We start from the raw sequence: 57671 nt of genomic DNA on the forward strand, positions 1-57671 counted from the left end.
GGACCTGCTTAAATAATTTACTTGAGATTTTTAATACCCACAAAAGGAATAGAACAAGAAGCGGTACAGTAATTAGAAAAATTAACGCCAGCCGGGCATTTACCATAAAAGCCATAATAACACCGCCAATTACAGTCAAGGGTGCCTTTGCCATAATACGAAGAACCATGAAAACGGTATTTTGAATCTGCCGGATATCATTTGTAAACCTTGTAACCAGAGAGGATGTAGGATATTTATTCAATTTTGCATAGGAAAAGCTTTGAATCTTTGCAAATAATTCTTTTCGTAAATCATAAGCATAGGAAAAACTGACATGAGATGATAGAAAAGAATTCAGAACTCCTGCAAGGAATGATAATAAAGCCAAACCAATCATAATTGATCCCCAGAACACAATATTCTGGATATCCTGATTCACAACCCCCTGATTAATCATTAACCCTAAGAAAAGAGGGAGCAATAACTCTACTGCCAGCTCGATTAGCATAAGTGAAAATGCAATAATCGAAGGAAATTTATATGGACCTAAATAAGAAAAAACTTTTCGCAAATAATCCACCTACCAACCAAAAAGTAAAAGTATTCAGAAATTCAATTAAAAATAAATTATTTATTTTATTATAGAATGAACGCTGATAAATAAGCCAGTATTTAGTTCGGGTTTCGAAATGATGTTTAAAGTCATCATAACCCGCTGTTATTTGGAGTATTTCTGACATTATTCTAAATTAATTGATGTCGCCAAGATACACTGGGAATTCTTTCCTTGAAATATAAGCAATAATCTTATCTCTTATTGCCTGAGGGTATAAACGATAATTCATTAAATCTGATATCGTCAGCCGTTCAACACTTATTTGCCCATCATCAGGTACAACACCATTTCCTATCTCTTTATTACTGCTTTTAATTTCACATGAAAACATATACTCTATCTGATGCAATTCAGAATCAAACTCAAAATGCTCATGATTTTTCCCGATATATTCTCTTATAAACAGGAGATTACCTATTTCGACATCTGCATTAATTTCTTCTATACATTCTCTTTTTAATGCTTGATGCAGTGTTTCTCCATGTTCTTGACCACCGCCAGGTAAAATAAAATAATATCCATCTTTATCTAGTTTTTTTATGGCTAACAGTTGTTTATCCTGAATAATAATTGCTTTTGCTGAGTTTCTTATGTTCATTGGAACCCTCCTTTGAAATAATATAAATTGAGTACTGTTAAAAAAGAAAAAAGATACATTTAATTTGGTAAGTTTCCTTATCCCCTTAAAAGCTTCATAGTGTCATTTCCAAATTATAGATTCATTATAGAACTTCATTCAGTTAAGAAAAGTCCTTTATAATTTCGACAACTTCTATGCGACCGTCGATTAAGGTTTCAACTAACGGTTCTTTTCCAAATCTATTAGGTTCATTAGCCCAATAGTAATCTGCGTTTTTGTTATTTACTTCCTCATCGCCAGTACCATCAAAAATATTATAAGCATCGCCATTAAATGTTCTGCCGTCTGTTCGTAATTTTACGATTTGATAAACCTTTCTGTTACTATTTATAAATGAAGCGGCCCACATTTCTGCATCTGATAAAGTTTTTGAGGTGTATAAACAAGACATTCTCGATGGATAGTTTGTATATTTTTCCTTTCTGACTTTTTCTAAAGCTAATTCTCTATATGTTCTGGCTGTCCAATAATCTAAATTTGAATTTATAAATTTTGAAAGTTCATCCACGGGATGATCACCGTCTAATATTTTTTTACAAGTCATGACCCGATTATAAATTCCATTATAGTGATTTTCGTCAAAAATGATTACTTGCCCTGGCTGCATAGACTTTTCAGTAACGACATGATACAAATACAATTCCAAGAGTATTGTACTCCCTTCCTTCTTATGTTTTTATTGAGAATCAGGAAAACACAATTGCTTCTATATTAAAGTTTCATCATTTTACGAGATTATCCCTGACATATCCAAAAAACGTCATTTCGCCATGTTCATCCTCAGAAATACGATAAGGTTCAATCTGATCAAAGTATCGCCGGACAAACCTTCCTTCACCTACCGGATAGATTTCAATATAAAGATTACCTGAGAATTTTACAAAGTATAATTTGCCATTAATAAGTTCTACTTTGATCTTATTTTTTAAATAGGTACCGCAATACTTTTTAAGTTCGTTCTCACTAAGAGGGATTTCTTCAAACTTTGCTGGAATATCTACCTCAACATGATGGAGAATATCTGCAATTGCGTTGCCCAATCTATATTGATTGATAGCTTCATTATTTGAAAGTATGATAATACAAATATTTCCATCAAAATAATTCTGCATATAAGTACTTATTCCAAGATGGTCTCCCCCATGGGAGTATCTTCCCATTTCATAAACATGATGATATTCCAACCCATAGCAGTAATTATTTTTATTCTCATTGAAAAATCGATTATACGCTTTCTGTGATAGTATTTTTCTATCACGTAAGCAGATGTACCATTTATATAAATCATCACAGTTAGAAATAATTGCTCCAGCACCGATACTAAATTTTTCGTTATAATATGGACTTTTGATAATCACATCAAAATCTTTCACATAATTACCGGATCTGTTTTTAATAATTTTACATCCGTCATCAATATCACTATTCATCATATTCAAAGGTAGAAATATGCTGTTCCGGATATAGTCCTCATACCTCTCTCCCGTTACATTTTCAATAATCCATGCAAGCAAATTATAATTTACATTATTATAATCATATTTCACATCTGGTGGAAAAACAGGTTCTTTATTTATATACCGTTGAAAGAAGTCGTTTTTGGAATAGTCCATTCTATTGTATCCAGAGAAAAAATCATTTTCAAAATTATAGAAATTGCTTAAACCTGATGTGTGTGATAATAAATGATGTATAGTTATTGATTTGTCAATCTTCATATCACCAGGAAGAAATAAAGATGCCGGCTTATCAATATCCAATACACCCTTATCATGCAGGAGCATAATCGCAAAGGCAGTAAATTGCTTGGTCATGGAGGCGATTGAAAAGCATGAACTTATATTATTTTTGATTCCAAACTCTATATTCGCATAACCGTATGCGTTTTCAAAAAGAATGTCATCATTTTTTATAACTTGAATAACCCCGTAGAAGTCCCACGATTCCAAATATTCGTTGATATATGCATCTATTTTTGATCTTATTTCCTGCATCAGCATCCACTCCTTAAAAATAAAATTAAATACTCTATTGATTCCCGATCTCTCCAAAAAAACCTTCAAAAACGAAAAAAGACACATCCATAAATAATGTGTCTTCACGCAATTAGAGAGAAATTATTCCCTATGAACCGCTTTAAGTAAATGACTCCGATTGGGCTCGAACCAACGACCTCTTGCCTGTCAAGCAAGCGCTCTCCCAGCTGAGCTACGGAATCGTATGTAGGTACAATACATATTATACAGCCTAATGGAAAAGAAAACAAGCTAACAATATTTGTATCAGCATTATAATTTTGTAGTTTAATGAAATTAGTAGAATACTACAACTATCAAACTGATAAATACACTTAAATTAAGAAATTATCATTCATAAATATAATTATTTCCTATGCCTTATTTTCAGCACTATAGTACAGGCGTTTCCTTAATAAATCAGGATTATTATAATATTAAAACACATAAATGAAAGCGTTGACATAAAATTCCCATTCATTTATACTAACCAAAAATGAACAAATGACTTTTTATTTGCACTTTTGTTCAAAAATTAATGAATAAGTTTCTTATACGAAATAACAAGGGAGTGATTTGATTACCAAAATAAGTATCGGAACTAACGAGAAGTTTTATTTTCATTATACTTAAAGCAGATTAGAGATTATTATCAAAAATTACTTCATATGGATTACCTCGTCTTTGCCTATATTTATATGACTGTCAGAGAGAATTTACAGTAGCATGTCGATTCTAGCCTAATTAATGGAAATAAATGAAGTGTACAGCAGCTATTCAATCATAATAGATATTTTATAGTAAATTGCTGAAATGAGGAGGAATAAGTAAATGGATTTAGGAATTAAAAATAAAACAGCACTTATCACTGGGGGATCCAGAGGTATCGGAAAAGAAATTGCTTTATCTCTCGCTAATGAAGGTGCAAATGTTGTTATTACCTATCAAAGTAATCAGGCAAAAGCTGATGAAGTGATAAAAGCTGTGGAAGCTGCCGGACAAAAGGGACTTGCAATTCAAGCCGACCTGGCAAATATGGATGACGCTGTGTCTATTATTTCCCAAAGTATCGAAGCATTTGAGACAGTAGATATTCTCGTAAATAATGCAGCAATCTGGCCTACAGGCTACGTGAAATCCATTAAACTAGAAGATTGGAAAAGAACCTTAGACGTAAACCTCACTTCTGTATTCCTGACATCCCAGGCGTTTTTAAATCATTGTTTAGAAAAAGAACTGCCGGGAAATATTCTAAATATAACATCTCAGGCAGCTTTCCATGGTTCAACTACCGGTCACTCACATTATGCAGCCAGCAAAGCCGGAATGGTTGCCTTCACAAAATCTATGGCACGCGAACATGCAAAGGATAATATACGTGTTAACAATCTGGCACCTGGTATTGTAGAAACAGATTTGATTCGGGAAAAATTAGAAACTGACGCCCCTTCTTATTTAAACCGTGTTCCGTTGGGCAGAGCTGCACAACCTGATGAGGTTGCTGATATAGCCGTCTTTTTTGTTTCCAAAAAAGCCAGCTATATTACTGGAGCAACAATTGATGCTACCGGCGGAATGCTGATGTGATAAAATTCGAATTTTAGGGAGGAATTAAAATGTCCTTAGTTGCAATTTTAGCTGCTTTTGGCGGCGGCGTATTCGGTGCACTCATTGGTGGTACAACAGCCTTTATCTTTACAGGATTTTTAGGAATGGCCGGAGTTGCTGCAGCTGTAGCAGCAGGCAGTACATTAATTTTAGATTATGTTGCTTTTGGTCCATTTTTCGGCCCGCATGTAGCCTTCGTCGGAGCTGTTGCGGCAGCGGCTTATGCAGGAAGGATTAGTAAGAAACATTTAGAAAGCGCTACCTTTATTGACAATCCAGTTAATGCAAGAACAATTCTTGGCGACCATGAAGATAAAGACAAAATTTTTGCCGAAGATGACAGGCATGTTGATGGCGCAGATACAACTGTTCCGTTATTCAAAACAACAGACCCAATGGTACTTATCGTCGGCGGTATATTTGGTATTTTAGGCTATTTCGTTGAATATCTATATGGACCTATTTTAGGTATTCCAATTGATACAATTGCTTTAACAGTGGTTACATTCGCTATTATTACCCGTTTCTTATTTGGTCATTCCGGTTTAACAGGTATTTTCCCTACAGATGAAAAACGCTTTCCTTTTTCGGGAAAAATGTTACTCTTCAACGCTATTTGGGGATTTGCATTTGCCGGCCTTGTAGGTTATGCAGCAATTGCGTTAGATATTGATAATATTGGTTTCACTATTAGTGCAGCCTCTCTTATTTTCTTATACTTCGGATTAAAATTTCCTGTATCCCACCACGTATCTATGGTGGCCGGCCATGCAGCAATTGCATTAGCAAGTCCATGGTTAGCAGCATTATTCGGTTTATTCGCTGTTATTACAGGGGAATATGTGCAGCGCCTTTTTAACACACATGTTGATACACATATTGATATGCCAGCAATTGTAATCGCATTCTGGAGTTTTATTGTTTTGGGAGTTATTGCACCATTTATTTAAAATCATTAGAAAGCTCATATTTGCTAAATCATCAAAAGCGAATATGAGCTTTTCTTATCTGCCGGATTGCTGACAACATGTTTTCTTACCCGGTACGAAGTACCCCCCCACTTTCGTTTTTTTATTACTATTGCAGAAATCCAATATATCTATACTTTACTTGTACCTCTCAGTATAGATTTCTATCTTCAGAAATTCAGTGCCCGATCAAAGCTTCTTTTACAGGATGATTATTTGATAAGAGCAAACATCTTTCATTCAGCTTACATTCCTTTTCTTTTTAGGTACATTTTTTATCTGCTTCTGTACATAATATAAAATACTGTGTAAAAGATAAAGGAGCGTATCATATGTCTAGTTACATGAGTATGTTTGTAGAGGTTATCTTTGGATTTTTTGCTTTGTTTTTAATCACAAAAATCTTAGGAAAGACTCAAATTTCTCAAATTACCCCATTTGATTTTATTTCTGCATTACTATTGGGGGAATTAGTTGGGAATGCTTTATTTGATCCAAATGCAGGAATTGGAGAAATAGCCTTTGTTGTAGCTCTTTATGGTATTCTTATGTATATTGTGGAAATTATTTCACAAAAGTATAAGCGGACACGACATTTACTTGAAGGAAGTCCAACAATAGTAATTTATCGTGGAAAGCTTGTCAGGGATATGATGAAAAAAACCAAGCTGGATATTAATCAGCTGCAGCATCTTTTGAGAGAAAAAGACGTATTTTCCATCAGTGAGGTTGAATTTGCCGTGTTAGAAGCAAACGGAACCGTATCCGTTCTCAAAAAAACAGATTATCAAACGCCTACACGCAAGGATTTGAAATTATCTCCTCAAGATGTAGCTTTACCAATTACTCTTATTAATGATGGGGAAATTATAAAAGATAACATGGAAGAGAAAAACCTTCCAGTTTCATGGTTGGAGGAATCTATTCGCGAACAGGGTTATAAAGATATTTCAGAAATTTTCTATGCAGAATACACAAAAGGAAATCCCTTATATATTGTCCCTTTCTTTAACCGGGAGCATCAAAAATATAGCGATTTTGATTGAGTTTAATCTTAAAACTCATAGAAGACGCTGTGAATGTCTGCCCCGTCGAAAATATTTTCTTAACGTATAAATAAAAGAAGCATTCCTCTTATAATAAGAGGAATGCTTATATATATTTGTTTACATATCTTCCTTTACCTGTGATTAAGGATGAGTCTAGTGGCAGGTCTAACGGTTTTTGAGGTTCCGATCTATTGCGGTAATAACGGTCATATGTTGCACTAAGCTCCTGATGTCTCCGCTCTAACTGAACTTTAAAGGAACCTTCTATATGATGGTCTTTTCTCTGTGTCGGCTGCAGCCTTTGCTGATAATCAATATATTGTGAGTTCTGTATCGGAAGAATATATCCCATCCTCTGCACCTCCCTTATATATTCATTTATATATACCCCGTGCAAGAAAAATGAAACCGTTTTATTTATACATTATTATATACAGATTATTTTATGTTGTATAGTCAGAATTTTATTTTTATTGAAATAGCCCTTCCTCATAGCTACACTCGCCCACACCAACACTGGGAAGACACATATCCTATAAGGAAAGAAAATTCAAATTGTGAAAGGAGCATTTTCTCATGGGTTGTGGAAAAAATTATGATACTGGAAGTTGTGTTGCAGATATTTTAAAAGACATTGTTGATGCTCAAAACGATATTGTAGAAAACTGCTGTGATACGAGCTGTGAACAATCAATTAATGACCTTTTATGCACAAATGAGGTAACTAATGATTTAGACACGGTGCCTGTTATTTTATACTGCAAAGATTGCAAACCATTTAAAGGGTTCGGCACAACAAAAAATCATCACAACAAAATGAATCCAATTTTATCTAGTTTTATTTTCAGAGTAAAGAAAGTAGATAAAGACAATTGCGCTATTCTTGAGTTACTACTCAGTGATGGAGAAAGCTGTGGATTTGATCATATGAAGGACCCTACTGATCAAAATACAGAAGACCTGGAAGCAACAGGTATTTGTATCACAGTAGATTTAGATTGCTTTTGCCATGTTACCTGCCTGCCGGCAATCAGAGCATTTCATTAAAATAATTTTCATTAGAAAACTTGGTTGTCACCAAGCCTTTAGGTGACAACCTTAGTTACACTTATGCAGTAAGAAAGTATAAACTTTCTTAACTGCCAAAAGATACACCATCCAGGGAGGCCCTCCCGGATGGTGTCTTTTAAAATCCTAATAAATGAATGTTTTCAATATCTTTTATTGCAATCTCTATTTTGTTTTTTCGATTATTTAATTGTAAAGCCAGTGTATCCGAATTGTTTTCACGAATTACACCGCGATACTTCTTCTTGGAAACTGTGATTATTTCACATTTTATAGGAGGAGCAAATTCAGAGCGGTTTGTTAAATAGCTTATTTTTTCTATAATTGTCATTTCCATAAACTTCTTCTTACTTGATTGCTGTTCAGTTGTTTTGGAGCTGTCCCCATCCGAATTTTTCCCGTCTTTGGACTGCTTTCTTTTCGCCTGCGGAACAGATTTCATCTCCGTTTGCCTTTTTCGCCTGTAATCACCAACATAGTTTTCTTGCATTGGAGCTGAAAATTCCTTCAGCTGAGGCTGGCTAATATAGAGTAAGGGAGCCTGCGCTTTGTTTTTATTTGTCATCGTTCATCCACCTCTTTTGGCTTTCTTAGCTTATCTTTTATAGTGTATGAACCTAGAAATTGATTTGTGTCTGGCCAGATAATTACTCTAATTAACCAAAAAAAGACTGTCGCCAAAAAATAGCGACAATCCTATTTCATCCTTATTATCAAATTAAATAACTCATAAATGCAGTTGCCATTCCGAAATAAATCAATGTGGAAATAAGGTCATTGATTGTTGTAATAAAAGGTCCTGACGCCACTGCCGGGTCAATATTCAACCGGTTCATCAGCATTGGAATAAGAGCACCTGCAAGTGTTGCTACGAGAAGAGAACCCATAATAGATAAGCCTAAAAGAATACCTAAATAAATATTGCCCTGCCAGATAAAAATGATAGTAGCAAGAATGATTCCGCAGAATATACCATTAATCAGTCCCGTTAATGCCTCTCGCCCCAAAAGCTTCCATTTCCCGGTATTTTCGAACTCACCTGTCGCCATACCACGTACGGATACAGCAAGTGCTTGTGTTCCTGAATTACCTGCCGTTCCACCAATTAAAGGAATAAAGGCCGCTAAAATAGCTACTTGCTCCAAGGTCTGTTCAAAACTGGCAATTAACGTAGCAGTCAGCATACCTAAAAATAGCAGGATAACCAGCCAGGGAAGTCTTTTTCTTGCAGAACGGATCGCTGTGTCATCTTTAATATCCGTATTGGACATCGCTGCTAATTTGGAGTAGTCTTCACTTGCCTCTTCTTCCATAACGTCTAAAATATCATCGACTGTGATAATACCAAGAAGATGATCTTGAAAATCAACTACCGGAAGTGCAAGGAAATCGTAATCTCTAAACATCTGTGCAACATCTTCCTGGTCTTTTGCGACTGATACAGCAACCACTTTGGTACTCATAACTTCTTTAATCAAAGTATCACTATCTGCAATAATTAAATCTCTGATAGATAAGACACCTACTAGGCGTTTGCTATTATCCAGGACAAACAAGTAATAAATTGTCTCTGCATCGGGTGCTTCTTTTTTTAATTGCTGCATAGTCTCTGCAACGGTCTGATCCTCAAAAAGTACAACATACTCCGTGGTCATGATACTACCAGCGGTTTTTTCCTCATAATGAAGAAGCTGTTTTATATCATCAGCAGATTCTTTATCCATGATGGTCAAATAGCTTACTACTTTTTCTTTATCTAGTTCATTTAGAATATCTACTGCGTCATCGACAGGCATTTCACTAAAAATCATCGCAGCATATCTCGGATCCATCTCCTCAAAAAACTCAATGACATCATCTAAATCAATGTTAATTAATATCTCTGACATTTCTTCAGGAGATAAATACGTGTATATCTGCGCTCTTCTGCCTTCATTCTGCTGTTGGAAAAATACTGCCTGATCATATGGGTGGATTTCGAGAAATTCTGTCCGAAACTCCTCCATATTTTCATTTTCTAATGCTTCTTGAACTTTATCAATGTGTTCTTGAAACTGTTCTTCATATTGAACATCATATTGATCCTTTTTCATAGCAGTTCCTCCTTTCTTTTCGCTAATTTTTATATACTTACACATCCTACCCTATTTTACAAGAAGCGAAACAAATAGCAAGCCTTATCTATAATAAAAAGACTTTCCATTGTGATTTTATCAGTTGTTATTTTGCTGATCATTCACTTAAAATTAATCATTATTATTAGATCTATAAGCTGCCGAGAACGCTGCTTCTATTAGTATAGAAAAGGGTAATACCTCCTTTTTATATCTTTCACCCTCTCTTTTTTGTTGGCTAAGGTAAACTTTATTACCCATCACTCACTTTATGTATTTCGTTTCTATTTGTCAAGTATATTTTGTAAATGCTATTATTTTGCATTAAGGAAACATTTTGTTCTGCTAATTTATTTTAATGATTAGGCTGCTATATTAAATATGTTTAACACCAATAGGAAAGAAACGCTTAAAGGCAAGAATACGTTTTATATTGAATATGAGGTTGATTACAGCGAAGGAAAATAATTGTATTCAATTTTACATGCATTAGCTAAAAAAAGTTATACTATAGAAGTAAAGCTACATTCATCGACAATAGGAGGATATAGGATGCAATTAGATATTATTGGAGATGTGCATGGATGTTTGGACGAGCTTCTGGAATTGCTGGAAACACTTGAATATCGTCAGGAGAACAGCTCCTATGCTCATCCTGGAGGTAACAAGCTAGTATTTGTAGGAGATTTGACAGATCGCGGACCAAATTCCACAGCTGTTATCCAGCTTGTCTATCAATTAGTTAGAGAGCAGGAAATAGCCTATTATGTACCAGGAAATCACTGCAATAAGCTCTATCGTTATTTTTCAGGAAACCAGGTGCAGGAAAAACACGGTTTAGAAACGACGGTTGCTGAATGGAAAAGCTTAAACGAAGCTCAAAAAAAGAACATTCAGGAAAAGTTTATGACACTTTACGAGAATGCTCCTTTGTATTTATATTTTGAAAACCTGAAGTTAGTTGTAGCCCACGCAGGGATTAAAGAAAATTTAATCGGGCAGATGAATTCCCGCACAAAGACATTTGTTCTCTATGGTGATATTACCGGTAAAACAGATCATCTGGGCCGCCCCATCCGCCGGGATTGGGCAAAGCATTATAAAGGAGAGCCTTGGATTGTTTATGGTCATACGCCAGTTTTAGAGGCACGCCAAATTAATCGGACAATCAATATAGATACAGGCTGTGTCTTTGGAAATAAGCTGACCGCTTACCAGTTTCCAAAGCAGAGGATTGTTTCTGTACCCTCAAAACAACCCTTCCAGCCTGATCGTTTTACAGATTTCACTGCTGATTAACGGCTAATTTTTCTTTACACGCAGCAATATCCAACGGGAGCCCGCAATTAAATTTCATTCTTTTATTTTGAAAAGGATGCAGCCATTCTATTTCCGCACAATGCAGTGCCTGGCGGGAAATAACATCTGCCTCTCCACCATAGAGAGTATCACCAAGCAGCGGATGGCCTGAATAGCTGAAATGAACACGAATTTGATGCGTTCGCCCGGTTTTCAGCTGAATACGCAATAGAGAAGCTCCTTTTAATACCGACAATGTCTGATAGTCCGTAACTGCTTCCTTCCCTTCTATCCAATTTACCTCCCGTTCTATTATCGAGGTTTTCTTCCGGGCGATTGGTGCATTTATAGTGCCGGCAGGAGGATTTATTTCACCTGAAATAATCGCTTCATACATACGTTGAATCTCATTCTTTTTTTGTGCCTCTGACAACAAGGCGTGGACATAACGATTTTTTGCAACTAAAACAAGACCAGACGTGTCTCTGTCTAATCTTGTTACAATATGCACTGTTGCCGGGTGCCCAGATGATTGATAATAGGCCTGAATTCCATTTGCCAGCGAATAATGACGGTCATTCATAGAGGGGAGGCATGCCTGTCCAGCCGGTTTGTTTAATACTAAATGGTCTTCATCCTCATACTCAATTGAAAGGTCCATTTCTGTTGCCTCAATACTGCCTATAGCTTCTTCCGGAAATATAACAGTTAATTGATCATTCAGCTTAAGCTTTTCTGTTATATAACTGTCCACTGTATTAATTAAAAATTTGCCGCCCTCTTTTTTCATTGCAGTCAGCAGTCTTCTTGAAAAACCTTGTTTTTCCTGTAAAAATTCCTTAATGGTAAGCTTGGCGCTCGTTTGATCAATCACCCAGCTTTTTTGTATGCTTGCAGTCAACTTAGTCCACCTCAGTAACAAATGAATCTCTCACGCGATGCCAAAAAGGAAATTGTCTGAATCGTGCAAAGCGTATTTTATCCTTTGCCACACGGCATTGAATCGATTTGACTTCATGATAATTTTTCGTAAAATGGTCGATTTGAATTAAGAAAGAATTATCTACCATCGGTTTTAAAAAACATGTATGGTGTTTAGGCAAGACTAATGGTGAACCGATAGTACGGAAAACACGATTATTGATCGAAGCATTTTCCGTTATTTGAATTGCTTCTAAGGATGGATGAATAATCGCCCCTCCTAACGCCTTATTATAAGCTGTACTTCCAGAAGGCGTGGATATACAAATTCCGTCGCCGCGAAATGTTTCGAAATGTTCACCTTTCAATTCCACATCTAAAACAACAGATGATCCATCTGCTGTTTTAATCATTGCTTCATTTAAAGCAAGATGCCTGTCTTCCTTTTTACCTAAATCATCCCGAATGATTACTTCCATCAATGGATATTCTACAGTTTGAAATGGAGTTCTAGCAATCTCAATCAAGAGCTTCTCCACTTCATCCTGCGTCCAATCCGTATAAAATCCTAAATGTCCGGTATGAACCCCGATAAAAGCTGTTTCCTTTAAACGATGAGTGTAACGGTGGAAGGCTTCTAAAAAGGTCCCGTCGCCGCCAACTGAAATGGCTAAATCGGGCTCTTCTTTATCATATTCCAATCCAAAAGACTCCAAATATTGCCGCATCATGGTTTTTATTTTATTTGATCGCTTGTCTCCTCTAGAAACAATTTTAAACTTCATTATATCTTCCCATCCTTTATCTATGATTTACGATGAAAAACACGTTGGGCTTCATGGATTTCGCTTCTGATTTTAGACATTTCTTCATCTAATTTAAAAGCAGCTTCGGCAGCTTTTTGCAAACGTAACTTAACCTCTGAAGGTAATTTCCCCTCATATTTGTAATTTAAGGAATGCTCATTGGTTGCCCAAAAATTCATCGCAAGTGTACGTATTTGAATTTCAGCTAAAACCATAATTTGACCTCTGACCGTTTCAACTGGATATTCGATAATCATATGATAAGATCTATAACCGCTGTCTTTTTTATGAAAAACATAATCTTTTTCTTCAATAATTTGAAAATCACTGCGTTTTCGCAGCATCTCAACGATAGGATAGATATCATCAACAAATTGACAAACAACTCTTATCCCTGCTATATCCTGTAATTTATCTAAATTCTCAAGAGGAATCTGCCTTTCCCGTGCCTTTTCAATAATGCTTGGTATCGGCTTTACCCTTCCTGTTACAAATTCAATTGGTGAATTGCTGGATTCTCTTTCGTATTCAGAACGAATCCCTTTTAACTTTACCTTTAATTCTTCTACTGCCTGTTTATAAGGCGCTAAAGTTTTTCCCCAGTCCATCGAACCACCCTATATGTAAACTAATATAATCCTCTTTATTTTATCACAGAGTAGCATTAGTACAAAGGAAAGAGGAAATTAAAAAAATACTGTCTATATTACAACCTGTTTCCCAGAAAATACAAGCTGCTATTTTCTATAGATATAGCCGTCGTTTCTCTGTCCGTTATACAACATTGACTATTGTATAGAGGTTTTCTTTTTCCAACCGTGTCATTTAAACTGCTTGTTAAGCCTACTCTCATAGTTATTTTTTGCAATGCTTCTCAATACAAGCCATAATAGAGATAATCTAATTTTAGAACTGGAGATTTATGAATGAGCCAAGAAGTAGAAATTGAATTTAAGAACCTGTTAACTATCCAGGAATATAATCTATTAGCCGAGGATTTATTCTCACAGGCGGAAATGATAGAGCAGACAAATTATTACTTTGAAACAGATTCCCTTGATTTAAAAGCAAACCGGTCTGCATTACGAATACGTAAAAAGAACGAAACATATACTTTAACATTAAAAGAACCTCATCCAGACGGATTATTAGAGACACATGACACACTGTCAGAAAAAGAATTTCTGTCATGGACTTCTGGGAGACCAACAGAAGCTCCGAATGTAGCAGAACAGTTGAGACAGCTATCTGTCAATTTGTCATCCCTAAATTATGCAGGAAGAATGACTACCTTCCGAAAAGAAATACCTTATCAGGATACATTAATTGTTTTAGATAAAAGTATTTATTTAGATACAGAGGATGCTGAACTGGAATTAGAAGCAGCTTCAAAACACTATGGAGAAAAGGTTTTTAACAGCTTATTAGCAAACTATCATATTCCTGTCCGGAAGACGCCTGCTAAAATAGCACGTTTTTTTCACCAAAAACAGAGAATTTCTTTGTAAAATGAGATCATTTATAAACCGGTATTTATTCTCAGTAAACAACAATTATTATGTATCTATTGTAATAACTAATAAAACTTAATCTATCTGTTACGGTACAGATTATTTGATGAAGTGAATCCATATTGCTACAATACTATTACAAGGAGCACTAATTATGAAACAATTTAAAAAAGAAACTGTATATAATGGAATTGGCGGTTATGAAAAGATGGAGGAGATAGTGGAAACATTCTATGGATATGTTAAGCAAAACCCTGTTCTGATACCACTATTTCCAGAAGACTTAACAGAAACAAAGCATAAACAGAAATTATTTCTCACACAATTTTTTGGCGGCCCCAGGCTCTATGAAGAAGAACGGGGACACCCTATGTTAAGAAGACGGCACCTTCCTTTTCCAATAACACCAAGTGCCAGAGATGCCTGGTTAGCTTGTATGAATCAGTCACTAGTAGAAAATAAAGTAGAAGAACCATATTTTACGGAAATGATTGAGCGTTTGACATTGACCGCCAATCATATGATGAACACCCCTGAATCTTAGAAAGGAGCATTCAAAATGAATGGGAATCAACAAGAACTATCATCTTCTAATCAAATAGACCCTACTTTTAACTACATGAAATATGTGCAAAAACCGATTGAAATGTATGTTTTTATTGATCCATTATGTTCTGAATGCTGGGCACTGGAGCCTTATCTAAAAAAATTGTATGTTGAATACGGACGTTTTTTTACGATAAAGCATGTAATCAGTGGACAATTGACTGCATTAAATCCAAATGGATTAAATAAAATTAAACAAAAAAAACCATCTCGATTAGCTCCTTTTTCAACCAGCTACGAGGATCTTGATTATCCCTGGGTTCCTGCTCTTGCTATTAAAGCTGCTGAATTACAAGGTAAAAAGGCCGGAAAACAATTTATCCGAAAAATTCAGGAGACTTTGTTTTTTGATAAACAGAATATCTGTAATGAAGAAATTCTATTAAAATGTGCAGCGGGTGCAGCCTTAGATTTAGAAGAGTTTCATAGGGATCTATTCTCTGAAACTTCCAAACGTGCATTACAATGTGACTTGAAGCTCGCATGTGAGATGGAAGTAGATTATACACCTACCATTGTTTTATTTAACCAGGAAGTGGAAGAGGATGGTGTGAAGCTTTCCGGTCTTTATCCATACGATATATATGAATTTGTCTTAAAAGAAATTTTACAGCGCACACCAATCCCATCTGTGAAACCTCCTTTAATTAACTATCTGAAGCTGCAGCAGACAGTAGGGACCAGAGAAGTGTCTGTTATCTATGACTGGTCTATTGACCAGACAGAAAAAGAACTGAAAAAACTGCAGTTCCAGCAAATTATTGAAAGGATACCTGAAAAAAATGAATCGTATTGGAGATATCTCGGAACGGTGTAAATGGTGATACAGGCAGATTTAACAGACCTGTTAAATGCACTTTTTATCTTCTAATACTATAAATAAAACCTGATCCGGATGAAGAAGCCAGGATTAGGTTTTATTTATATAGTGCAAAAAAAGATACACGGGGCAGCGTGTATCTTTTTTTTCCGTCTTTGTATAATTACAAAGGGGGGATGGGAGAAAGTTTCATGATCAAACAAAAGGGGTATTTGTTTGTAATCAACTTACAATTATATTTTAGCAAGTTCCTTTTCAAATTTCAATAACTATGTTCATCTTTTCACAAAATATTCACTTCTAAGATAACAACTCGGACATATAATTCAATACTAAGAAGCAAAAGCCATTTTTAATAAAGGAGGATTTTTTATGCGACGCAATTATTTTCCTCTCTTATTCGTATTATTAGTTATTCTTGCCTTTTTCTTCAATTTATTAGGATTTATGAATATGGTCCCGATTTATATAACGCTCCCTTTATTACTCGCATCTATTTATTGTATGCTTTCTTCCATTGCTTATCAAAACACAAAAGGATATCGGCGATAAGATTAAAAATGAAATCAACTATATATCAAACGGCCAGGCAACCTTCATAGCTCATCCGGCCGTTTGATTTTCTTTGTTTTTCTTACGAAGCTATTCGTAAAAACTTTTTATTTCAACAACAGACAATCTTTTACTTATCCAGCAGTTCTTCCATTTCCGTCAGCTTTTCTTCAAAGACATCCAGAGCATCTAAAATAGCTTGTTTATGCGTCATATCTACACCAGCTTTTTTCAATACATCAATAGGGTCTTCACTGCTTCCTGATTTCAAGAAACCTAAATAACGATCTACAGCCCCTTCTTCACCATCTAGGATCTGTTTCGATAATGCAGTGGCTGCAGAATATCCTGTTGCATATTGATATACATAATAATTCATGTAAAAATGCGGAATACGTGCCCATTCCAAGCCAATCTTCTCGTCACTTACAACATCTTCACCATAATACTTTTTGTTTAAATCATAATAAACTTCTGTCAGCCTATCTGCAGTTAAGGCTTCACCATTTTGAGCCAATACATGAATATCATGTTCAAACTCAGCAAACATGGTCTGACGAAATACAGTTCCACGGAAGCCTTCTAAAAAGTGATTTAGAATATACAGCTTTTCTTTTTCATCATCAAGATGCTTTAATAAATAATCGTTTAATAAGGCTTCGTTTGTTGTAGAAGCAACCTCTGCCACAAAGATAGAATAATTCCCATAGCGGAACGGCTGATTCTTTCTGGAATAGTAGCTGTGTACGGAATGCCCAAGCTCATGAGCCAGCGTAAATGTATTGTTCACATCATCCTGCCAATTCAAAAGAATATATGGATTCGTTCCATATGTTCCGGACGAATATGCACCACTGCGCTTCCCTTTATTTTCTTCGACATCAATCCATCGTTTACCAAAAGCTTCTTCTAAAATATCTGCATAGTTCTCACCCAAAGGTTTGAGACCTTCCTGCACATATTTTTTAGCTTCATCATAAGTAACAGGCATTTTCACATCTTTGACCAACGGTGTGTATAAATCATACATATGCAGCTCATCTACACCAAGAATTTTCTTTCTTAATTTTGTATAACGGTGTAATAAAGGTAATTTTTCATGAACTGCTTCAATTAAATTATCATACACTTCTTCAGGAATATGATTATTATCTAAAGCTGCCTGACGTGCACTTTCATAATTTCGAACTTTCGCATTGAAATTATGTGATTTTACTTCTCCACTCAATGTGGAAGCAAATGTATTTTTAAATGAGCCGTACGTGTCATACATTGCATTGAAGGCCTGCTCACGCACATTCCGATCGGATGATTCTAAAAAGGTAGAGTATCTGCCATGTGTCAGTTCTACTTCTTCTCCATCTTCATTTGTAATAGACGGGAAGGTCAAATCTGCATTATTCAGCATACTGAATGTTTGTGATATTGCTCCAATCGGTTCGTCCGCTTCTGCAAGTAGTACCTCTTCCTTCTCACTCAACACATGCGGGCGGCTGCGGTTAATATCATCCAATACCTTTTTATAATTTTGGAGCTCTTTATTTTCTTCTATAAACTGCTTGAGCTGTTCTTCCGGTATTTCCAGAATTTCTGGTACAAGAAAACTAAATTGGCTGGATGCAGCAGTCAGCAGATTTTCTGCTTGTGCATTTAAGCCCTGATAATAAGAATTTGTTGTATCCTGGTCTGTACGCAAATGTCCATAAACATACAGCTTACCTAGACGCTCTGATAACTCATCCTGCAGCTTAAATACTTCTAATAGCGTATCCGAGGAGGTGTTTAATTTTCCTTTATACGCTGCCAATTTTGAAATATCATTTTTCAAGCTTTGGAATTCTTCTTTCCACTTTTCGTCTGTTTCAAAAATATCCTCCAGACGCCAGGTTAATTCTTCAGGTATTTCATCACGCTTTGGTAATTGCTTTGTTGCTTTTGCCATACGGTTATTGCCTCCCTTTTTACAAATGAACAGTATTTTCAGTATTTGACTCGTCTCAGGATGCTAATTTAAAAAGTTATACTGTTTTTATTCTTCTTATTTAGTATAACGAAATAAGTGGTAATCATGCTCGTATTTTGCTTTTTTTTCCGTGAAAAACTGTTTAAAAAAGGATTGATCTCCCAAAAAGGCTTGTTCTTGAGAGGAATAGTAAATGATTTCCTGGTTTGTTCGAAGAATCGTGGAGGATTGTATTTCAATATAACCTGATTGTTGCAGCTGACTAAGGTAAACCCCGAGCGCATCTGAAAAATCTGAGTTTTCTTTGCTGTAAAATGAGTAAAGTACGTTTTTCAGCACAGCTATATCAATCCTATCACCTGCTTTTAAATCCGCTATACAGCAAACATATAGTTCTGTTTGCCATTTATAGTATGGGACAGCAGTTGAAGCCTGATACGGAACAGGCAAAAAACAAATACTCGGTAAATGCTGAAAGATATAGCCCTTCTCATACAACCACCTGCGCAGTTTAAATGTTTCTCCATAGAAACCTTCCACTTTTGTACGCTGGCGATACAGCTCTTTCGCCCAAACTGCAGCAAAACTGCCAGGCATTTTTGCTTTTTGAAAAAGATGTTTAAAATGAAGCTTGTGAAGAGGGTATACCAGCTGCTTTGCAAAAAGCTTTGAGGTTTGAAGCGGATATAAATGATGAAGAACGGCTATTTCTGATATAAAGGGATCATAAAAGAATAATTGAGGATATTTCTTTTGAGGTGAAAAACGGATAAATGTATCTAAAAATTGATTAGTCCGAAACGTATACGCTCCTTTTTGTTTTAAATATTTCGCTCCAAGAATCCAAATTGACTCAATGCCTAATGATTTATAGCCTTGCATCCGGCTTAAAATTACTTCCTGCGATATTTTAGAGCATTGAAATTCTACAGCTATTTTCTTCCCGCAAACGTTGAGAAAAATATCAGCTCTTTGGCAAATTTCCGGGAAATATACTTCTAATTCTACCTGCATATTAAACCGGTTTAACCAATTAAATAATTGCAGCTTCCCTTTTTCATGATAAGGACCTTCCCCGCCTCCCGAAAGCAGACATTCTGTATGTGGCAAATGGGCAAAATGAGCTGCTACTCTTTCACCAGACCTGATAATCACTCTCTCCTTACATGCGGGGCAATAAAATAAATCTTTTTCTTGTTTCCATTCTTCAATTTCCTTCTGTGAATGCTGAAACAGCAGAATAGATTCTTCTTTTTTGTTCATAGCCCGTTGCAAATTTTACCACCTCCAGTACTATGTATTTCGACAGCATCCCTTCTTTTCCTGCTAAAATAGAAAAGAATTTATTTTTGCTGCAGCATAGTCTGTGTAGTAGCGTGTTTTTCTCTTCAATATGTATGCTGGAAGATGTTAATAAAAAAGATTCCATAAAAAAAACCTACAACAAATCGTTTCATATGATTTCTTGTAGGCCTCATATTATACGTCTTTAGGAAAATACTGACGAATCTGTTCAAACGCATCACTTTCCATAATTCTCTTTCCATACTCTTCAAGCAAATGAACAGAAATTGATGAATCTGTTGCAAATTCGAGTACTTGACTGATGACATCTTCCTGACGATGCTCATCTAATACATCATAGGAAAATTCGATATATAAATAGTATTTGTCATTGTAGGAATATAAAGTTTCTTCTCCAAAATCACTTACATTCTGCAGCTGGTGACTAAGCTGAATCATATTCTCAAATTCTTCAAATTCTACAATAATCCATAAATTTTCTTCCATCAAATCATCCGTCTTCTCGTCTTCATCTTCGTCTTCCTTTTTGCTATCCCCAAACTTCTCATCTAAAATATTTTCAAGCTGATCGTCTACTGGTAAATCAATATTTCCATCCTCTGTTTCCAGCTCTAGATGTTCGCCGTTTTTAGAGACTTTTGCTTTTGTAACAATAATTTCAAGTCCTTTTTCCATAGCTTGAACTTGTATCCAAAGCGGCCCGTCAGGATTAAAATCTTCACGATAATTTACTTCATCCATCATCTGCCAAAATAATTGCTCGCTTCTTTCACGATTGTACCAAATTTCTTCTTTTTCAAAACCGAGTTCTTCTATATCAACATAAGAAATATAAAATTTGATGGTGTTTTCATTAATTCTTTCTATCTCCACAGTAAGCTCCCCCTTGTCATTAAGATAGAATCATCTCCTGCATGTTCATCTTACACAATGCCTGAGCCGACAGCATGTAATCAATATTTATATAATAGATGTACCCAAACCAATATAATCCTAATCATGAATTCCTTTTATCATATTGTATGCAAAAATGCAATCCACAAGAAATGAATATGCCTAGTTATCATTAATTTTCTGAAAAAACAGTTGATGTTCCCTGATTATTTCCTGCTAAATATCATTGTGTTTACACTTTTTATTTAGTTAGTTATTCTAACGTATTTCAGGTGTTTTGTCATTTATCAGGGCTTTTTCATTAGAAAAAAGTTTTTTGTTTTCTGCTAAAAAGAATTGTTGTGTCGGAAAGCTTGTCCTATTACAGCCTTCGGGATATTTGCATTTCAGGTGCAGGCGTCTAAAAGAGAGGCTCCCTAAAAAAACTCTCTCTTCCAGTCTACAATCATAAGTAAAGGCACAGAAAAAAATCTGCGCCTTTACTTATTTATTTATTTTTTTATTATTAATTAACCATTCGTTGTGCTTCACGCAATTGGAATGTTCTAACTGTCCTTGGTAAGAAACGACGAATTTCATCTTCGTTATAACCAACCTGCAGCCTTTTTTCATCTAAAATAATAGGACGGCGTAATAAGCCGGGATTTTCTTGAATTAAATTAAATAAATCTTTCATAGGCAGCTGATCAATATTTACATTCAACTTTTGAAAAACCTTCGACCTTGTTGAAATAATCTCATCTGTTCCATCCTCAGTCATACGCAATATCTCTTTAATTTCATCAAGAGATAAAGGCTCAGAAAAGATATTACGTTCTGTAAAAGGAATATTATGCTCTTCCAGCCATGCTTTTGCTTTTCTACATGAAGTACAGCTTGGTGAGGTATAAAGTGTTACCATAAAACTTCACTCCTCAATCTATTTTATATTTTCGGCAATCCTACCTGACTTTATTAAATAATAATAAGTCTAATCTATATGTACTTATTATACACCAAATATCTAATAAAAGGTAGGGGGTGCGATAAAATGATTTATTTTATTTATCCTACCGCTTCTCACATTTTTAAGATTCCCTTATCCAATTGATAATAAACCCATATTTATAAATAAATTTCATCTGAATAGCTCATCCAATAAAGTTAGCCTGCCCAATCTCCCTTCATACCAATACTTATCCTTATTTTAACATTTCTCAATTGAAAACGCTTTATAGAAATCATCTCAAAAAAACACTTGCTTTTTTAATAAAAGGACATTATGATAATTAACATAACTTTTGATGTTATGTTTCTTGACATATATTTTTAAAAGGGGGATATTCATTGAAAAAAGTAGAAGCAATTATACGCCCAGAGAAATTTCAAGATTTACGGGAAAGATTAGCATCTATCGGGTTTGACGGCCTGACGGTTACAGAGGTAGCAGGAACAGGCAAGCAAAAAGGAAAGGTTGGTGTATACCGTTCTACAGAATTCGAGGTCACCTTACTCTCTAAGCTGAAGGTGGAATTAGTTGTTTCTGAAGAAAGAGTAGATGATATTGTCGGCCACATTATCGATGCTTGCAAAACAAATCAAATTGGCGACGGAAAAATTTTCATACATCCAATTGAGCAGGTAATTCGAATTCGCACTGGAGAAAGCGGGACAAAAGCAATTTATTAAATTTCAGGAGGAATCCCTATGTTCAGGAAAACATTTATATCAGCAATCTTATTATTTTTATTTACCACGCCAGTATATGCAGCTGCACCAACTGTAGAATCATTAGAGCTATCCATTAATCTTGTGTGGGTAATGCTGGGAGCCTTTTTAGTTTTCTTTATGCATGCTGGCTTTGCGATGGTTGAATCAGGTTTTACCCGTTCTAAAAATACATTGAATATTTTAATGAAGAACTTTTTAACTATTTGTATTGCTTCTATTCTCTTTTTTGCAGCCGGATATGGAATTATGTTTGGTTCCTCAGCAGGCTCAATTATTGGAACAGATGGTTTCTTCTTAACTGGTGTGAATGATATCGGCTTCTTCGTATTCCAGGCTATGTTTGTTGCAACCTCAGCAACGATTATGTCTGGTGCAGTTGCTGAACGAATTAAGTTAGGCAGCTATGCACTTATCGTTGTTGCAGTAACTCTATTTATCTACCCGATAGTCGGACACTGGATTTGGCAAGGAGACGGCTGGTTAACCACTCTAGGATTCAGTGATTTCGCCGGTTCTACAGTAGTTCATTTAACTGGAGCAATCGCAGCATTAATGGTTGTATTAATTCTTGGTCCAAGAATCGGAAAGTACAACGGTAAAAAAGTAAATGTTATTCCGGGACACAACTTACCTTTAGGGGCACTCGGAGTATTTATTCTATGGTTAGGATGGTTTGGGTTCAACGGAGGCAGCACATTGGCAGCTGATCCATCTCTTGTTCCCAGTGTTATTGCAACAACTTTATTATCTACTTCTGCTGCATTAGTATCTTCTTCTTTCTACACAAAATTACGTTTTAAAAAGGTAGATGCATCTTTATCAATGAATGGTGTTTTAGGTGGACTCGTAGGTATTACTGCTGGAGCAGCAGAAATTTCACTAGGCGGATCTATTATCGTGGGTCTCGTCTCTGGTATTTTACTCGTGGAAGCCATTCGCTTTATTGATACCAGACTACGCGTCGATGATCCGGTCGGAGCTATCGCAGTCCATGGTGCCTGCGGAATTTGGGGTACACTAGCTATCGGATTTTTCTCTGTCGATACAGGTTTATTTTACGGAAATGGATTTAACCAGTTAGGAATCCAAGCAATCGGGATATTAGCAGTAATTATTTGGGTATCTATAACAGTTGGCGGTTTTACTTATCTGCTAAACAAAGTCTCTCCTATTCGTGTTTCTGCTGAAGAAGAAAAAGCCGGACTGGATTTTGCTGAACATGGTTCCAGCGCTTATAATTTTAAGGATAGCTATCTGGAAGGAACTTCAAGCACCAAAGCCCCACTCGCTCTGGCCGATCGTCTTAATCACTCTGGACCATCTTTGGAAAGCCCGACAAAACCATAAATACTAAAAAAGCTGTAGAACAGATTTTTCTACAGCTTTTTTAATTAAAATAAAAGACATCATCTCTCCAGGAATGATATTCTTTTTAAAATATACACTTTTCATTTACGTTTAATTAGATTTTTTCCGTTTTTGCATACCAGCTAAAAGATTATCTGATTTTTCATCCTCATTGTAACGCAATACCTCTTCAGAAGGCTGATATTTTTTCCCGTAAATTTCTTTGTCTTTATATGTATGAATATCTTCATACATTTTTTTCATTTGACCATAAATCACTTCTTCTGAATCATCCTGCGGTGACCAATATAAAATCTCCATTGGTGTTTCTTCATTTGTTGCCAATGACCTGCGGTTATAGCCGATAGATCTTGCATGATGAAAACCTTCCCGGGAATAAAATTTTAATCTTTTTTCCGTATCTGTATCATCATAATCAATTGGCTCCACTTCCAAAATAATTGCCTTATTTTTTTCCTTGAGTTTATTCATCAATTGATGACCGATACCTTGTCCACGCGTGTTCGATGACACCCAGAGGTAATCGATAAAAATAAACGTATCAAATTCTGCATACATCAATACATGCTTTGGGCTTTCATCTTTAAAATAAACATCACCCTTTTCTTCCAGCAATAACTCCATATGCTTCTTAGATTTCATTTCTTCTACTGGAAAATAATCGTTCAGCTTTTCATACCAATTCATTCAGGTTGCTCCTTTTCGATTATTGTCGTTTTATTATAACCGATATCATTTTAATTGTGAAATGATACCGGGGCAGAAGGGTGGAACAAAGACTTCCAGGTAAAAATAACAAAAGGGAATAACTGCGGGCAGTACAATAAGATTAATGATTCAGAGTAATAAAAGAGCCACAGAATAAGGATCTGCGGCTCTTTTATTACTCTTCTTTACCAATTAAATAGTCTACATTCTCTGTATAATTATTACCTGCATTCCATAATAAATACTCATCAATACCATTCTCATACAATGCTTTAATTTGCGCTTCTACTTCCTCTTTTCCGTACTGGAATGTCGGTCCGCTGTATAGCCAGGGAGCACTGAAATCCTGCAGCCAAGGGCGTGATACTGGCGGCTCTTCTAAAGCACCCAATACTTCGTTTTCAACTTTGGAGTATTCATCGACAAGGGCATATGGTTCTTCATCCGGATTAGAAATTCCAAAATAAGAACCCCAATGGCTTGGATAAATCATAGATGAAATAATATCCACATTCTCTGAGATTTTCGAGAAGTTTTGACCAATTCCCGGTGTTTCCTCAATCGTTGCTGCGTATCCAAAAATATCAACAGATACATCAACATCGTAATCGCTTAGTTCTTCACGGGCGTAAGCAACAAAATCAGTCACTGCTTCAACACGCTTTTGAATATTATCCATATCTAAATCTGCATAATCCCCCATGGAATATTCCAATTCTTCATCCCTTTCTTCAAAACCTTCTGGGAAACGGACATAGTCAAATTGAATTTCTTTAAAGCCCATTTCTGCTGCCATTTTAGCAATCTCTACATTATACTCCCAGACTTCTTTTTCAAATGGATTGACAAAAGCGTCCCCTTTATTATTCTTCCATACTTCTCCGTTTTCTTTATAGGATAGATCAGGACGGGCTTCAGCTAAAATATTATCTTTAAAAACAACGATACGCGCAATTGGATAGATCTCTTCCTGCTCCAACCGTTCCATCATTGCATCAGGATCAGAAATAAATGTTGTTCCTATATCTTCATATACTGACCCTTCTTCAGGAGCAAAAGTGATATGTCCGTAATCCTCTTTCACATCAATTACCATTGAATTTAAATCTGTAGAGGATACCAAATCTATTAAACTTTCCATCTTTTCCCCACCAGCAGAATTTCCAGTTACATAGATTCCCCGTACTGCATCTGGATATGTAAAGTTATAATCAGATGTAATGACGAAGCGGCTAAACCGTTGAGACAGATCAATTTCTGTTAAGCCGGTCGTTCGCTCTTTATGCGATTTTGCTTCAACATCCACACCATCCTCTGCATGAACTACATTTGCTTGTCCCAGCCCAGTAAATGCCGCACCAGCAACAGCAAAACTTACTAACAAGCTCTTCCATTTCCTCATCCAATCAATCTCCTACATATGTATTTTATTATTAGTATAAAGGAATGATAGTATTTTTTAAAAGGAAAACTCGAAAAAAGTGGAAAAAAGTTTTATTTTAAAATAGGACCTAACATTTTGTCATTTTCCAAATACTTGCATAGGCTGCTTGCAATTTGTCAAAAATAAATTTATAATAAACTTAATTTAATATTAGAAGCATTGAAGAAGTTATAGTGTGTGTTTAAAAAGTCCGATAAATAGGATCAAGAAGTTCAAGGCGACTAACTTTTTACGAACGGAGCGTATGCTTTATAATACGTGAGTAACGCTTTTGGTGGGGCGAGTAATCGCAAATGTTTTCGATGGGACGAGTAATCGCAGTCCCAGTCCCATTGGAAAAAGTTAATCAACATAGAAATTCCCCGTGTCATCTTTATTGGATTTTTTGAACATCCTCTTATAGTACATCTTTCCCGCTGATTTTTAGAGAGCTTGTGGTGCTGGAAACAAGTATCAAGGTTAGATGGAATTGGGCTTTGGAGCTTTGTTTTAACAATGAAGTGATTCTATTTATAGAATAATCAGGGTGGCAACGCGGTTCATTCGTCCCTATTTTTGGGAATGAGTGGGCTTTTTTTATTGCCTGGGAAATACTTAAACCAATCCCGGCTTATATCAAGTAAAGGAAACTGCTTCTTTGAAAAATGCTCCAGTCAGCTGAAGCATGGATAACAAATATCTTTTCTGCTTTTAAATAAATGAATGAGGTGAGGACATTGCAAACTATTTTTTCAGGAATTCAACCTAGTGGTACATTGACACTAGGAAATTATTTAGGTGCACTTCAACAATTTGTCGAATTACAGGACGAATATGATTGTTATTTCTGTATTGTTGATGAGCATGCAATAACTGTTCCACAGGACAGATTAGCTTTAAGAAAGAACATTAAATCATTAGCTGCGCTTTACTTGGCTTCGGGTATTGATTCAAATAAAGTAACACTTTTTGTCCAATCAGAGGTTTCAGAGCATACACAGCTGGCTTGGATTTTACAATCCATTAACTATGTCGGTGAGCTGGAAAGAATGACACAATACAAAGATAAGTCAAAAGGACAGGAAGCAGTTTCTTCTGCTTTATTGACTTATCCTACACTGATGGCTGCTGATATCTTACTATATAACACCAATGTCGTTCCTGTAGGAGATGATCAAAAGCAGCACTTAGAGTTGACTCGTAATTTAGCGCAGCGCTTTAATCATCGCTTTAACGATATCTTCACTATTCCAGAAATTCGCATCCCTAAAGTCGGTGCCCGTATTATGTCTTTACAGGAACCCACTAAAAAAATGAGCAAATCTGATACAAATCAGAAAGGCTTTATTTCTATGCTTGATGAACCAAAACAAATCGAGAAGAAAATTAAAAGTGCTGTTACAGATTCAGAGGGTATCGTAAAATTTGATAAAGAAAATAAACCAGGTGTCTCCAATTTATTAACGATCTATTCCGTATGTACAGGAGAGTCCATCGAGAGCCTCGAGCAAAAATATGCAGGTAAAGGCTATGGAGACTTTAAACAAGGTGTAGCAGACGCTGTTATCAGTGTTTTAAAGCCAATTCAAGACAGATACGAAGATTTAATTGATTCTGAAGAGCTTGACCTTATTCTTGATAAAGGGGCTGAAAAAGCTTCATTTACTGCTGGAAAGACATTAAAAAAAGCCAAAAAGGCTGTAGGGCTTGGCAGAGTTAGAAAATAAAAAAACAGCATATAGAGCTTAAATCCGAACTAATGAAAAATCCAAGGAAACAGAGATTGCCCATTTCCTTGGATTTTTTTCAATTTTGTTTAGAGGTATTTTCTTCAGATTCCATTTCAGACTCCCACATCTTTTCCAAGAAAGCCTGCCCCCGGATTAGTTTTCTGCAAAGCTCTTCATGTGCTTGGCTCCAGCCATCCTTCAAGCCATTATATAGTGCCTCCCAAACTTCCTCTTCATCCATATATTTGATATAAGGATATTTTTTGGGGTCCCATTCCGTAAGCCAGTATCTCAGCTCTTGCTTATTATTCGTTGTCTTTAATTGATCTAATCCAATCATTAACAGCTGCTTAAGCTGGCGCTCTCTCCTTGTCAGTCCATGAATAAAGGATGGCGGCATGGATAACATATGATAATCCTTTTGATAATTCTCACTTTTAAATGCGTATGATTTTTGTTCTGCTTTTTCAATCATGCTATACACTAATTGTTCCTGCCTTGGAATTAATCTGCTTTTTCTTACAGGAATATAATATCCCGCCGTATCAAAAGCTAGTATTTCCATACCATCTGTTACTACAGCAGCGTATTCCAGTACCGTTCTTTTTTGACCTTTTCGTATTGTCGCTCTTTTGTAAATACTATCGAGTAAATCTTTCGGGAGTTCACGAATATCGTTTTCAATGTATTCGAAAAGCTCACTCGATATGTACAGCAGCGGAACTTGATCTAACAATTCAATTGAATCAGACTTCCGCCATTCATGGAAGGGGCATACATTATACCCGTTCTCTTCCCCTTCAAACCAATTTACCCAAGCATCATGTAAATATAACATTTCCTAACCCCACCTTATCTTCCATTTAATATCTCTTAGTTCAAAAGAGGAGTATGTTCAACCTTTAAGATACGCTGTAATATCTATTAGTACGTATTCAAAAAGTTCGATAAAAAGGACCAAGAAGTTCAAGGCGGCATGTTTTTTACAAACGGGCTTCCACAGGATGTGGTGACTTCTGTGTTGTCCACAAATGTTTTCGGCGGGACGAGTAATCGCAGTCCCAGGACGTGGACGATTTTAATAGAAGTTCCCATATGTTTTCAAATACGTGAGTATTGAAAAAACATGTCAACGAAGAAATTCGCCGTGTCATTTTTGTTTGACTTTTTGAATGTCCTCTATTACTTCCTTTTGAACATGAAGGTTAAAATACATTATGACCATCTCCCATATTTTTATGCGAAATCCCTTATTTTTCTATGTTAAAATGACGGAGTGAAATCAATAAAAGCAGCAATCCTAAAGGAAAAAAATAACACTCCAGCCTTCCTGCTATAAAAATAAAGTAGTCTGCCCAGGTTAATCCGGCGGGGAGAAAATTAAAATATGCTATGATAGTAACACTTCCTGTAACTGTCATTCCAAATCCGACTAAAAATAAAAAGAAAGACCCCATGGTTTCGCCTCACTTGCTTGTCCATTTACTGTCATTCTATGTGCTTGTCCACCAAAAAATACGAAGTTTTATAAAATCCAAGAAAATCAATTGGTCTTTAAAAGATTGGTGTTCTTACCTAGGAGATGAGCTCGGGGTCCATGGAAAGCGCAGTGTATTTCTGGGCCTAAGATCTAAAATTACTCACCCCAAGAAATCCGTTGCAGCGGCTATCTCCAGTATTTTATATACTTTCTTACTCTTTAAAAAAGCCTATCTCTAAAAAAGAGATAAGCTTTTTATCATTATGCTTCATATTTTTTAAACACAAGTGCTACATTATGTCCGCCAAAGCCTAATGAGTTACTTACAACCGCATTAACTTCCTGATGCCGGGCTTCATTTGGTACATAGTCCAAGTCGCACTCCGGATCTGGATGTTCATAATTGATTGTTGGAGGAACAATTCCATCAACGATTGCTTTAATGGAAATAATCGCTTCAATTGCTCCTGCAGCTCCCAATAAATGGCCAGTCATTGATTTGGTTGAAGAAATTGCTAAGCTGGAGGCTTTTTCACCAAAGACCGTTTTAATCGCCTCCGTCTCATATTTATCATTCAAATTCGTGCTTGTGCCATGTGCATTCACATAATCAATATCATCAGAATTCAGCTCTGCATCATCAATAGCATGCTGCATTGCACGGGCTGCACCTTCTCCATTTTCTGCCGGTGCTGTTATATGAAACGCATCCCCTGTTGCTCCATAACCTACAATTTCTGCATAAATCTTGGCTCCGCGTTCTTTGGCAGATTCCAGTGATTCTAAAATAAGAATACCTGATCCTTCACCCATAACAAAACCATTTCTTTCTTTATCAAATGGACGGCTTGCTTTCTTTGGATCTTCTGTTGTGCTTAACGCTTTCGCTGAAGTAAATCCTGCAAATGCCATGTCGCTGATTGGCGCTTCTGTACCACCGGTAATCATTGCATCCGCATCTCCGCGCTGAATTACTTTGAATGCATCTCCTATGGAGTTCGCACCAGAAGAGCAGGCAGTTACTGTACAAGCATTAATTCCTTTGGCACCTAATTGAATGGAAACTTGTCCTGCAGCCATATCAGGAATCATCATTGGCACGAAGAATGGACTGACACGTTTAGCTCCCTTATCCAAAAACTTTGAATGCTGATCTTCCCACGTCTTCATTCCGCCAATACCAGATCCAATCCATACACCGATACGATCTGCATTTTCATCGGTAATTTCTAATTTTGCATCTTCCACTGCCATTTTCGCAGCCGCTACAGCGTATTGTGTAAATGGGTCCATCTTACGTGCGTCTTTCTTCTCCATATACGCAGCCGGGTCAAAACCTTTCACTTCTGCCGCCGCTTTAGCTGTAAATAGTTCTTTATCCACCTTTGTTACAAAATCAATACCCGACTTTCCGTGAATGATGCTTTCCCACATCGTAGAAACATCATTACCGACGGGAGTTACTGCCCCTAGTCCAGTTATTACGACTCTTTTTCCCACGATTTATATCCTCCTTTTTAGTACGTGTTCAAAAAGTAAGATAAAAAGGACCGAGAAGTTCAAGGCGACGTCATTTTTACGAACGGAGCGTATGCTTTTAAATACGTGAGTAACGTAAAAATGACGTCAACGCAGAAATTCGATGTGTCATTTTTATTTGACTTTTTGAACATCCTCTTTTTACTAGATGAGACTTACCTGCCCCAGCGCATCGCAACCGCTCCCCAGGTCAAGCCTCCTCCAAATCCTACTAATACTATTAGATCATTATCTTTTATTTTACCCTCTTTTACTGCTTCAGATAAAGCCATAGGGATTGAAGCAGAAGAATTGTTTCCAAAACGTTCAATGGATTTCGCCATTTTATCCTCAGAAATTCCTAACCGCTCTCTTGCTGCCTCCATGATTCGAATATTTGCCTGATGTGGAACAAGATAGTCAACATCTTCGCGGGACAGTCCTATTTTTTCAACAACATTTATCGTAGACTCAGGCATCTGTCTCACTGCAAATTTAAAAACTTCTCTTCCATTCATTATTATATGTTCTTCCTTATTTAAGTATAGTTCTTTGCCACCGGCACCATTTGCACCAAGTTCAAAAGAAAGTATACCTTTCCCTTCAGATACTTCACCAATTACTGCAGCTCCAGCACCATCACCAAATAAAACACATGTAGAGCGGTCTGTCCAGTCTGTAATTTTGGATAGCTTTTCAGCTCCGACAACGAGTACTTTTTTATACGTGCCAGCAGCAATAAATTGATTTGCTGTAATAACTCCATACATAAATCCTGCACAGGCTGCACCTATATCCATTGCAGCGGCATTTACAGCACCTAATCTATCTTGAATCAGACAGGCAATTGACGGAAAAGCTGTATCTGGTGTTACTGTCGCCACCAAAATTAAATCAATATCCTCTGCTTTAACATCAGCTTCTTTTAAAGCTTCTACAGATGCATGATACGCCATATCAGAAGTATCAATATCGTCTGTAGCTAACCTTCTTTCAAGAATTCCTGTTCTGGTTCTAATCCATTCATCATTGGTATCAACGATTTTCTCTAAATCATGATTTGTAACTACATTTGTAGGTAAATAATGGCCGGCCCCTAAAATACCGATACTCATTTAACCGCGCTCCCCTTCTATATTACATTACTATCAAACATTATGACTTGGTACTAATTTTAAGACAAAATGAATTGGATAGCAAGTTACAATTTTAGCTTTACTCATGAACTGTACTATCCAATTTCACCGTTAATATTCGTTTGGTAACAGACCCGATTCAATATATTCTTCAATATCTTCCTCTACTTGCATTTTCACATATCTTGGAACAGAGGAATGGAACGCCCCGAGAGAAATATAACCATCTCTGAAATCATAGGTGTAAATTTTCCCTTCCAGGTCTTGTTTATTAAAATCATCTGCCGCTGATTTATACAGATCGCCAATCTGCTGAATGGTGCTTGTTAAAACAGCATCAGGAGCAACCTCCATCTGATCCATCATATAGCCAATTGCAAAAAGGCCATCATTTTCTGCCTCTTTTATAATACTTTCACTAAAAGCATCGCCGATCGGGTAAAAAATATCTACTCCTTCATCCTTCATTACATTATAATTATTCAGAGCAAGATCAACATTATTCCAATCATTTATATACTCCAGCTTTGTTTCCGCCTCTTTGTTTACGTAGTTAACTCCTTCAAAGAAGCCCTCTATCTCCGGCTGCCAGAAATAAGCAGCTATAATGCCTATTTCGTTACTGTTCGTCATATGTCCTGCAACCATCCCTGCAAAAAATCCCATTGCATGAGCATTAAAGTTAAGAGAAGTTACATTTTCCCGCGATTCTCCTCCGTTTACATACACAAAATGAACATCAGGGTAACTTTCTGCCAACGACATAAAATACTCTCCATAAATATTACTGTGGCCGTAAATTAAATTAACACCATCATTCACAAATTGGTCGACAGCTTGCTGCACCTGATGCATTGTTTCTATATTCTCTTCATAAAACACATCGACATCGTACTCATCGCCAATCTCCTGCATCGCCTGGTATCCTTGTTCTGCCCAAGGATTATTATCTATTTCTGCATCCGTTATAAACCCGACATTTTGTATTTCACCTGTCTCAAAATAGGAACAAGCTGGCAGCGTGCAAAATATGAATAGAAGGATTATTGAATAGTAGATATATTTCACCTATAGCACACCCATTCTCTTACAGAAATCGCTTATTAAATTTTTTTATTGTTTTTATTGCTTCCTTTATATTTCTATTTTCCAGCAGAACCTGTTTTTTTTCAACTTTTGTGTTTGTTAAGTTATTGTTAACTGAAGTTACTTCAATTAATTTAGGCAAATGAGTCATTTGTATCCATTGCATAAATACGTTTAAAAAATCTTTAATATAAATGGCTTTATCCTCCCATCCTTTATCTGCATAAGGAATATGTGTGCCATCCATGACTAATCCGGCCTCATCTATTTCCATGCCTTCCCCAATAAGATAAGGCGCTGAAATCACGGAACTGTCTGCATTATCCGATACAATTTTCAGGCTGGAATCTGTTTGAATGTAAAGTATTTTCTCAGCACTTTGTTTTATATTCTTTATCTCTGAACCATCAATGATAATAACAAGATCATAATGATTTGCTATCTGATCTATTTCCTTGAAATGACTGTTCCTACCAAAAAAATCTTCCAGCCCAGTATCAATTCTTGTATCCCGGATGCCATCAACCTGACAGCCTTCATCCAACAACCTCGTCACCACATGGTAACCAACCCAATGGTTATGGGGAATAACTAATATACGCATGGAAAAACACTCCTTTATAGAGATAGGCTTCTAGTTTGCTCCTTTTTGAACAAATTCTAATAGAAACAGCATCACAATTTTTACAAACAGCTATACCTGTAAAATTTAAAAACCAGCCAGTTTATATTAATATTAATTTTTCATGAATTTTTTAGAATGTTTAAAGCAACGAAAAGCTTTTCATGTTAGAATAATATTTATAATGTGTCTTAGACAAGTTAGTAAAGTGAGGTGGACTTATGCGTTATATTATGACTATTTTTTGGGCTGTCGCAATTTCTTTAGCAGTCTCTTATGTACTGACAAGCATGGGTGCAGAACCGTTTGTTATACGTGATGCACTTATTTTAGCGGGAATTTTTGTTTTAGCTGTTTTTGCTTTAGCCGGTTTTGTTTTGAAAGAAGATACCGAGTAAGTAAAACCCCTTGTCTAAATATATGCGACAAGGGGTTTCTATATTTCTAAAAAACATTTGTGAAGCTTATTTGTTAAATGAAAGTTCTATGTCTATACTCTGTAGCATATTTACATAAAAGGACATGCTTCTAAAAACAGAATGCATGGATGCCGGTTCTTAAGCTTTTATCCCTAATAGAATGCAGGGTTAAAATGAAAGTCTACGGCATTTGTAAATTGATTGTACTTCAGCTTTGTCCATTTTAAAAAATAACTGTACAATCATAGAAGAAAAAATAAAGGAAGGTATAAAAAATGGATGCTTTAAGTAATTTATGGACACTGATTCAGTATTTAATTCTTGGTGTTGTTCAGGGAGTTACCGAGCCAATTCCGGTATCCTCCAGCGGACACTTAATCATTGTCAGAGAACTATTCAATATTGAAGCCAGAGGACTTTCTTTTGAAATCTTTGTAAACTTTGCCTCCCTTCTGGCGGTTATGCTGATTTACCGCAAAGATATTGTGCGTCTAATTGTTAACACATGGAAATTCTTATTCAAAGGGGATAAAACCGTTAAAAGTGACTTTATGTTTGTTATTTATCTCGTCATTGCCACCATTCCCGTGGGTGTTATTGGCGTATTATTCGGTGATGCACTGGGCGAGGCATTAAGCGGTACAAACGTAGTTGGTATCACATTATTAATTACAGCACTTTCTCTTTGGATTATCCGTAATCTGCGCGGGCGTAAACAGGATGGTGATTTATCAACAAAAGATGCCATCATTGTCGGACTCGTACAATCTATTGCTGTAACGCCGGGAATAAGCAGATCTGGAGCGACTATCGTAGCATCCATGCTTGTTGGAATGAAGAAGGAAACAGCTTTACGATTTTCTTTCCTGCTTTACATCCCGGTAAGTCTAGGAACAGCTATTCTTGAGATTCCTGAAATCGCTAAAGATCCGGCAATGAGCTATCTATGGGCTCCTTACCTGGTAGCATTTATTGCTGCTTTCATCGCCACCTATTTTGCTCTAAAATGGTTTATGAATATTATGCGCCACGGAAAACTGGAGTATTTTGCATACTACTGTGTAGTCGTTGGTATCCTGGTATTGATTTTCTTATAGAGGATGTCCACACTTATAATACTTAATAAACGAAGGCATCCGCTTTAAAAATTGCGGATGCCTTTGTTATATTTTGCAGTAATAAAATAGCTTCTCTTTTATCAATCCGGAATTCCTAAGGCAATTTTCGCATAACGAGACATGTTCTCTTTACCCCAAGGCGGATTCCAAACAATATTTACTTTTGTTTCTTTTACTTCTGGAATGTCTGATAGAGCATGCTTGATATCTGCTTCAATATGCGCAGATAACGGGCAGCCCATCGCAGTCAATGTCATCGTAACTACACATAAACCATCATCATCCAAATCCACGTCATATATTAAACCGAGATTGACAATATCAATACCTAATTCCGGATCAATAACATTTTCTAATGCACCCATTAAATTCTCTTTCATTGCTTCTTCCATATGTCATCCTCCTTTCCCTATTGCTATTAAACCATAATTTCAGTACGTGTTCAAAAAGTATGCTAATGCGATATTCTTTTTACAGAAAGTGCAATAGAATGCTGAACAGTTTACACAGCATCCGATTAATTCTCCGTCTGTCATTAGTATAAAATTCTCTTCTTAATACATGTTATATTGTCCTTCTCAAACATGTAATGGAATAATTTTACACCAAATGCCGTTCAAACCAGTCTGTTGCATGGTGCATTGCCGGAATGCTTACTTTATGCTCTCTGCCCTTCTCTCCAATAAATTGAAGATGGTCTCCTTTTTTATAGAAAGGCTTTACAGTTTGATAAAAAGAGCTAGAATGCTCAAATGGAACTACTTTATCATTCTCTCCATGCCAGAACATTAATGGCCGTTCATGAAGAGATTCCATGTGATAAGATAAATCAATTTCAGCCAGCTGTTTAAATAAATCATCTAATTCTTCTTTTGTAAACGGGGACTGGCCATTCTTCTCAACATAATACAGCAATTGTTTAGCGTATTCTTGTAATTTAGGTGTCCCCATCATAACAGCAGCTGCGTTCACCCATGAATATTTTACAAGTGCTGCGCTTGTTGTGATACCTCCCATGCTGGTCCCGGCAACTCCGAGTCTATTTTTCTTTAAAAGCTTATTTTTCAATAAGTATTGACGAATTATATCCAGTTCACTAATATTTTTTAATACAATTTCAAAGAAAGCCAGCTGCCGTTCATTATCAGATAATCCGCTGCTTCTCTCGCCATGGTGAAGTGCATCTGGTAAAAGCACACGAAATCCTTTATCTGCAAGCATATAAGCTATTGGCAAATTTTGTTCTTTAGCACTTGTAAAACCGTGAAAATAAACGACGACCGGCCGCTCTTCTTCCACAAACTTTTGATTAATAACATGTAAACAAGGTATGTCCCCGATTGGTTCCTGATAAATTCCTATCATCTTTGACACGCTTCCTTTCACTTATCAACATCCTACCTCTATTGTAAAGTTTTTGTAATATCTTTCGCAAATAAAGCAGCTTTTATTTAACTTTTCTTTACTTTACATATTTTCAAATCATGGTAACATAAAATCATAATGAGAGGTGACAGAATGGAAAATAAAAATAGACACTTAATCGCACTCGATTTAGACGGTACGTTATTGACAGATGATAAGAAAATAAGCGCAAGAAATAAACAGGCTGTATTTCAAGCGATAGAAGCCGGCCACATTGTTGTGATTGCCACTGGAAGACCCGGCCGCGCCAGTATTCAGTACTATCAGGAACTCCAATTAAAAACGCCCATGGTAAATTTCAATGGAGCGCTTGTACACCATCCTTTGGATACCAGCTGGAAAGGTATTCACACACCGATGCCCCTGACTACTGCCCATCGGATTATTGACATCTCCAACGATATCGAAGTGAAAAATATATTAGCAGAAGTACAGGATCAGGTTTATCTAGACCAGTACAGTGAAGATATTATGACTATCTTTAAAGGCTTTCCTGAGGAGTCCCCTTACATTATTGGTGATATTAAATCAAAATTAAAACATGATCCTACGTCCGTTCTTATTCATCCAGATGCTTCACAGGTGGAGGAACTGCGGGATCATTTAAATGATTATCACGCTGAAGTCATTGAGCATCGTAAATGGGGAGCACCCTGGAATATAATTGAAATCATAAAAAAAGGAATGAATAAAGCGGTTGGCCTCAAACGTATTGCTGATGAATATAATATCGACCGGGAAAATATTATTGCTTTTGGCGATGAGGATAACGATTTAGAGATGATTGATTACGCCGGCGTCGGCGTTTCGATGGGTAACGCCATTGATGAACTTGTCTCTGTTTCCAAACATCAAACCTTAACCAATGAAGAAGATGGTATCAGTGTATTTTTAGAGGAATATTTAAACCTTAAAATGAAAAAAATCATTATTTAATCATCCTTTTATAAGGAAGGCTGGCATTCGAAATTTAAGCAGCCTTCCTTTCTTTATCTCTTCTAGATTTTCTGTTAATATGAACTTATGAACAATTACATGAGGAGGTACTCACATGGCAGTACATATTTCCCCCACACCGAATCCAAACGCAATGAAATATACATCGGATAAGGTTATTTTTTCTGGGACAAACAGTATTTCTGTTATGCCCGGTGATGTAAGTGAACATGAAATATTAAATGAATTAATGAAGCTTGAAGACGTTGATAATGTATTTGGTTATCAAAATTTTATTACAGTTAACAAACATTTTGACGCGGACTGGGAAAATATTAACCCAAAAGTGGAAGAATTATTTGTGAAATTTGGTTATTAAAAAGAGGCTGGGGATCACCCCGCCTCTACTTTTTTTATTAACTGATTAATTTCCAAATTGTTTCCTATAACAGGTAAGTCCGAATAACTCACAATTTCTAAAAATTGTCTAATCATCCGGCATCCTTATTTTCATACTATTTCAGGTCCATATTTATTCTGTAGATTACTGTTCTGTATCTATCGGTACAAAGTTTGCGTTAATTTCTTTATTATCTTCGTTTTTTCCATACATAATAACAATTGGCGGCTCCTCATGCTCTAATATATCGCCTGAAAAAGTCTCCATGATTCCAAAGTTTTGAAAAGCCTCTGGATCCTCCCCTTCAAGCTTTACACTTTCTTCCTCTTGAATAATTTCTCCACCCTGCTCAATTCTGTAGAAAAAAACATCTGCCGAAGTCTTCACCTGACCAATAATATGGAATTGTTCTCCTTCTGCTGTAACATCAATTTCCTGAAACATTACTGCATCCGTTGTCTGATTCTCTGTTTCAACACTGTCTTCAGGACCTGCCGGTTCAATAACTTCCTCTTCTCTATTCCCACAGCCTGCTAACAGCAGCGCCACGGCAATAACAACATACCAACGTTTCATACCATACACACCTTTTTAATCTTTTCTAAAGAACCCATAAATTCCGGCAGTTTCTACAATGTTTGTAAATGCCTCCGGGTCTACTTCATTAATTATTCTTTCTAAATCATACAATTCATATCTTGTAATAACAAGGTACATAAGACTTTTATCTGTTTTTGTATAAGCTCCCTTTGCAGGTAAAATTGTAATACCTCTTATCATCTTATCGTGTATAGCTTTTTGAAGCTCATCTGTTTTCTTTGTAACAATCATCGCTGTAACCTTCTCATAACGGGTATGGATTGTATCAATGACACGAGTAGTTACATAAAGAGTCAGCATCGTGTACAAAGCATTTTCAGGCTCATACATAATACCAGCTATAACAATAATCAAGGAATTCATAATCAAAAAATAAGTTCCAATCGGTTTATCTTTCAGACGGGATAAAATCATTGCAACAATGTCCATCCCGCCGGTAGAAGCTCCGGCTTTTAATGTTATACCAACACCAATACCTGCAATAACGCCGCCAAAAACAGCGTTTAATATAATATCATTAGAAATTGAAACCAGCGGCAAAATTTCTAAAAAAAGTGTTGAGAAAAAAACAGATATAACACTATAAATGGTAAATCCTTTTCCAACCTTTACCCAGCCTAAAATAAGAACGGGTATATTTAAAAGAGCCAGTAAAATACCTGTAGACAGACCAATACCTAAGAAATCATTAAAAATACTGGATAATAGCTGGGCTGCTCCTGTAAATCCACTGGCATAAACATTTGCTCCAATAAGGAAAAAGTTTAAAGAAATAGCATTTAATAATGCCCCAATTATAACAATACTTATCCTTTTTGCTTCAATATAAAACACAAAACAGCCTCCTTTATTAAATTTTTTGACTAAACATTCAATTAAACGTAAACTTGATATACAATACTTATTTTAAGAGGATGTTCAAAAAGTTCCCAAATGATAAGCGGCGAATCTCTGCGTTGACGTAAATTTTCCGATACTCACGTATTTAAAAGCATACGCTCCGTTCGTAAAATTCACGTCGCCTTGGTCTTCTTGCTTCTAATTCGAAACCTTTTTGAACACACATTTTAAAGAAATGGATGTGATTATAATGTCAATCACCATTCTAGCTGACAGCGCATGCGATTTATCCGAACATTATTATAACGAATATAATATTGAAATGATACCATTAACTGTTCATCTAAAAGAAAAAGACTATCGGGACAGTATTGATATTAGCCCAAAGACGATCTATGATGCTATGCGGGAAGGCCAGACTCCAAAAACATCCCAAGCATCTGTCAATCAGTTTAAAGATATTTTTACTTCCTATGCAGAAGCGGAAAAACCTTTGCTCTATATCGCTTTTTCATCAGAATTATCAGGAACGTATCAAGCCGCAAAGATTGTTGAGCAGGAAATCAAAGAGAGCTATCCAGAAGCACAGCTACATATTATTGATTCCAAATGTGCTTCACTGGGACTTGGTTTAGTAGTATTAGAAGCTGCGAAAATGGCCCGGCAGAATATCTCCTTTGATGAGCTTATTGCGCAAACTGATAAAAATGCTGAACGAATGGAGCATATATTTACTGTAGATAATTTAGAGTATTTATATCGCGGCGGCCGTGTAAGCAAGACCGCAGCTTTAGTCGGAGGCTTATTAAATATCAAGCCTCTCCTGCATGTTGAAGATGGAAAACTCATTCCTTTAGAAAAAATTCGCGGATCTAAGAAAGTACTTAAGCGAATGATCGAGGTAATGGACAAGCGAGGCAATAATTTAGAAAACCAAATCATTGGTATCAGCCATGGTGATGATCTGCCTCGTGCACAGGAGCTTTCAAAAATGATACAGGATAAATTTAGCGTGAAAGAAGAGAATATTATTATAGAAATGGTTGGCTCTGTGATTGGCGCACATTCCGGTCCAGGAACTCTGGCCTTATTCTTCTACAATAAATAATAATCTATTCTTACTTTTTTACAATAAATGGATAAAAAATAGATTTGACGATAAAATAGTGTCAAATCTATTTTTTCATTTACTCTTTGAACAGTCTTTTTATTGAAAACGAATTAAGTAGTATTTTTTCTTTCCTCGGCGAATTACTGTGAAGGCATCCCCTAAACGATCCGCCTCATCTACAATGTAATCCAAATCCTGTACACGGTCTCCATTAATATAGATAGCTCCATTTTTCACATCTTCTCTTGCCTGACGCTTGGATGAAGAAATAGAAGCATTTACTAATAAGTCAATCAGACCGACAGGCTCCTTCAAAACATCATGATTAGGAACATCCTTAAACGCCTGTTCTACTTCTGTGACATTCAACTGCTTTATATCTCCGCTGAATAATGCTTCAGAAATTTTTTGAGCCTGAACCAGTGCAGCTTCATCATGTATGCTGCGAGTCATTTCTTCTGCCAGACGCCGTTGGGCAACGCGTTTTTCCGGCTGACTTTCCACCTCTTTTTCCAATTCTGCAATTTCTTCATCAGACAGGAAGGTAAAGTATTTAATAAAACGGATAACATCGCGGTCATCTACATTAATCCAAAACTGGTAAAATTCATACGGGGATGTTTTTTCTGGATCTAACCATATTGCATTACCAGCAGTTTTCCCAAATTTCACTCCATCTGCTGTCGTAATAAGAGGTACTGTTAAGCCGTACACTTCTGCTGTTTCACCTTGATTTTCTCTGGAGCGGCGGATAAGCTCCAGTCCGGCAGTAATATTACCCCATTGATCACTTCCGCCAATTTGCAGTGTACAATTTTCTTCTTCGTACAGCCGTAAAAAGTCTAAAGACTGCAGAATCATGTAACTGAATTCAGTAAACGTAATCCCCTGTGCAAGCCTTGCTGAAACGGAATCCTTTGACAGCATATAATTGATGCCAAAATGCTTCCCTGCACCGCGAAGAAAATCAATAATTGTCATATTCCCTAACCAGTCATGATTATTACGGGAAATAACCTGATTGTCATTGGATGTATCATCCATATCAACTATTTTTGCGATTTGATTTTGTATACTTTCCGTAAAACCAAAAACAACCTCTTCCGTATTTAGGCTGCGTTCACTTGACCGCCCGCTTGGGTCTCCAATCATCCCTGTTCCGCCGCCGACTAAAGCAATAGGCTTATGCCCTGCCCGCTGAAACCTGCGCAGCATGGTTAAAGGAACCAGATGACCAATATGCAGACTGTCCGCCGTCGGATCAAATCCACAGTATAATGTTACCTGATTATTTTTGAGATGGTTTTCTAAACCTTCTCTATCAGTAACTTGATTAATTAATCCTCTGTTTTCTAGGTCTTGTAAAATGCTCATGATTCTTCCTCCTTGATTTTTGTTTCACCTGTAGCTCTTGCTGTTTGGTCTCATAATTAGAATGTTCAAGTGTTCTCTATTCTTAAAGGAGAGTCTTACAGCCAGCTCCAGCTGCGATAAATCCATTTTTTAGATAAGAAAATAAAAAACCCGTCTCCTCTCATGAAAGAAAGGGACGAGTTGGATTCGCGGTACCACCCTTGTTGCTGTAATTTACAGCCACTTAAGGTTTGTTAACGATGTTTTACACCGTTCTTCTTATGAGCAAACAGTCAATAAGAAGAATAGCTCCAGATTGTAATTCGCATGTGAATGTATGCTGACTTGCACCAACCGTCAGTTCTCTAAAATAGGGACTCACAATACTACTCCGATCCTTCAATGCTTTTTAATTATATGATACTATTCATAGCACAAATAACATTTCTGTGCAACTATTTTCTTATCATCCTACTACCAAACTCCATTTTCTCTATGTTATAATAAATATAGAATTAGGAGGTCTAATGTAGATTATGAAAGAAAACCTGCAACGTTTTTTTAATACTATAAAGAACTGGTGGAAAAAAGGTGTTCTCCAGCAGGCATCAAGAATTACATATGACGTTGTTTGGAATATTGTATTATTTGTCATGATTATTGGTGTCATCGGAGGAATTTTCGTCGGTGGAATTGGACTGGGATACTTTGCATCACTGGTCCATGATGAACCATTGAGAAGTGAAGCATCTATGGCAGATGATATTTACAATTATTCTGAGACGTCCAGTATTTATTTTGCAAATGATGTTTACTTAGGAGATATCAGAAGTGATTTATATCGTGAGGAAGTAAAGCTCGATAATATCTCTCCTACATTGGTTGATGCTGTTATCGCAACAGAGGATGAGTATTTTCACGAGCACGAGGGTGTTGTGCCAAAAGCTATCTTAAGAGCAACGGCGCAGGAATTTCTAAATTCCTCTGTACAGACAGGAGGAAGTACTCTCACACAGCAGCTTATTAAGAATCAAATTCTGACTGACGAAGTATCATTTGATCGAAAAGCCAAAGAAATATTATTAGCAATGCGGCTGGAAAATTACTTTACAAAAGATGAAATCATAGAAGCTTATTTAAATATTATCCCTTACGGAAGAAATTCATCCGGCCGCAATATTGCAGGTATACAAACTGCATCCAAGGGTATTTTTGGCGTTAATGCTTCCGAACTGACTCTTCCACAGGCAGCCTATCTGGCAGGGCTCCCACAGGGGCCTTCCTCTTACACACCTTTTACAGCTGAAGGAGAACTAAAATCAGAGGAAGATTTACAGCCTGGTATTAAACGTATGAAAACTGTTTTAAACCGTATGCATGATATGGAGTATATAACGGATGAAGAACTGGAAGAAGCTGCAAATTATGATATTGCCGGTGATTTTATAGATGCTGTCCCTTCTTCCACAGATCAATATCCTTATGTCACATATGAAGTGGAAAAACGGGCGAAAGAGATTATTCGGGGATTATTGATGGAAGAAGATGGAGTTACAAAGGAAGATTTGGCAGAAGATGATGATTTAAGGAAAGAGTACGCAGAACGCACAGAAAAAGAATTACGCGATGGCGGCTATCAGATCCATACTACGATTAATAAAGAAATGTATGATGCTATGGAGGATGTCGCAAAAAATTATTCAGACTATGGTTATGCCCAAACCTATACGGCTACAAACAGTGACGGAGAAGAATACGAAGTAACACAGCCTATTCAGGCAGGGGCTATCATGGTTGAAAATAATACCGGTAAAATTCTTTCCTTTGTCGGCGGCCGCGGTTTTGATGAAGAGCATCAGGTAAATTTTGCTACAGATACTAAACGATCTCCCGGCAGTACGATTAAACCTTTACTTGACTATGCACCAGCGATGGAGGAAGGCGTTATTCAGCCTGCAACATCTATTGCAGATTATCCACAGTCATTTCCAAATGGGGGCCCTCCGATAAGAAACTACGGCGGAGGGAATTATGGAATTGTTTCCGCACGCACTGCGCTTGCAAATTCATATAATATTCCGGCTGTAGATACGTATCTGAAAATCATTGATAAAGATCCTGCTGCTAAATATTTAGAAAAGATGGGTGTTACTTCTTTAACAGAAAGCGATCATACTATTCCTTCTCTCTCTATTGGAGCTATGGACTATGGTATGTCGGTAGAAGAAAACGTTAATGCCTTTTCTACATTTGGCAATAACGGCAAATTTGCAGATGCTTATATGATTGATAAAATTACTAACGCTGAGGGCGATGTCCTTTATGAGCATGAAACAGATCCTGTGGAGGTATTTTCTCCACAAACGACTTATCTGACTGTAGATATGATGCGTGATGTTATTGATAATGGAACAGCCAATTATATTAATTCCCAGCTTCAAAATACAAATGTTGACTGGGCAGGAAAAACGGGAACATCCAACGATTATCATGACGCCTGGTTTGTTGCGACAAATCCAAACGTCACATTCGGCACCTGGATTGGCTATGAAAAACCGGCATCGATTGATCATCCTTATCATCTCACATACAGTCAACGTAATATGAAGCTGTGGACAGAATTAATTAATGCCTCTGCAAAGGTCGATCCGGTTTTAGTAACACCAGAGAAGCGATTTGAGCGGCCGGACGGCATTGTCGAGCGAAGCTATTGTGCAGTATCAGGAAAGCTGCCATCTGATTTATGTAAAGAGGTGGGGCTTGTCAAAACAGATTTATTTGACTCGCGCTATGTACCTACGGAAGAAGATAACAGTTTAATAAAAGGCAGCAGGCTGATTCTTAAATCAGACGATGGCGGAAGCTCATTCAGTAAAGGAAATGGAATTATGTTTAACCCTGACTGGCTGAGAGAAGAAGGCTACGATGATATGGGCGACTTTTCAATGCTCTATCCAAGAACAGAAACTGATAAATGGTTGAAAATAGGTATTCCCGCCAGTATGTCATCATCCGGCTCAAGCGATGATGATTAAAAAATTATATTTTGAGTAAAACTTCAAACTATCAAGAGGTTCTTTGATAGTTTGAAGTTTTTTTGTCATCCGTTTCCTGCAATTATCAAAAAATACTAAAAAACGTAACTATTTTCTGTATAATAGATGGTAAGAGCATTTTGTATTTCATAAAGGTGGTGAATGGATGAAACATACAAAGGAATTTGATTCAATCCTTTTAGAAACAGATGCAGGAGTATTAACAATTGAAGGGCCTGTTTCGCGCTCACAGCTGGAACAATATCATTTTCATGAGGAATTAACTGCATTTCGTCCTGCTGATAAGCAATTTGAAGCTCTCTTGGACATTTCAAAATTAAAAGAAGCACGGATTTTAATCGCCCGTACCACGGATACGATTATTGGGTATGTGACGTACTTGCACCCTGACCCATTAGAACGATGGTCCAAATTTCAAATGGAGGACTTAATTGAACTGGGAGCAATTGAAATTATCCGTAAATATCGCGGCGGCGGTGTCGGATCTACACTGCTCCGTCAATCTATGCAGGATCCATATATGGAAAATTATATTGTTATTTCAACGGAATATTATTGGCATTGGGACCTTGACTACAGTCAATTAAGTATCTGGGATTATCGTAAAGTGATGGAAAAGATGATGGCTGCTGGCGGCCTGCTTCCTGCCCCTACTGACGAGCCTGAGATCAACTCCCACCCTGCTAACTGCTTAATGGTCCGAATTGGAAGCAATGTTCCACAGAAATCGATTGAGTTATTTGATAAGATGCGTTTTTTAGGAGTAAACCATTATTAAAAGAGATATAACTGAAGGGGGATTTTACCATGCTGGTTGAAGAATTAATGAACCGAAATATGATAACGCTTCCACCAACAGCAACGATTAATGAAGCTCTGCAGCTGCTGGAAAAACATAAAATTAGACACATTACTATCGTTGACGACAATATGGAGATTCTTGGCATCGTTTCTGATCGTGATGTCAGAGATGCAAGTCCATCTACTTTTTTGGATACAAGTGACTTCCACATTCTCAACAAAGAAATCCAGACCATCATGACAAGCCCTGTTATCACCATTCATCCTATGGATTTTGTGGAAGAGATTGCTTATATTTTCTATGATAAAGAGATTGCCTGTCTGCCGGTTGTGAGCCGAAATAAGCTTGTTGGTGTTGTGACAGAAAAAGATATGCTTTATAAATTAATTCAGTTAACTGGAACGCATGAACAGAGCTCTCTCATTGAAGTAAAAGTGCCTGATAGACCTGGTGAGCTTCCAAGGGTTGCGGCTGTTTTCGGAAATCATAACGTAAATATTGTTTCTGTATTGCTCTATCCTTATAAAGACCCTGACTATAAAATACTTGTCTTTCGTGTCAAAACATTAAATCCTATGCCAATTATTAATGATCTCCGGGAAGCTGGTTATACACTGCTCTGGCCAAATAATATTATGGAGCCGAAAAAATGACAAAAAAGGCTGGTTTTATCTATACTCCAGATTTTTTAAATTATCAATTCTCAGCAGATCATCCATTTAATCATAAAAGGGTTCTGCTTACCAAAGAATTGCTGGAGGAGCAATCCACATTAATAACGGAGGATTTAATTACGCCGCGTATTGCTGCGGATGACGAGATTGCACTTTTTCATGATGCATCGTATATTGAAGCAGTGAAAAGAGCCGGCAACGGGGATTTAAAAGAAGATCGGGCACAGGAATATGGCTTGGGAACAGAGGATACTCCTATTTTTTCAAATATGCATCAGGCTTCCGCCCAATTAGTCGGAGGTACTCTCACAGCTGTTGATAAAATCTTAAATGGAGATTATAAAAAAATAGCCAATATTGGCGGCGGACTGCATCACGGGTTCCAGCGGAAAGCTTCCGGATTCTGTATTTATAATGATTGTGCGATTGCTATTAAATATTTACGTGAACAGGAGGATCTAAAAGTCCTCTATGTAGATACAGATGCCCACCATGGGGACGGCGTACAATCGGGCTTTTACGATGATCCAAATGTATGCACCTTTTCCATACATGAAACGGGACGCTATCTATTTCCCGGTACAGGCAATGTAAGTGAAAGAGGAATAAAAAGTGGACATGGCTACAGTTTTAATTTACCTATTGATGCATTTACAGAGGATGGATCTTTCTTAGAATTATATGAAACTGCTTTACGAAAAATTGCTGCATTCTTCAAGCCGGATATTATTGTGACTCAAAACGGTGCTGACAGCCACTGTCTTGATCCTTTAACTCATCTTTGTGGAACTATGAAGTCGTTTGAAAGGATACCTGCTATTGCTGCAGAAATCGCTGATACGTATTGCAATGGAAGATGGCTGGCTGTCGGCGGCGGCGGTTATGATATGTGGCGTGTTGTTCCACGTGCCTGGGGACAGGTATGGAATGTGATGAAAACGGGTATACCATGCAAGGGACCGTTACCTGAAACATGGCTAAAAAAATGGCAGCAGGAATCTCCTGTCACTCTTCCTGCAAGCTGGCAGGACGGGACGGATATTCAGCCGAATATTCCGAGGAAAGCGGAAATCACGGAGAAAAATAAATTATTGTTGGAAGACATGCTTAAATATACTGCTATTATTTAAGCATGTAAGTATTCATAGTGCTAAGCATTATAAATTACTTATGAAAAAGACAAAGCAGATTATCAGATGTCATCTCATAACTGCTTTGTCTTTTTAAGAATACTTTATTTCGTAGAATCTCTAAACTCCATACGATGCGGCAATACAACGTTCTTCTCTTCTACTTCTTCATCATTCATATACTTTGTCAGAAGCCGCATACCAACTGCACCAATATCATACGTTGGCTGAACAACTGTTGTCAGCTTCGGACGAACCATACTTGCCAAGCGGATATTATCAAATCCAAATACCTCAATATCTTCAGGTACATTCAGTCCATTATCCTGTGCACCGTGAATAACGCCTAAAGCAATCTCATCATACATAACAAATACAGACGCCGGACGGTTCTCTAATTTTAAAAAGTGCTCCATTGCTTCTATACCAGTAGAATAAGCATAAGAACCTTTATAAATGTAATCTTCATTTGGCTCCATACCAGACTCTTTCAATGCACGCAAATATCCATTTGTTTTTAACGTATTCACACTTGTATCTGCCTGGCTCCCTACTAAAGCGGGCAGCTGGTTTGTTTTCTCAATCAATGATTTAGTAGCTTCATATGCAGCCAGCTCATAATCAATATTAACAGAAGGGATGGTATCTGTCGGATCATACGTAGAAGCAAGTACAACCGGAACAGAGCTTGTCTGGAACTGATGAATATGCTCTTCTGTTATATTTCCGCCCATAAATAGAATACCATCTACCTGTTTTTCGAGCATCGTATTGATTAATTCTATTTCCTTGTCCTTATTTTGATCAGAGCTGCTTAAAATAATATTATATTTATACATCGTTGCAATATCCTCTATTCCGCGAGCGAGCTCTGAAAAGAAAATATTAGATATATCAGGAATAATAGCACCGATTGTTGTTGTTTTCTTACTTGCCAGTCCACGAGCAACTGCATTGGGACGATATCCTAATTGTTCAATAGTTGCTAATACTTTCTTTCTTGTTGTTGGTTTTACATTTGGATTTCCATTGACAACCCGTGATACAGTTGCCATTGAAACATTTGCCTCTCTTGCTACATCATAAATTGTAACAGTCATATTTATCTACCTCCTAAAATTCAATTTAAACAAGAACTAATGCTGCATCTAATTATATATCATACGCTACCATGAAAAAAATTACAAAGTTTTCATGAAAACAAAATGAAAATTTTCATAAATACACTTAAGTAAGTGTCCAAAAAGTATCCAAATTAGAAGCAAGAAAGTCACGTCAACGTAGAAATTCGCCGCTTATCATTTGGGTACTTTGGATATCCTCTTAGTATAACATACCTTATTATTATTATATCCAAACCTGTACCTTTGAAAACCTTTTACATTATTTATAGATATACTCTTTTCTTGCATTAGAAAAACTAAGAAAATCATTTGGTCTTTAAAATACTGATGTTCTTGCCGTGGAGATGTCCGCTACGGGAAGTCGCTTTCCACGGGCAACGCCTCAGCCTCCTCGAAAGAAGACCACTTTCCGCGGGGACTTCACCTGTTGCTTTTCCCGCAGGAGTCGACAACATCCGCTCCCATCTTTGAAGAAATATGTTTCATTTGCTTTCTTTCAAAGAAATGAAGATAATTCTAGCGACGCTTTTTGATGGGGCTTAAGATTACTCGCCCCATGAAAACCGTTGGAGCGGCTATCCTCAGCATTTTATACTTTCTTACTCTTTAAAAAAACTACCTCAAAAATTATACCATTAATTTTTGAGGTAGTCTTTATAATAGTCTTTATTATTTTTTCAAACGATTTTCAACATCTTTAATTTCTTTAAAGAATTGATCAAAAGTAGGGATATCCATTTGCTGTGCCGAGTCAGATAACGCAACTGCAGGGTCTGGATGAACCTCGGCCATAACACCATCTGCTCCAACAGCAATCGCTGCTTTTGCTGTAGGCAATAATAAATCTCTTCTGCCTGTTGAGTGGGTTACATCAACGAAAACAGGTAAATGTGTTTCTTGTTTTAAAATAGGTACCGCAGAAATATCTAATGTATTACGTGTTGCTTTTTCGTATGTACGAATTCCGCGTTCACATAGCATAATATTTCTGTTTCCTCTAGACATGATGTACTCTGCCGCATTGATGAATTCTTGAATTGTTGCTGATAATCCGCGTTTTAATAGTACAGGCTTGCCAGCATCTCCTGCAGCCTTCAATAATTCAAAGTTTTGCATGTTTCTTGCCCCAATTTGTACAACATCAATATAATCTACTGCTTTTTCTAAATCAGCAGGATTTACAATTTCACTAATAACAGCTAAATCATACTCATCTGCTACTTTTTTCAGAATCTCTAACCCTTCTATTCCAAGTCCTTGGAAATCATATGGAGAGGTTCTAGGTTTAAACGCTCCGCCACGAAGCAATTTTAATCCTTTTTCTTTCACGGAAGCAGCTACTGCAGCTACCTGCTCATATCCTTCTACTGCACAAGGACCAAATACATAACTGATTCCACCGGCTCCAACTTGTTCACCCTTCAGATCAACCACTGTATTTTCAGCCTGTTTTTTTCTGGATACTAAGAGTGCTTTGCTGTTATCTTCTTCCTGAAGCTCAAGACTAGCTTTAAAGATTTCTTTAAAAATATGTTCAAGGGTCGAATCTTGAAAAGGACCACTATTATTATTTTTAATTTTATCTAGCATTTCACGCTCACGCACTGGATCAAAGCGTTTAATACTCTGCTTGGTTTTTAAATCACCAATCTCTTGATTAATACTTGCTCTCTTGTTAATCAATTCTAGTATTTCCAGATTAACCTTGTCCATTTGCTGTCTTAACTGCTCCATTTCATTACTCATTTTACACTCTCCTCAAATCTCTTAATCATTTAGAATAATTAGAGACCATTATAGCTAAGTTTTTTCTATTTGTCACCACTTAATTAATGTAAAATTTTAATTCTTAAAGAAAATCGGAAAAAAGAAGCTTCTTTTTTTGGATATGCCTGGAAATAAGATATTGAACGTTTCCGCTTTTAAGGGTATAAATACTGTATGTTTTCCTTGTGGAAACGATTGAGCTGTACTATTGTACCTGGAAAATTTATTCAAAAAAACATTGATGAGTATTTTCCTCATCAATGTTTTTTTAAGTATTATGATTTTTTATTTACTTCTTTTTTCACTTCATTGGCTGCCTGCTTTGTTTCTTTTTTTACTTCTGCTGTTTTTTTAGAAACTGTTTCTTCAGCTTCTGCTTTTTTATCTGCAGCCTCTTTTTTTACATCTTCTATTTTATCTGATATTTCTTCTTTTAAGTCAGATGCTTTATCTTTTGCATCGTCCAGCTTGTCTCCAGCAGTATCTTTTAAATCTTCTGCTTTATCCTGAGCATCACTTAGTTTGTCTTCTACAGCACCTTTTAAATCAGCTGTTTTCTGTTTTACGTTTTCTGTAATTTCCTGAGATTTACTCGCAACTGTTTTTGATAAGTCTGAAGTTACATCCACAGCTTTTTTTGTTAAATCAGAAGTTGCCGAGTATGCTTTGTCTTTTAATTCTGATCCTTTTTCTTGAGCTGTTCCTGCTAATTCAGTGGCACGATTTTTCACCTGAATTGCTCCATCATTAATATCCCCGCGCAGTTCTTTCCCTGATTTCGGTGCAAGTAATAATGCGGTAGCAGCCCCTACAAAGCTCCCTACAAGTGTACCAATAATAAAATCCTTCGTGTTAATTTGATTATCTGCCATCTTTATAACCTCCTGAGATTTAATTAGAATTCGTTTTGCGCTTATTCCAATACTCAAAAATCGAAGCGCCCCATTTAACTGCCTGAGCAGCTTTTTCCTGATCCTCTTTTGAGTGCTTAGAAATAATATTGGATAATTGCTGTAATGACTTATTAAAGTCCTCTACTGTATCACCTATTCCCTTTGCTCCCTGAATTAAACCATCAAGTTGAGAAGATTTTTGAGTTAAATCATCTACAAGTCCTTTAGATTTCTCAACAACCTCTGTTGCTTCTCCGGCAACTCCCTGCACTTGATGATTAATCTTACCTAAGGTGTTACGAACTTCGTCCATCGTTTTTTTAGTGTTAACTAATAAAATGACCATATAGACCATTAAAATGAGCAAGGCAACTATGGCAATCGCCAGTGCACTATAGAGGATAACTTCCATATACTATCACTCCTTTGTTCCTTATTCGTCTGTGCCGATTAAAAGCTTTATAAGGGATAAGTATGTACTTCTTAAAAAGGTTGTCCGAGCAGCCAGATATAATGCAGCAAACAGTACACGTTCCCTGTTTATACCCGTTCTACGGAAAAGCACAATTATTTACCTCTTTAAAGTATGCATGATGGATGCAGAATCATTTCTCAGAAGCAGCTCTGCTTCAGCCAAACCACATTTCATGCCAGTTCAATCTGTGCCATAATTTATTCTTACCCTGCTTTTTCTAAGAATAAACTACATTTCCTCTTAAAAAGATTTAATCCTTATTTCTATTGTATCTTATTTTTCTGTTTAAATACAACACCAACCTTATTTACTGGCTAAGGTTAAATAAATATTATATGCCTTTAAGGCAGATTTCTATTTCCTAATTGAGATACTATATACTCGATATTACCTCCTCATAAAATAACTTTGCATAATAAAAAAGCAGTGAACTCAGAGTTCACTGCTTTTTTATTATGCAAATGTTTTTTCGTAGGATTTCTGGAATTTTTGGATATCTCCAGCACCCATAAAAATTAACACGCTGTCTTTATATTCTTGTAGTACCTCTGTATGTTCTAAATTTAAAATATCACTCTCAGGAATAAGATTTTGTAAGTCTTCAATGGTTAATTGACCGGATTGTTCACGCGCCGATCCAAAAATATCACATAGATATACTTTATCCGCCTGATTCAGACTATCTGCAAACTCTTGCAGGAATGTTTTTGTCCGCGTAAATGTATGCGGCTGGAATATAGCAACCACTTGCTTTTGGGGATATTTTTTCCGCGCTGTTTCAATTGTTACCGCAATCTCTTTAGGATGATGCGCATAATCATCCACTACAACCTGAGAACCAATTTCCTTCTCCGTAAAACGGCGCTTTACCCCTTTAAATGTACTTATTTCTTTCATACATTCTACCGGCAAGCCTTCATAATGGCATATTGCTATGACTGCAAGTGAATTTAAAACAGTATGGTTACCAAATGTAGGAATAAAGAAATGTTCATAGTAGGTGCTTCGAACAAACACATCAAATTCCGTACCATGCTCTGTCTCTACAACATTTTTTGCCTGGAAATCATTTGTTTCATTAAATCCATAATAAATAATTGGTACTTTTGTGTGTATACCCTGCAGCTCTTCATCATCACCACAGGCAACAATTCCTTTTTTCACGCGGTCAGCCATTGATTGGAAAGCATCTACAACATCATCTAAGCTTGTAAAATAGTCTGGATGATCAAAATCAATATTTGTCATAATCGCATAATCCGGCTCATATCTTAAAAAGTGTCTGCGGTATTCACATGCTTCAAAGGCAAAATATTTACTATCAACATGTCCACGTCCTGTCCCATCTCCAATTAAATAAGAAATAGGATAAGCACTCTCTAAAACATGCGATAGTAAACCTGTAGTTGTTGTTTTCCCATGTGCACCCGTAACAGCAATACTTGTGTATTGTTTTAACCATTCTCCTAAAAATTCATGATACCAATAAAATTTGCAGCCTTGCTCTTTTGCTTCTTTAATTTCAACATGATCCTCCGGAAAAGCATTTCCAGCAATAATTGTGTAATCTGATTTAATATTATCCTTTGAGAAAGAAAAGATAGGGATATTTTTTTCTTCTAAAGAGACCTGTGTAAAGATACGATTATCAATATCTGATCCTTGTACCTTCTCACCTGAATCATGAAGGATTTGCGCTAATGCGCTCATCCCTGTACCTTTTATACCTATAAAATGGTAAGTTGTCATAAAACGAACCTCCAACGTTTTTTCATCTATTCATTTTCATGTCATTTTGTCTATAATTATTAGCATTTTTTTCCATGGTGTGGGTAACCGCTATCCCATTCAATGGATTATAACAAATAAATTACTTATTTTAAAGCAAAATTTTTTATTTCAAAGCTTTTGAAAGCAAATGTAAGAATACTGACCGTTCTTATAAAGAAAAAAACTATTTCTGCATAACTGAATGCCTATATCTCATTCTATACAGATAATGTATCAGATGTGCTTTTGCCTCAAAATTTCTTCCCTTTTTAAAAAGCTCCCTTTATATTTTAGTAACTTTCTAGAATTATAGCAACTTTTTTCGCTCACTTTTTTCTTGCATCAAGAAAGAAGAGACAGCTTACATACTGTCTCTCTGTGTTTTTGTAATTAAAATCTCCCGCGCACGGCTTCCATTTTGACCAGAAATAATTCCTCTTTGTTCTAATGAGTCAATTAATCTTGCTGCACGGTTATAGCCTATTTTAAAATGCCTTTGCAAGGAGGACGTGCTTGCACTATTCTGTTGTAATACAAAGTCGATAGCAGCATCTAAGAGGTCATCTTCCTCTTCATCTATCTGTATTTGTTCTAACAGCTCTTCCTGTTCAAACAGATACTGTGGTTCAGCCATTGATTTTGCATAATTTGCAACACGTTCTATTTCCTCATCGGACACAAACGGGCCCTGTAAACGAACACTTTTACCAGCTCCATTTTCTACAAGAAGCATATCTCCTTTTCCAAGTAATTTTTCTGCACCACTGGAATCAATAATGGTTCGTGAATCTACTTGAGAAGATACACTGAATGCAATTCTTGTAGGTATATTTGCTTTAATCAGACCTGTAATAACATCTACTGATGGACGCTGTGTTGCAAGCAGAAGATGAATACCGCAAGCTCTTGCTTTTTGAGCAATTCTGCTGATTGCATCTTCGACATCCTGTGGAGACATCATCATTAAATCTGCCAGCTCGTCTATGACAATAACAATATACGGCATTTTTTTATCCGTTCTTCCTTCACGCATCATTTTTTGATTGTATCTGCCAATATCTCTTACTCCTTCATTGACAAAACGGTCATAACGATCCTCCATTTCTGCTACAGCCCATTTAAGACTTTGTGTAGCAGCTTTTACATCTGTAATAACAGGCGAAACAAGATGAGGTATACCATTATATGGAGCCAGCTCAACCATTTTCGGGTCAATCAAAAGAATCCTTACATCCTCATGACTGGCATTGTATATTAAGCTCACTAGAATTGTATTGATACAGACACTTTTACCGGAACCGGTAGCTCCTGCAATCAAACCATGCGGCATCTTATTAATATCAATTACTTTGGGCATCCCTTCAATCGTGAGACCTAGGGCTACACTCAACGGAGACCGGCTGTCTTTAAAATCATCTGATTCAATAATACGCTGGATCCCTACCATTTCAGGATGCAGATTAGGAACCTCAATACCTACAGTGTTTTTTCCCGGTATAGGTGCTTCGATACGAATATCCTTCGCAGACATATTTAATTTTAAATCATCTGCCAAATTTTTTATTTTACTAACCTTCACACCCATCTCCGGCTGCACCTCAAAGCGTGTTACAGCTGGTCCCTGCGTTGCTTTCACTACCTTCGCCTTTACCTGGAAATGCTTCAATGTTTCTTCCAGCAGATTTTGCTGCTCTTCAAGCCATTCCTCATCCTCTTCTGTGGATTTAACAGGAGGATCATTTAATAAATGTAAAGGAACATCTCTCGTTTTTTGCTCAAGAGGCGTAGCAGTAATTGTATTAGAAGGTACTGTGTTTTCAACATGTGCTTTGTTGATTTTTTCTTCTGCTTTACGCAGCTCCCCTTCCCGCTTTTGATGTGCTTCCTGCAATCTCTGAAATGTTTCCTCACGTTTTTTCTGTTCATGTAAATTCTTTTTATCCCGCGGAGTCATCATTACATTAAAAGCCGTTGCAGTATTGGTTCGCTTACTATAATCAGGTTTTTGGTTACCGGCTGTTGTATGAATTGGATTTCTTTTTTGAGATTGAGCATCCTTTTCCTGTATGGAAGTTTTTTCCTGATCAGCTGTTTCTTTTATTTCTGTATCCTCTTCAGTACTGACTTCCTGCTCTTCTTCTTTTATTTGCTCTAATTCTGTATCCTCTGCTGAACTATCCTTCTGGAAGCTGTTTGATTTACTTTCTTCCTTCAATAAATCAGTTTGTTCTTCCTCAGAATGATATATTGCATTATTTGATGACAGCAGTATCTCCTGCTCTTTCGCCAGTGCTTCAGAATGGACAGCTGTATCTTCTATAGCAGCGGCTGCTTCATAATCTGTTTGATAGTTCGTTTCTTTTCTTTGATAAGCAGGCACTTCATGAAGTAATTTAGACTCTCTTGACTGAAAACCGTAAATTGGGGATGGAACCTCAGTCGGCTGAAAAGGAACATCCGGATTTTTCTTATAAACTTTTCTGCCCGTTTTATTTTCTTCCTGCAATTTATTACGTGTATGCAGCGAAGGTTCTTTTCTTCTTTGATTTGGCAATGTACGGAGATTCTTTGAGTTTTTATCTGAAATGGTTTCTTTTCTTTGCCTGTTCTCTTTGTTCTCTCTATTTTCTCTGCTCTCTCTGATTTGCCTTCTTTCTCTTCTTTCCTGTACAATTTCTTGATTTCTTCTTTTGTAGCTTGGTTGTTTGTCAATTGGCTGTTCTTTCTTTTGATCAACAGTATCAGGAATTACCGGAAACTTAAATGTTCGTCCGGAAGGATAATGGTATGTCATTTTTGTCTGGATATTTGGTTGTTTTTCAGAGTCTTCCACTTCAACCTCAATTAATTCTTCTACTTCCACTTCTTTTGTAAATATGTTTTTGAGCCGTTCTTTCCATTGCTCCCACCACATATGCATTCACTCATTTCCTTAATTGTTCATACTGTTTATTTTAGCAGTTTTTTACGGGTATTTACATTATTCCTGCGATAAAGTTCAGCTTTGATCTACCTGTTAAAAAATCCCCTGCTGGCACAAGGGATTTGTAAGTTAAAATGTAAATTCTTCACCAATTTGATAAGCATCGTCTAGTACGTAAATACCTTTTTCCTGCGGTGCATTTGGTAAGCCCAGTTCTTTTTGCGAACAAACCATTCCATTGGAAGGTACGCCTCTTAATTCAGATGCTTTTATTTTCATACCGCTTGGCATTGTCGCACCTACTTTGGCTACCACAACCTTTTGGCCTTCATCAATATTAGGGGCACCACAAACGATTTGTAAGGTTTCTTCTCCAACATCAATTTGACATACACTTAATTTATCCGCATTTTCATGAGCCAGTTTTGACTTAACAAATCCTACTACAAATTTCGGACGCAAATCAAATTCAAGGGGGTCATCTATACCTTTTTGCTGGAAAAGTGTACGAATTTCTGCTAAAAAATCCTCTGTTAAAGGAATGGCACCCTTTTTTTCATCTAAATTAAAATATGTGGAAGCTTGAAAGATATTATATCCAAGCACTTCCCCCTCTATTGAAGTTATTTTTGTAATATCATCATTTGTTTCTTTCTTCCATTCGTATCGGTTTCCTTCTTTAATAGGGAGAATCAATACATCTCCGATTCCCTGGCGGTTATAAAAAACATCCATCACATTCACTCCTAATTTTTCTCAGGTCTATTTTTCGCCAATATAAATACTGGCTCTAATTTTTTATTTTCATAAACAAATGGCAAAGAAGTAATCGGAATTCTTCCATCTGCAAAAAACTTCATGGTCATCTGTGCTAAAATATCATAACCTGTTTTATTTTGAATGTCACCTAAAATAAGAACATCCTGATGTGGTACAGCAACGGTTAATTCCCCTTTTGCATTCGCAAGCATTTCTTCTAAAAATGCTTCATTTAAAATGCGGCTGGCATCGTAACCGTCCTGTGTTGCGAGAAAATAGAAATCATTTCCTGCTACCTGGTCCACTTTGGGCTGATAAGATAGAGAACGAATATTAAAAGCCGCTATTTCATCCAGCCTTTCCTTAGTCCATTCTTCTTCCCCTAATAATTCTTCATCAATAAGGCGGTAAGATTTTCCTAAATCAAGTGCATAGAAAACCCTTGTTTCTGCAGTGTGATCCTTAAAAATAAGCTTTTTTCCTGCCTTTGTTTTCGTTGGGAAAGAAGGAGAACGCAGCACTGGAAAAATCTGTTTCTCCATTCCTTTTAAATGCTGTGTCTGATTCATGATTTTCAG

General features: G+C 36.6%; 56 protein-coding genes, 1 tRNA gene and 1 other annotated feature (2 of these 58 only partly in view). Of the genes, 21 read left to right on the forward strand and 36 right to left on the reverse strand.

Annotated elements, in window-relative coordinates:
• From MKY30_RS22225 to MKY30_RS22245, 5 genes are all read right to left on the reverse strand, one after another.
• Positions 1-553: the start of an ABC transporter ATP-binding protein gene (locus MKY30_RS22225; protein ID WP_341085414.1), read on the reverse strand. The gene continues 1175 nt to the left of window position 1, outside the view; only the first 553 of its 1728 coding nucleotides appear in the window; its start codon is at positions 551-553; its stop codon lies off the left edge, out of view.
• A gap of 178 nt (positions 554-731) precedes the next feature.
• Positions 732-1196, reverse strand: a complete 465-nt coding sequence (locus tag MKY30_RS22230; RefSeq protein ID WP_156985981.1) for an NUDIX domain-containing protein — start codon at positions 1194-1196, stop codon at positions 732-734.
• 142 nt (positions 1197-1338) lie between these two features.
• Positions 1339-1884: a DUF2441 domain-containing protein gene (locus MKY30_RS22235; RefSeq protein WP_341085415.1), complete on the reverse strand. Its 546-nt coding sequence runs from the start codon at positions 1882-1884 to the stop codon at positions 1339-1341.
• Positions 1885-1960: 76 nt separating this feature from the next.
• Complete coding sequence (locus MKY30_RS22240) at positions 1961-3232, reverse strand: serine hydrolase domain-containing protein (RefSeq protein WP_341085417.1); 1272 nt, start codon at positions 3230-3232, stop codon at positions 1961-1963.
• A gap of 151 nt (positions 3233-3383) precedes the next feature.
• A tRNA-Val gene (locus tag MKY30_RS22245) sits at positions 3384-3456 on the reverse strand.
• A gap of 628 nt (positions 3457-4084) precedes the next feature.
• Here MKY30_RS22245 and MKY30_RS22250 point away from each other — a divergent pair.
• The 3 genes from MKY30_RS22250 to MKY30_RS22260 all read left to right on the forward strand — a co-directional run bounded on the left by MKY30_RS22250 (position 4085) and on the right by MKY30_RS22260 (position 6875).
• Positions 4085-4840 (forward strand): SDR family NAD(P)-dependent oxidoreductase, encoded by a 756-nt coding sequence (locus MKY30_RS22250; protein ID WP_147210996.1) that lies wholly within the window; start codon positions 4085-4087, stop codon positions 4838-4840.
• 29 nt (positions 4841-4869) lie between these two features.
• Positions 4870-5811 (forward strand): hypothetical protein, encoded by a 942-nt coding sequence (locus MKY30_RS22255; RefSeq protein WP_147210995.1) that lies wholly within the window; start codon positions 4870-4872, stop codon positions 5809-5811.
• 350 nt (positions 5812-6161) lie between these two features.
• On the forward strand, positions 6162-6875 hold the full coding sequence (locus tag MKY30_RS22260) for a YetF domain-containing protein (RefSeq protein ID WP_147210994.1): 714 nt from the start codon (positions 6162-6164) through the stop codon (positions 6873-6875).
• A 106-nt stretch (positions 6876-6981) separates the two neighbouring features.
• Here the strand turns inward: MKY30_RS22260 and MKY30_RS22265 are convergent, their stop codons facing one another.
• Positions 6982-7230, reverse strand: coding sequence for a hypothetical protein (locus MKY30_RS22265; RefSeq protein ID WP_147210993.1), 249 nt, complete (start codon positions 7228-7230; stop codon positions 6982-6984).
• A gap of 224 nt (positions 7231-7454) precedes the next feature.
• Here MKY30_RS22265 and MKY30_RS22270 point away from each other — a divergent pair, with 224 nt between their 5' ends.
• Positions 7455-7925: a CotY/CotZ family spore coat protein gene (locus MKY30_RS22270; protein WP_147210992.1), complete on the forward strand. Its 471-nt coding sequence runs from the start codon at positions 7455-7457 to the stop codon at positions 7923-7925.
• Positions 7926-8064: 139 nt separating this feature from the next.
• Here the strand turns inward: MKY30_RS22270 and MKY30_RS22275 are convergent, their stop codons facing one another.
• On the reverse strand, positions 8065-8511 hold the full coding sequence (locus MKY30_RS22275) for a CotO family spore coat protein (RefSeq protein WP_147210991.1): 447 nt from the start codon (positions 8509-8511) through the stop codon (positions 8065-8067).
• A gap of 148 nt (positions 8512-8659) precedes the next feature.
• A complete protein-coding gene (mgtE, locus tag MKY30_RS22280; RefSeq protein ID WP_147210990.1) occupies positions 8660-10039 on the reverse strand; it encodes a magnesium transporter in 1380 nt (459 codons plus the stop codon).
• Positions 10040-10612: 573 nt separating this feature from the next.
• Here mgtE and prpE point away from each other — a divergent pair.
• Positions 10613-11359, forward strand: coding sequence for a bis(5'-nucleosyl)-tetraphosphatase PrpE (prpE, locus tag MKY30_RS22285; RefSeq protein ID WP_147210989.1), 747 nt, complete (start codon positions 10613-10615; stop codon positions 11357-11359).
• Here prpE and MKY30_RS22290 read toward each other — a convergent pair.
• From MKY30_RS22290 to MKY30_RS22300, 3 genes are read right to left on the reverse strand one after another with little or no spacing between them, the layout of a single operon-like run.
• Positions 11346-12260 carry an RluA family pseudouridine synthase gene (locus tag MKY30_RS22290; protein WP_339282472.1) on the reverse strand — a complete coding sequence of 305 codons (915 nt, stop codon included), beginning with the start codon at positions 12258-12260 and terminating at the stop codon, positions 11346-11348. The genes prpE and MKY30_RS22290 overlap by 14 nt on opposite strands.
• Position 12261: 1 nt before the next feature.
• Entirely contained in the window at positions 12262-13065 is an 804-nt protein-coding gene (locus MKY30_RS22295) for an NAD kinase (protein WP_147210988.1), read from the reverse strand.
• Between the two features lie 20 nt (positions 13066-13085).
• Positions 13086-13694, reverse strand: coding sequence for a GTP pyrophosphokinase (locus MKY30_RS22300; protein WP_147210987.1), 609 nt, complete (start codon positions 13692-13694; stop codon positions 13086-13088).
• Positions 13695-14012: 318 nt separating this feature from the next.
• Here MKY30_RS22300 and MKY30_RS22305 point away from each other — a divergent pair, with 318 nt between their 5' ends.
• The 4 genes from MKY30_RS22305 (at position 14013) to MKY30_RS22320 (ending at position 16575) form a co-directional block, all read left to right on the forward strand.
• Positions 14013-14594, forward strand: coding sequence for a CYTH domain-containing protein (locus MKY30_RS22305; RefSeq protein ID WP_339282473.1), 582 nt, complete (start codon positions 14013-14015; stop codon positions 14592-14594).
• Between the two features lie 157 nt (positions 14595-14751).
• Positions 14752-15141, forward strand: a complete 390-nt coding sequence (locus MKY30_RS22310) for a globin domain-containing protein (RefSeq protein ID WP_341085423.1) — start codon at positions 14752-14754, stop codon at positions 15139-15141.
• 15 nt (positions 15142-15156) lie between these two features.
• Entirely contained in the window at positions 15157-16020 is an 864-nt protein-coding gene (locus MKY30_RS22315; RefSeq protein WP_156985972.1) for a DsbA family protein, read from the forward strand.
• A 375-nt stretch (positions 16021-16395) separates the two neighbouring features.
• Positions 16396-16575 carry a hypothetical protein gene (locus tag MKY30_RS22320; RefSeq protein WP_077600936.1) on the forward strand — a complete coding sequence of 60 codons (180 nt, stop codon included), beginning with the start codon at positions 16396-16398 and terminating at the stop codon, positions 16573-16575.
• Between the two features lie 130 nt (positions 16576-16705).
• On the opposite strand, the gene pepF is transcribed toward MKY30_RS22320, so the two are convergent.
• The 4 genes from pepF to spxA all read right to left on the reverse strand — a co-directional run bounded on the left by pepF (position 16706) and on the right by spxA (position 21638).
• A complete protein-coding gene (gene pepF, locus MKY30_RS22325) occupies positions 16706-18517 on the reverse strand; it encodes an oligoendopeptidase F (protein ID WP_341085424.1) in 1812 nt (603 codons plus the stop codon).
• Positions 18518-18613: 96 nt separating this feature from the next.
• Positions 18614-19813, reverse strand: coding sequence for a competence protein CoiA family protein (locus tag MKY30_RS22330; RefSeq protein ID WP_341085425.1), 1200 nt, complete (start codon positions 19811-19813; stop codon positions 18614-18616).
• Between the two features lie 204 nt (positions 19814-20017).
• Positions 20018-20716 (reverse strand): adaptor protein MecA, encoded by a 699-nt coding sequence (gene mecA / locus MKY30_RS22335; RefSeq protein WP_147210981.1) that lies wholly within the window; start codon positions 20714-20716, stop codon positions 20018-20020.
• A 526-nt stretch (positions 20717-21242) separates the two neighbouring features.
• Complete coding sequence (gene spxA, locus MKY30_RS22340; RefSeq protein ID WP_077600932.1) at positions 21243-21638, reverse strand: transcriptional regulator SpxA; 396 nt, start codon at positions 21636-21638, stop codon at positions 21243-21245.
• Positions 21639-22063: 425 nt separating this feature from the next.
• Between spxA and MKY30_RS22345 the strand changes: the two genes are divergently transcribed.
• The gene (locus MKY30_RS22345) at positions 22064-22405 is read left to right on the forward strand and encodes a P-II family nitrogen regulator (protein WP_147210980.1); all 342 of its coding nucleotides are present in this window, start codon (positions 22064-22066) and stop codon (positions 22403-22405) included.
• An 18-nt stretch (positions 22406-22423) separates the two neighbouring features.
• Positions 22424-23794 carry an ammonium transporter gene (locus MKY30_RS22350; RefSeq protein WP_147210979.1) on the forward strand — a complete coding sequence of 457 codons (1371 nt, stop codon included), beginning with the start codon at positions 22424-22426 and terminating at the stop codon, positions 23792-23794.
• Positions 23795-23905: 111 nt separating this feature from the next.
• Here MKY30_RS22350 and MKY30_RS22355 read toward each other — a convergent pair whose 3' ends face one another.
• Positions 23906-24502 carry a GNAT family N-acetyltransferase gene (locus MKY30_RS22355; protein ID WP_147210978.1) on the reverse strand — a complete coding sequence of 199 codons (597 nt, stop codon included), beginning with the start codon at positions 24500-24502 and terminating at the stop codon, positions 23906-23908.
• Positions 24503-24698: 196 nt separating this feature from the next.
• Complete coding sequence (locus MKY30_RS22360; RefSeq protein ID WP_156985969.1) at positions 24699-25925, reverse strand: putative glycoside hydrolase; 1227 nt, start codon at positions 25923-25925, stop codon at positions 24699-24701.
• A 758-nt stretch (positions 25926-26683) separates the two neighbouring features.
• Here MKY30_RS22360 and trpS point away from each other — a divergent pair.
• Complete coding sequence (gene trpS / locus MKY30_RS22365) at positions 26684-27673, forward strand: tryptophan--tRNA ligase (RefSeq protein ID WP_339282476.1); 990 nt, start codon at positions 26684-26686, stop codon at positions 27671-27673.
• A 79-nt stretch (positions 27674-27752) separates the two neighbouring features.
• Here trpS and MKY30_RS22370 read toward each other — a convergent pair whose 3' ends face one another.
• From MKY30_RS22370 to MKY30_RS22395, 6 genes are all read right to left on the reverse strand, one after another.
• Positions 27753-28514, reverse strand: a complete 762-nt coding sequence (locus tag MKY30_RS22370; protein ID WP_147210976.1) for a DUF3603 family protein — start codon at positions 28512-28514, stop codon at positions 27753-27755.
• A gap of 412 nt (positions 28515-28926) precedes the next feature.
• Positions 28927-29133: a hypothetical protein gene (locus tag MKY30_RS22375; RefSeq protein WP_147210975.1), complete on the reverse strand. Its 207-nt coding sequence runs from the start codon at positions 29131-29133 to the stop codon at positions 28927-28929.
• Positions 29134-29417: 284 nt separating this feature from the next.
• A complete protein-coding gene (gene fabF, locus MKY30_RS22380; protein WP_147210974.1) occupies positions 29418-30659 on the reverse strand; it encodes a beta-ketoacyl-ACP synthase II in 1242 nt (413 codons plus the stop codon).
• 191 nt (positions 30660-30850) lie between these two features.
• On the reverse strand, positions 30851-31789 hold the full coding sequence (locus MKY30_RS22385) for a beta-ketoacyl-ACP synthase III (protein ID WP_147210973.1): 939 nt from the start codon (positions 31787-31789) through the stop codon (positions 30851-30853).
• Between the two features lie 132 nt (positions 31790-31921).
• Entirely contained in the window at positions 31922-32878 is a 957-nt protein-coding gene (locus tag MKY30_RS22390; RefSeq protein WP_147210972.1) for a BMP family ABC transporter substrate-binding protein, read from the reverse strand.
• A gap of 19 nt (positions 32879-32897) precedes the next feature.
• Positions 32898-33500 (reverse strand): hypothetical protein, encoded by a 603-nt coding sequence (locus MKY30_RS22395; RefSeq protein ID WP_147210971.1) that lies wholly within the window; start codon positions 33498-33500, stop codon positions 32898-32900.
• A 239-nt stretch (positions 33501-33739) separates the two neighbouring features.
• Here MKY30_RS22395 and MKY30_RS22400 point away from each other — a divergent pair, with 239 nt between their 5' ends.
• Positions 33740-33916 carry a DUF2929 family protein gene (locus MKY30_RS22400; protein ID WP_147210970.1) on the forward strand — a complete coding sequence of 59 codons (177 nt, stop codon included), beginning with the start codon at positions 33740-33742 and terminating at the stop codon, positions 33914-33916.
• Between the two features lie 296 nt (positions 33917-34212).
• Positions 34213-35034: an undecaprenyl-diphosphate phosphatase gene (locus MKY30_RS22405; protein WP_147210969.1), complete on the forward strand. Its 822-nt coding sequence runs from the start codon at positions 34213-34215 to the stop codon at positions 35032-35034.
• A 101-nt stretch (positions 35035-35135) separates the two neighbouring features.
• Here MKY30_RS22405 and MKY30_RS22410 read toward each other — a convergent pair whose 3' ends face one another.
• Positions 35136-35447 (reverse strand): metal-sulfur cluster assembly factor, encoded by a 312-nt coding sequence (locus MKY30_RS22410; RefSeq protein WP_147210968.1) that lies wholly within the window; start codon positions 35445-35447, stop codon positions 35136-35138.
• Positions 35448-35655: 208 nt separating this feature from the next.
• Positions 35656-36441, reverse strand: a complete 786-nt coding sequence (locus MKY30_RS22415; RefSeq protein WP_307725848.1) for an alpha/beta fold hydrolase — start codon at positions 36439-36441, stop codon at positions 35656-35658.
• A gap of 132 nt (positions 36442-36573) precedes the next feature.
• On the opposite strand from MKY30_RS22415, the gene MKY30_RS22420 reads away from it, so the two are divergent.
• Positions 36574-37416, forward strand: a complete 843-nt coding sequence (locus MKY30_RS22420) for a Cof-type HAD-IIB family hydrolase (protein ID WP_339282479.1) — start codon at positions 36574-36576, stop codon at positions 37414-37416.
• Positions 37417-37531: 115 nt separating this feature from the next.
• Positions 37532-37795 carry a NifU N-terminal domain-containing protein gene (locus tag MKY30_RS22425; RefSeq protein WP_077600915.1) on the forward strand — a complete coding sequence of 88 codons (264 nt, stop codon included), beginning with the start codon at positions 37532-37534 and terminating at the stop codon, positions 37793-37795.
• A gap of 165 nt (positions 37796-37960) precedes the next feature.
• Here the strand turns inward: MKY30_RS22425 and MKY30_RS22430 are convergent, their stop codons facing one another.
• Together MKY30_RS22430 and MKY30_RS22435 are read right to left on the reverse strand one after the other, a co-directional pair.
• Positions 37961-38392, reverse strand: coding sequence for a hypothetical protein (locus MKY30_RS22430; protein WP_147210966.1), 432 nt, complete (start codon positions 38390-38392; stop codon positions 37961-37963).
• A 15-nt stretch (positions 38393-38407) separates the two neighbouring features.
• Positions 38408-39250 (reverse strand): YitT family protein, encoded by an 843-nt coding sequence (locus MKY30_RS22435; RefSeq protein WP_077600913.1) that lies wholly within the window; start codon positions 39248-39250, stop codon positions 38408-38410.
• Positions 39251-39506: 256 nt separating this feature from the next.
• Between MKY30_RS22435 and MKY30_RS22440 the strand changes: the two genes are divergently transcribed.
• Entirely contained in the window at positions 39507-40364 is an 858-nt protein-coding gene (locus tag MKY30_RS22440) for a DegV family protein (protein WP_156985964.1), read from the forward strand.
• Positions 40365-40463: 99 nt separating this feature from the next.
• On the opposite strand, the gene tyrS is transcribed toward MKY30_RS22440, so the two are convergent.
• Complete coding sequence (tyrS, locus tag MKY30_RS22445) at positions 40464-41741, reverse strand: tyrosine--tRNA ligase (RefSeq protein ID WP_147210965.1); 1278 nt, start codon at positions 41739-41741, stop codon at positions 40464-40466.
• Between the two features lie 168 nt (positions 41742-41909).
• Positions 41910-42132: a binding site (T-box leader), on the reverse strand.
• Between the two features lie 124 nt (positions 42133-42256).
• On the opposite strand from tyrS, the gene MKY30_RS22450 reads away from it, so the two are divergent.
• The 4 genes from MKY30_RS22450 to MKY30_RS22465 all read left to right on the forward strand — a co-directional run bounded on the left by MKY30_RS22450 (position 42257) and on the right by MKY30_RS22465 (position 47382).
• A complete protein-coding gene (locus MKY30_RS22450) occupies positions 42257-44755 on the forward strand; it encodes a transglycosylase domain-containing protein (RefSeq protein ID WP_339282481.1) in 2499 nt (832 codons plus the stop codon).
• Positions 44756-44921: 166 nt separating this feature from the next.
• Positions 44922-45554 (forward strand): GNAT family N-acetyltransferase, encoded by a 633-nt coding sequence (locus MKY30_RS22455; RefSeq protein ID WP_339282482.1) that lies wholly within the window; start codon positions 44922-44924, stop codon positions 45552-45554.
• A gap of 29 nt (positions 45555-45583) precedes the next feature.
• On the forward strand, positions 45584-46231 hold the full coding sequence (locus MKY30_RS22460; RefSeq protein WP_147210962.1) for an acetoin utilization AcuB family protein: 648 nt from the start codon (positions 45584-45586) through the stop codon (positions 46229-46231).
• Positions 46228-47382 (forward strand): acetoin utilization protein AcuC, encoded by a 1155-nt coding sequence (locus MKY30_RS22465; RefSeq protein ID WP_339282483.1) that lies wholly within the window; start codon positions 46228-46230, stop codon positions 47380-47382. Before MKY30_RS22460 ends, MKY30_RS22465 begins: the two co-directional genes overlap by 4 nt.
• Before the next feature lie 104 nt (positions 47383-47486).
• Here MKY30_RS22465 and ccpA read toward each other — a convergent pair whose 3' ends face one another.
• The 8 genes from ccpA to MKY30_RS22505 all read right to left on the reverse strand — a co-directional run.
• On the reverse strand, positions 47487-48482 hold the full coding sequence (ccpA, locus tag MKY30_RS22470) for a catabolite control protein A (RefSeq protein ID WP_156985962.1): 996 nt from the start codon (positions 48480-48482) through the stop codon (positions 47487-47489).
• A 693-nt stretch (positions 48483-49175) separates the two neighbouring features.
• A complete protein-coding gene (locus tag MKY30_RS22475) occupies positions 49176-50252 on the reverse strand; it encodes a bifunctional 3-deoxy-7-phosphoheptulonate synthase/chorismate mutase (protein WP_147210959.1) in 1077 nt (358 codons plus the stop codon).
• A 296-nt stretch (positions 50253-50548) separates the two neighbouring features.
• Complete coding sequence (locus tag MKY30_RS22480) at positions 50549-51145, reverse strand: YtxH domain-containing protein (RefSeq protein WP_147210958.1); 597 nt, start codon at positions 51143-51145, stop codon at positions 50549-50551.
• Positions 51146-51164: 19 nt separating this feature from the next.
• The gene (locus MKY30_RS22485) at positions 51165-51578 is read right to left on the reverse strand and encodes a DUF948 domain-containing protein (RefSeq protein WP_147210957.1); all 414 of its coding nucleotides are present in this window, start codon (positions 51576-51578) and stop codon (positions 51165-51167) included.
• Between the two features lie 516 nt (positions 51579-52094).
• Positions 52095-53390, reverse strand: coding sequence for a UDP-N-acetylmuramate--L-alanine ligase (gene murC, locus MKY30_RS22490; protein WP_147210956.1), 1296 nt, complete (start codon positions 53388-53390; stop codon positions 52095-52097).
• A 382-nt stretch (positions 53391-53772) separates the two neighbouring features.
• Positions 53773-56331 carry a DNA translocase FtsK gene (locus tag MKY30_RS22495; protein ID WP_246145165.1) on the reverse strand — a complete coding sequence of 853 codons (2559 nt, stop codon included), beginning with the start codon at positions 56329-56331 and terminating at the stop codon, positions 53773-53775.
• Between the two features lie 132 nt (positions 56332-56463).
• Positions 56464-57069, reverse strand: a complete 606-nt coding sequence (gene ytpR, locus MKY30_RS22500) for a YtpR family tRNA-binding protein (protein ID WP_147210955.1) — start codon at positions 57067-57069, stop codon at positions 56464-56466.
• Between the two features lie 11 nt (positions 57070-57080).
• Positions 57081-57671: the 3' portion of a DUF1444 domain-containing protein gene (locus MKY30_RS22505; protein WP_147210954.1), read on the reverse strand. The gene runs 219 nt beyond the window's last position; the window shows 591 of its 810 coding nt (coding positions 220-810); the start codon falls outside the window, past its right edge; the stop codon is at positions 57081-57083.

It is taken from the genome of Oceanobacillus sp. FSL W8-0428, assembly GCF_038004405.1.
In the GTDB taxonomy this organism is placed as follows: Bacteria; Bacillota; Bacilli; order Bacillales; family Amphibacillaceae; genus Oceanobacillus; species Oceanobacillus sojae.

Coding starts and splice junctions, on each gene's coding strand:
- MKY30_RS22230 (WP_156985981.1), bottom strand. CDS start 1,196: ATGAACATAAGAAACTCAGCAAAAGCAATTATTATTCAGGATAAACAA.
- MKY30_RS22240 (WP_341085417.1), bottom strand. CDS start 3,232: ATGCAGGAAATAAGATCAAAAATAGATGCATATATCAACGAATATTTG.
- MKY30_RS22250 (WP_147210996.1), top strand. CDS start 4,085: ATGGATTTAGGAATTAAAAATAAAACAGCACTTATCACTGGGGGATCC.
- MKY30_RS22255 (WP_147210995.1), top strand. CDS start 4,870: ATGTCCTTAGTTGCAATTTTAGCTGCTTTTGGCGGCGGCGTATTCGGT.
- MKY30_RS22260 (WP_147210994.1), top strand. CDS start 6,162: ATGTCTAGTTACATGAGTATGTTTGTAGAGGTTATCTTTGGATTTTTT.
- MKY30_RS22265 (WP_147210993.1), bottom strand. CDS start 7,230: ATGGGATATATTCTTCCGATACAGAACTCACAATATATTGATTATCAG.
- MKY30_RS22270 (WP_147210992.1), top strand. CDS start 7,455: ATGGGTTGTGGAAAAAATTATGATACTGGAAGTTGTGTTGCAGATATT.
- MKY30_RS22275 (WP_147210991.1), bottom strand. CDS start 8,511: ATGACAAATAAAAACAAAGCGCAGGCTCCCTTACTCTATATTAGCCAG.
- mgtE (WP_147210990.1), bottom strand. CDS start 10,039: ATGAAAAAGGATCAATATGATGTTCAATATGAAGAACAGTTTCAAGAA.
- prpE (WP_147210989.1), top strand. CDS start 10,613: ATGCAATTAGATATTATTGGAGATGTGCATGGATGTTTGGACGAGCTT.
- MKY30_RS22295 (WP_147210988.1), bottom strand. CDS start 13,065: ATGAAGTTTAAAATTGTTTCTAGAGGAGACAAGCGATCAAATAAAATA.
- MKY30_RS22300 (WP_147210987.1), bottom strand. CDS start 13,694: ATGGACTGGGGAAAAACTTTAGCGCCTTATAAACAGGCAGTAGAAGAA.
- MKY30_RS22305 (WP_339282473.1), top strand. CDS start 14,013: ATGAGCCAAGAAGTAGAAATTGAATTTAAGAACCTGTTAACTATCCAG.
- MKY30_RS22310 (WP_341085423.1), top strand. CDS start 14,752: ATGAAACAATTTAAAAAAGAAACTGTATATAATGGAATTGGCGGTTAT.
- MKY30_RS22315 (WP_156985972.1), top strand. CDS start 15,157: ATGAATGGGAATCAACAAGAACTATCATCTTCTAATCAAATAGACCCT.
- MKY30_RS22320 (WP_077600936.1), top strand. CDS start 16,396: ATGCGACGCAATTATTTTCCTCTCTTATTCGTATTATTAGTTATTCTT.
- pepF (WP_341085424.1), bottom strand. CDS start 18,517: ATGGCAAAAGCAACAAAGCAATTACCAAAGCGTGATGAAATACCTGAA.
- spxA (WP_077600932.1), bottom strand. CDS start 21,638: ATGGTAACACTTTATACCTCACCAAGCTGTACTTCATGTAGAAAAGCA.
- MKY30_RS22350 (WP_147210979.1), top strand. CDS start 22,424: ATGTTCAGGAAAACATTTATATCAGCAATCTTATTATTTTTATTTACC.
- MKY30_RS22355 (WP_147210978.1), bottom strand. CDS start 24,502: ATGAATTGGTATGAAAAGCTGAACGATTATTTTCCAGTAGAAGAAATG.
- MKY30_RS22360 (WP_156985969.1), bottom strand. CDS start 25,925: ATGAGGAAATGGAAGAGCTTGTTAGTAAGTTTTGCTGTTGCTGGTGCG.
- MKY30_RS22370 (WP_147210976.1), bottom strand. CDS start 28,514: ATGTTATATTTACATGATGCTTGGGTAAATTGGTTTGAAGGGGAAGAG.
- MKY30_RS22375 (WP_147210975.1), bottom strand. CDS start 29,133: ATGGGGTCTTTCTTTTTATTTTTAGTCGGATTTGGAATGACAGTTACA.
- MKY30_RS22385 (WP_147210973.1), bottom strand. CDS start 31,789: ATGAGTATCGGTATTTTAGGGGCCGGCCATTATTTACCTACAAATGTA.
- MKY30_RS22395 (WP_147210971.1), bottom strand. CDS start 33,500: ATGCGTATATTAGTTATTCCCCATAACCATTGGGTTGGTTACCATGTG.
- MKY30_RS22400 (WP_147210970.1), top strand. CDS start 33,740: ATGCGTTATATTATGACTATTTTTTGGGCTGTCGCAATTTCTTTAGCA.
- MKY30_RS22405 (WP_147210969.1), top strand. CDS start 34,213: ATGGATGCTTTAAGTAATTTATGGACACTGATTCAGTATTTAATTCTT.
- MKY30_RS22410 (WP_147210968.1), bottom strand. CDS start 35,447: ATGGAAGAAGCAATGAAAGAGAATTTAATGGGTGCATTAGAAAATGTT.
- MKY30_RS22420 (WP_339282479.1), top strand. CDS start 36,574: ATGGAAAATAAAAATAGACACTTAATCGCACTCGATTTAGACGGTACG.
- MKY30_RS22425 (WP_077600915.1), top strand. CDS start 37,532: ATGGCAGTACATATTTCCCCCACACCGAATCCAAACGCAATGAAATAT.
- MKY30_RS22430 (WP_147210966.1), bottom strand. CDS start 38,392: ATGAAACGTTGGTATGTTGTTATTGCCGTGGCGCTGCTGTTAGCAGGC.
- MKY30_RS22440 (WP_156985964.1), top strand. CDS start 39,507: ATGTCAATCACCATTCTAGCTGACAGCGCATGCGATTTATCCGAACAT.
- tyrS (WP_147210965.1), bottom strand. CDS start 41,741: ATGAGCATTTTACAAGACCTAGAAAACAGAGGATTAATTAATCAAGTT.
- MKY30_RS22450 (WP_339282481.1), top strand. CDS start 42,257: ATGAAAGAAAACCTGCAACGTTTTTTTAATACTATAAAGAACTGGTGG.
- MKY30_RS22455 (WP_339282482.1), top strand. CDS start 44,922: ATGAAACATACAAAGGAATTTGATTCAATCCTTTTAGAAACAGATGCA.
- MKY30_RS22460 (WP_147210962.1), top strand. CDS start 45,584: ATGCTGGTTGAAGAATTAATGAACCGAAATATGATAACGCTTCCACCA.
- MKY30_RS22465 (WP_339282483.1), top strand. CDS start 46,228: ATGACAAAAAAGGCTGGTTTTATCTATACTCCAGATTTTTTAAATTAT.
- ccpA (WP_156985962.1), bottom strand. CDS start 48,482: ATGACTGTTACAATTTATGATGTAGCAAGAGAGGCAAATGTTTCAATG.
- MKY30_RS22475 (WP_147210959.1), bottom strand. CDS start 50,252: ATGAGTAATGAAATGGAGCAGTTAAGACAGCAAATGGACAAGGTTAAT.
- MKY30_RS22480 (WP_147210958.1), bottom strand. CDS start 51,145: ATGGCAGATAATCAAATTAACACGAAGGATTTTATTATTGGTACACTT.
- MKY30_RS22485 (WP_147210957.1), bottom strand. CDS start 51,578: ATGGAAGTTATCCTCTATAGTGCACTGGCGATTGCCATAGTTGCCTTG.
- murC (WP_147210956.1), bottom strand. CDS start 53,390: ATGACAACTTACCATTTTATAGGTATAAAAGGTACAGGGATGAGCGCA.
- MKY30_RS22495 (WP_246145165.1), bottom strand. CDS start 56,331: ATGCATATGTGGTGGGAGCAATGGAAAGAACGGCTCAAAAACATATTT.
- ytpR (WP_147210955.1), bottom strand. CDS start 57,069: ATGGATGTTTTTTATAACCGCCAGGGAATCGGAGATGTATTGATTCTC.